Below are 56,855 nucleotides of genomic sequence, written 5' to 3'. Positions count from 1 at the left end.
CAGGCGATCAAACTGGGCCTGGTCCGGGTCGGTGAGCGGCTGCCCGCCGAGCGGGAGCTGGCCGAGCGGCTGCAGGTCAGCCGGGTGACCCTGCGGGAGGCGATAGCGGCGCTGCGCGAGGCCGGCTATCTCGAGTCCCGCCGCGGGCGTACCGGTGGGACCTTCGTCCGCTCGGCGCTGCCCGCACCCGGTGCCGGCGACGGACGCCCGGACGCGGGGGAGCTGGCCCGCGAGATGGGCGACCGGCTGCCCGACGCGCTCGACTTCCGACGGGTGCTGGAGTCGGGTGCGGCGGGCCTGGCCGCCAACCGCAGCCTGCCGGCGGTCGAGCGGCAGCACCTGGTCGCGGCCCTGGCCGCCTCCCGCGACCGCGATCCGGTCCACCGACGGGTCGCGGACTCCCGATTGCACCTGGCGATCGCCGCGGCCAGCGGCTCCCCGTCGCTGGCCGCGGCCGTCGCCGACGTGCAGTTGACCCTCGACCGGCTCCTCGCCGCGATCCCGGTGATCCCCCGAAACCTCGACCACTCCGACGTCCAGCACACCCGGATCGTCGACGCGATCCTGGCGGGCGACCCGAACGGCGCCCGGCTGGTGATGGAGGAACACTGCGACGCCACGGCGGAATTGCTGCGCGGTCTGCTCGGGTAAGTGAGGGCCGCCCATTGACGGATTCAAAGGTTCGGTAGTAGACCTTTCCCATGGAGGCGCGCCGATGAGGAAAGCCCCGCTCACGCTGGAACAACTCCGGGTCGCAGTCGCCGACGGCGAGCTCGACACGGTGGTGCTGGCCCTGGCCGACATGCAGGGCCGGCTGCAGGGCAAACGCTTCCACGCCCCGTACTTTCTCGACCAGGTGGTCGCGCACGGCAGCGAGGGCTGCAACTACCTGCTCGCCGTCGACGTCGACATGAACACCGTCGACGGGTACGCGATGTCCGGCTGGGAACGCGGCTACGGCGACTTCGCGCTGAAGCCCGACCTGGACACCCTGCGCCGGATGCCGTGGCAGCCCGGCAGCGCCCTGCTCCTGGCCGACCTGGAGTGGCTGGACGGCACCGGCCCGGTGGTCGCCTCGCCCCGGCAGATCCTGCGCCGGCAGCTCGACCGGCTGGCCGGGCACGGGCTGACCGCGTACGCCGGGACCGAGCTGGAGTTCGTGCTGTTCCGCGACTCGTACGAGGCGGCGTGGCGGCGCGGCTACCGCGACCTGACCCCGGCCAACCAGTACAACGTGGACTACTCGCTGCTCGGCACCGCCCGGGTGGAGCCGCTGCTGCGCCGGATCCGCACCGAGATGGCCGGGGCGGGACTGACCCCGGAGAGCGCCAAGGGCGAGTGCAACCTCGGCCAGCACGAGATCGCCTTCCGATACGACGAGGCGCTGGCCTGCGCCGACCACCACGTCATCTACAAGAACGGGGCGAAGGAGATCGCCGCCCAGGAGGGCATGTCGATCACCTTCATGGCGAAGCCGAACGCGCGGGAGGGCAACTCCTGCCACATCCACTTCTCGCTGCGCGACGCCGCCGGCCGCTCGGCCCTGCTCGGGAACGGGCCGGCGCACCTCAGCGTGACCGGGCAACGGGTGCTGGCCGGACTGCTCGCCACGATGCGGGAGTTCAGCCTCTTCTTCGCCCCGAACGTCAACTCCTACAAGCGCTACCAGCCGGGCTCCTTCGCCCCGACCGCGCTGCGCTGGGGCACCGACAACCGCACCTGCGCGCTGCGGCTGGTCGGGCACGGCCAGGGCATGCGGGTGGAGAACCGGGTGCCCGGCGCGGACGTCAACCCGTACCTGGCGATCGCGGCACTGGTGGCCGGGGCGGTCTACGGCATCGAGCGAGAGCTGGAGTTGGGCGAGGAGTGCACCGGCAACGCGTACGACGACGGGACCGCGGCGCGGGTGCCGGGGACGCTGCGCGACGCGCTCGCCCTCTGGGAGTCCTCCGAGGTGGCCCGGGACGCCTTCGGCACCGAGGTGGTCGCCCACTACGCCAACCAGGCCCGGGTCGAGCTGACCGCCTTCGACGCCGCCGTGACCGACTGGGAACTGGTCCGTGGCTTCGAACGGCTCTGACCGGCCGGACGTCCAGGAGGAGGGCACGTTGACCGAGGTGCGGAATCCGGCGACCGGGGCGGTGCTGCGCGAGGTGCCGGCCACCTCGCCGGCCGAGACCGACGCGGCGATCGCCCGGGCCGCCCGGGCGTACGAGTCGTGGCGGGCGGTGGCGCCCGGCGACCGGGCGCGGCTGCTGCGGCGGTTCGCCGCGATGGTGGACGCGCACCTGGCGGAGCTGGCGTTGCTGGAGGTCCGCAACGCAGGCCACACCATCGGCAACGCCCGCTGGGAGGCGGCCAACGTCCGGGACGTCCTCGACTACTACGCCGGCGCGCCGGAGCGGCTGACCGGGCGGCAGATCCCGGTGCCCGGCGGCTTGGACGTCACCTTCCACGAACCGCTCGGCGTGGTCGGCGTGATCGTGCCGTGGAACTTCCCGATGCCGATCGCCGGTTGGGGCTTCGCGCCGGCTCTCGCCGCCGGCAACACGGTGGTGCTCAAGCCGGCCGAGCTGACCCCGCTCACCGCGCTGCGCCTGGCCGACCTCGCGCTGGAGGCGGGGCTCCCGGAGGGTGTGTTCACCGTCCTGCCCGGGCAGGGGAGTGTGGTGGGGGAGCGGTTCATCACCCACCCGGCGGTACGCAAGGTCTGCTTCACCGGCTCCACCGAGGTCGGTACCCGGATCATGGCTGGCTGTGCCGCCCAGGTGAAGCGGGTCACGCTGGAGCTGGGCGGGAAGTCCGCCAACCTGGTCTTCGCCGACGCCGACATCGAGAAGGCGGCGGCCACCGCGCCGTACGCCGTCTTCGACAACGCCGGCCAGGACTGCTGCGCCCGCTCGCGGATCCTGGTCCAGCGCCCGGTGTACGACCGCTTCCTGGAACTGCTCGAACCGGCCGTGCGCGCGTTCCGGGTCGAGGACCCGGCCGCCGAGAGCGCCGAGATGGGGCCACTGATCTCCGCCGGACACCGGGACCGGGTCGCCGGGTACGTCGACGGGGCGAAGGTGGCGTTCACCGGCTCCCGCCCCGACGGTCCCGGCTGGTGGTACGCCCCGACCGTGCTGCTCGCCGAATCCCCGGCCGACCGGCACTGGCGCGAGGAGGTGTTCGGCCCTGTGGTCTCGGTGCTTCCCTTCGACGACGAGGCGGACGCGATCCGGCTCGCCAACGACACCGAGTACGGCCTGTCCGGGTCGATCTGGACCCGGGACGTGGGCCGGGCGGTCCGGGTGGCCCGGGCGGTGGAGTCCGGCAACCTCAGCGTGAACTCGCACTCCTCGGTCCGCTACTGGACGCCGTTCGGCGGCATGAAGCGCTCCGGGCTCGGCCGGGAACTGGGCCCGGACGCGCTGCACGCCTTCACCGACGTCAAGAACGTGTTCATCTCGACAGAGGAGTGACCGCAGTGCAGGGACGGCTTCAGGACCGGGTCGCGGTGGTGACCGGAGCGGGCAGCGGGATCGGACTGGCCACCGTGCGGCGGTTCGCCGCCGAGGGGGCGCGGGTGGTCTGCGTCGACATCGACCCCGCGGCGGGCAAGCGGGCCGCCGACGAGGTGGGCGGCGAGTTCGTCGCCTGCGACGTGGCCGACGAGGCCTCGGTCCGGGACCTCTTCGACGGGGTGGCCGAGCGGCACGGCCGGGTCGACGTCGCGTTCAACAACGCCGGCATCTCCCCGCCGGACGACGACTCCATCCTGGACACCGGGCTGGACGCCTGGGAGCGGGTGCTGCGGGTCAACACCACGAGCGTCTACCTGTGCTGCAAGTACGTCATCCCGCACATGCGCCGCCAGGGCAAGGGCTCGATCATCAACACCGCCTCGTTCGTGGCGCTGATGGGCGCGGCGACCTCGCAGATCGCGTACACCGCGAGCAAGGGCGGGGTGCTCGCGATGACCCGGGAGCTGGGCGTGCAGTTTGCCCGGGAGGGGATCCGGGTCAACGCGCTCTGCCCCGGCCCGATCGCCACGCCGCTGCTGCTGGAGCTGTTCGCCAAGGATCCGGAGCGGGCGGCCCGCCGGCTGGTGCACGTGCCGATGGGCCGGTTCGGCGACCCGACGGAGATCGCCGCCGCGGTGGCCTTCCTGGCCAGCGACGACGCCTCGTTCATGACCGCCGCGCAGTTCGTGGTGGACGGCGGGATCACCGGCGCCTACGTGACACCAGTGTGAGCCGGCCGATCATCGGGATCACCGCGTACGTCGAGCCGGCCGGCTGGGCGGTGTGGCGGGACGTCCCGGCGGCGCTGGTGCCGCAGGCGTACGTCCGGGCGGTGACCGCCGCCGGCGGCCGCGCCGTGGTGCTGCCTCCGGACGACGCGGACGCGGACGTGCTGCGGGTCCTCGATGGGCTGCTGCTGGCCGGCGGCGCGGACGTCGGCCCGGAGCGGTACGGCCAGCCGCCCGACCCGCGCACCGAGAGCCGGCCGGACCGGGACGCCGGCGAGCTGGCCCTGCTGACCGCCGCGCTCGCCGCCGACCTGCCGGTGCTCGGCGTGTGCCGAGGCATGCAGCTGCTCGCGATCGCTCACGGCGGCGCCTTGCACCAGCACCTGCCGGACGTGGTCGGCCACGACGGGCACCGGCCGGCGCCCGGGGTGTACGGCGTCCATCCGGTCCGGTTCGCCCCGGGCAGCCTGGTCGCGGCGGTGATGGACGGGGTGGACCGGGTCAACTCGTACCACCACCAGGGGGTGGCCGACCCGGGCCGCCTGACCGCCACCGGCTGGGCCGACGACGGGGTCGTGGAGGCCGTCGAGGACCCGGGGCGGCGCTTCCTGCTCGGGGTGCAGTGGCATCCGGAGAACGACCCGGATCCCCGGCCGGTGGCCGCCCTGGTCCGTGCCGCCACCGGCGGACCGGCGTCCACGTGACCCAGATCACCGACCCCGCCGGCCTGCCCTGGGCGATCCGTGTCCCGCCCGACTCGCCGTCGACGGCTGGTTACGCCAGGATGAGGCGTAGGTAACCAGCGTCCCGGTCGGGCCTGCGTTTACCGTGCTCCTCCGCCTGGGTAGGAGGCGGGGACGGCCGGCGGAGTTTGCGCCGGCCGTCGTGGACATGGCCGGAGCGGGAGGCTGCATGGGCTCGGCCCAGGGGGGCAAGGACCGGGATCACGCGTCCTCGGGGACAGTCGCGGAACAGTTCCCACCGCTGCTGGCCGCGGCGTTCGCCGCAGGCGGCGAGATGGGCGCGCGGCTGGGTGCCTTCGAGTGGTCCGGCAGCCCGCTCGGCACCCCGGACAGTTGGCCTCCGGCGCTCCGGCACGCCGTCAGCATGATGCTCTCGTCCCGGGCCCAGATCGCGATGTTCTGGGGCGAGGACCACCGCGCCTTCTACAACGACGCCTACCGGCCGACCATCGGCGACAAGCACCCGGCGGCGATCGGGCAGCCGGCCCGCGAGCACTGGGTGGAGACCTGGGACGTCCTCGGACCGCTGCTGGAGGGGGTACGCCGCACCGGCGAGCCGTACCGCGGTGAGAACCATCCCTTCGTGCTGGACCGGCACGGCTTCCTGGAGGACGTCTACTTCGACGTCTCGTACGATCCGATCCGGGACGCCGACGGCACCGTCAGCGGCGTTTTCTGCTTCGTCAACGAGACCACCGGCCGGGTGCTCGGCGAGCGCCGGCTGCGTGCCCTGGCCGAGCTGGGCAGCCGGCTCGCCGACGTGCAGAGCACGGCGGAACTGGGCCGGTCCGCGGCCCGGGTGCTCGGCGCGTACCGGCCGGACGTGCCGTTCGCCGCGATCTGGCTGACCGACGGGGACGGCACGCCGGCGCTGGCCGGCTACACCGGAGTCGACCCGGGCCGTCTCGCCGGCGGGTCGCCGGAGCCCGCCGCCGACGGCGCCGCCCGCGCGGTGTCCGTCGCGGACCTGCTCGGCGAGGTGCCGCCCGACGCCGCCGACCACGCCCTCGTGCTGCCGCTCACCGCCGCCAACGAGCCGGCCGGCGTGCTGCTGCTCGGGCTGGCCCGCCGGCTGCCGTTCAGCGACGACTACCGCGACTTCGTTGACCTGGTCGCCGCTCAGATCTCCCGCGCGCTCGGCAACCAGCGGGCGTACGAGCAGGAGCGGGCCCGGGGCGCCGAGCTGGCCGCGCTGGACCGCGCCAAGACCAGCTTCTTCGCCAACGTCAGTCACGAGTTCCGCACCCCGCTCACCCTGGTCCTCGGCCCGCTGGAGGACCTGCTCGCCGACCCGGGGCTGCCCGCGGCGTACACCGAGCGGCTGAGCATGACGCATCGCAACGCGCTGCGGCTGCTCAAACTGGTCAACACCGTGCTCGACTTCTCGCGGCTGGAGTCCGGCCGGCTGACCGCCCACTACCAGCCCACCGACCTGGCCGACTACACCTCCCGGCTGGCCAGCACCTTCCGCTCGGCCACCGAACGGGCCGGCCTGCGGCTGGTGGTGGACTGCCCGCCGCTGCCCGCGCCGGTCCACCTCGACCGGGACATGTGGGAGAAGATCGTCCTCAACCTGGTCTCCAACGCGGTCAAGTTCACCTTCGAGGGTGAGATCCGGGTTCGGGTCCGCCCCGGCGACGGCGTCGCCGTGCTGACGGTGGCCGACACCGGCGTCGGCATCGCGCCGGAGGAGCTGCCGCAGGTCTTCGAGCGGTTCCACCGGGTGCCCGGCGTGCGCACCCGCACCCACGAGGGCACCGGCATCGGCCTCGCCCTGGTCCGCGAGCTGGTGGAGATGCACGGCGGGACGGTGCAGGCGCACAGCGTCGTGGACCAGGGCACCACGTTCACCGTGACCGTCCCGTTCGGGTACGCCCACCTGCCCGCCGACCGGGTGGCCGCCCGCGCGGCGCCACTGGGCGAGCCCGAACAGGCCCGGCTGCATGTCGCCGAGACCGCACTCTGGACCGACGAGATGACCGTGCCCGCCGGCCCGCCGGAGCCGGCCGAGGTGCCCGCCGGGGCGGGCCGGATCCTGCTCGCCGACGACAACGCCGACCTGCGCGAGCACGTCAGCCGGCTGCTCTCCGCCTCGTACGAGGTGGTCGCCGTCCCGGACGGCGCGGCGGCGCTGCGACTGGCCGTCGAGTCCCCGTTCGACCTGGTGCTGGCCGACGTGATGATGCCCCGGCTGGACGGTTACGGTCTGGTCAGCGCGTTGCGGGCCAACCCGGTCACCCGGCATGTGCCGATCGTGCTGCTCTCCGCCCGGGCCGGCTCGGCCGAGGAGGTCGCCGGGCTCTCGGTCGGTGCCGACGACTACCTGACCAAGCCCTTCTCCAGCCAGGAGCTGATCGCCCGGGTCCGGGCCAACGTCGAGCTGGGCCAGCTGCGCGGGCAGATCATCCGCCGGCTGCGGGCCCTCGCCGACGCGGCCGTGGCGGTCAACACCGCCCGCTCCACGGCCGAGGTGGTGCAGGTCGCCGCCCGACACGCGCTCAGCCTCGCCGAGGCCGCCCGGGTGGCGGTCACCGCCACCGGCGCCCGGTACGAGGCCGACGGCGGCGGCGAGACGAGCGCCGAACCCTCGGCCGTCCTGCCGTTGACCGGCACCAGCGGTGTGCAGCTCGGCGAGCTGCGGGTGTGGCGCCGGGAGGGCGGTGGCACCGAACAGGCCGCGCTCACCGAGCTGGCTCGGCTGATCGGCGTCCGGCTGGAGAACGCCCAGCTCTACGAGGCCGAGCACCGGATCGCCACCACCCTCCAGCACAGCCTGCTGCCGCGTACCCTGCCGCAGTTGCCGGGCGCGGTGGTGGCCAGCCGCTACCTGCCCGGCAGCGCCGAGGTCGAGGTCGGCGGCGACTGGTACGACGTGATCGGCACGCCCGACGACGAGCTGGTGCTGGTGATCGGCGACGTGATGGGCAAGGGCGTCCGGGCCGCCGCCGCGATGGGCCAGCTCCGCAACGCGCTGCGGGCGTACGTGCTGGAGGGCTACGACCCGGGGCAGGCGCTGACCCGGCTGAACCGCCTGGTCGGTTCCACCGAGGGCGGCTCCTTCGCCACCGTGGTCTGCCTCTGGTTCTCCCCGCGCACCGGCCGGCTGCGGTACGCCAGCGCGGGTCATCCGGCACCCCTGGTGATCCGCGGGGACGACGTGTCGTACCTGCACGACCGGGCCCTCGGGCCGCCGGTCGGGGCGATCCCACAGGCCGAGTACCGGACCGTCGAGGGCCAGTTGGCCCCCGGCGGCCGGCTGCTGCTCTACACCGACGGGCTGATCGAGGACCGGCAGCTCGGCATCGACGCCGGGCTCGGGCGGCTCCGGCTGGACGCCACCACCCGGGGCGAGCACGTGGCCGATCTGGTCGACGCGGTGGTCCAGCGGGTCGCCGAGCGTATCCGGCACGACGACGTGGCCGTGCTCGCGCTGGAGGCGACCGAGCTGAACCGGTTCGTGCTGCGGCTGCCGGCCGAACCGACCCGGCTCAGCGTGCTGCGCAAGCGGCTGGAGGACTTCCTGGTCGCCCACCACGTCGGCGAGACCGACCTGTTCGACCTCACCGTGGCGATCTCCGAGGCCGCCGCGAACGCCATCGAGCACCCGGTGTCGCCGACCGAGCCGGTGATCGGTGTCGAGGTGAGGATCGAGGACCGTACGGTGACGGCCACCGTCCGGGACAGCGGGCGGTGGCGGGAGTCCACCGGGTCGAGTTTTCGCGGCCGGGGGCTGGCGCTGATCCAGGCGCTCGGTGAGCTGACCGTGACCCGGTCCGCGGCGGGCACCGAGGTGACGCTGCGCCGCCGGTTGGCGGACTGACGGCAGTCCGAGGTGGGCCGGGCGTGGCTAGGCGGGCGCCAGCCAGCCCTGGTCGCCGAGGCCGGAGATCTCCAGCACCCGGCGTACCTGGCGGGACGGCAGCACGGTCAGCGTGCCGGCGAACCGCTGGGCCAGCCGGACCAGCGCCTGGATCGCGGCCGAGTCGAAGAAGGTGACGCCGCGCAGGTCGAGCGTGAGGTGGGCGGCGGGCGCCCGCAGGGCGGTCTGGTACATGGTGTCGGCGGTCGCCATGTCGACCTCGCCGGTCACCACCACCCGGAGGCGGTCACCGTCGGCCTCCGCGGTCGCGGAGAAGACGGGAGGTGCGCTCCCTTGATCCACGCAGCCACAATGGCACAGCGGGCCGGGCCCGGCAACAACCCCGGGCCGGCCGCCTGTGGCGGGGCTCACCGCGGTGCCGGCGATAGGGTGTGGTCATGACCGTCCGTGCGCCGCTGACCCCAGGCACGCTCTCCCCGTGGCGAGCGGTGCCCGCCCACATCCCGCGCCCCGAGTACGTGGGTAAGAAGCGTCCCCAGGAGTGGCGCGGTTCGCACGTGCAGACGCCGGAGACCATCGAGAAGATGCGGATCGCCGGCCGACTCGCCGCCCAGGCGACCCAGCTCGCCGGCGAGCACTGCAAGCCGGGGGTGACCACCGACGAGATCGACAAGGTGGTCCACGAGTTCCTCTGCGACCACGGCGCCTACCCGTCGACGCTGGGCTACAAGGGCTTCCCGAAGTCCTGCTGCACCAGCCTCAACGAGGTGATCTGCCACGGCATCCCGGACTCGACAGTGCTGCAGGACGGCGACATCATCAACGTCGACGTCACCGCGTTCATCGGCGGCGTGCACGGCGACACCGACGCGACGTTCTGCGTGGGCGAGGTGAGCGAGGAGGCCCGCCTGCTGGTCGAGCGGACCCACGCGGCGATGATGCGCGGCATCAAGGCGGTCGCCCCGGGCCGCCAGATCAACGTGATCGGCCGGGTCATCGAGTCGTACGCCAAGCGGTTCGGCTACGGCGTGGTCCGCGACTTCACCGGCCACGGCATCGGCGAATCCTTCCACAGCGGCCTCTACGTGCCGCACTACGACAGCCCGCGGCCCACCGACGTGATGGAGCCCGGCATGACGTTCACCATCGAGCCGATGATCACCCTCGGCACCTACCAGTACGACATGTGGGACGACGGCTGGACGGTGGTCACCAAGGACCGCAAGTGGACGGCTCAGTTCGAGCACACCATCGTCGTGACCGACGACGGCTACGAGATCCTCACCCTGCCGTGACCGACACCCCGGCGGCGCTGCGCGAGGCGCACCACGCGGACGTGTCCGGCGGCTGGCTGCGCCCGGCCGTGTTCGGCGCGATGGACGGACTGGTCACCAACATCGCCCTGATCGCCGGTGTCGGCGGGGGCGGGGTCTCCCCGCGCAGCATCGTCCTCACCGGCGCCGCCGGCCTGGTCGCCGGCGCCATCTCGATGGGGCTGGGGGAGTACACCAGCGTCCGGTCGGCCAACGAGCAGGTGGCCGCCGAGGTGGCCAAGGAACGGCGCGAGCTGGAACGGCACCCGGAGGCGGAGGCCCGCGAGCTGGCCGACGCGTGGGTCGCCCGGGGGCTGCCCCGGGATCTGGCCATGCAGGTCGCCAACGCGGTCGGGCGCAACCCGGAGGAGGCGCTGCGGATGCACGTCCGGGAGGAGCTGGGCGTCGACCCCGACGAGCAGCCGAGCCCCTGGGCGGCGGCGATCTCGTCGTTCCTCTGTTTCTCGGTCGGCGCGCTGGTGCCGCTGCTGACCTACCTGCTCGGCTTCACCAGCCTGTGGCTGGCGCTCGGCGTCGGCGGGGTGGGGCTCTTCGTGGCCGGCGCGATCGTCGCCCGGTTCACCCACCGTCCCTGGTGGTCCAGCGGCCTGCGGCAGCTGCTGCTGGGCGCGCTGGCGGCCGGCGCTACCTATCTGGTCGGTGCCCTGATCGGCGTCCAGGGCGGCCTCGGCTGACCCGGGCGGGTCAGCTGGTGAGGAGGTCGTCGACGGTGCCGTCGACCGGGCGGCCCCGGGCGGCCAGTTCCTCGGCCTGGCGGGCCAGCACCGCGCCGACCTCGGTCATGTCCGCGCCGGCCAGGCCGGTACGCCGTACCGCGTCGCCCGGGTCCCGGAAGTAGGTGCGGCTGAGCAGCCCGTGCACCGTGGCCGCGGCCAGCCGCGCCTCGCCGAGCATGAGCAACGCCTGGTCGGTCTCATACCACTCGGCGAGCCGGAGCGCCCGGGCGTGCGCCGCGCTGCCCCGGTACCAGGCGCGGCGGGCGGCGGCGCTGAACTCGGCCGGGCGGGCCCGGGCCAGCCGGGCCAGGTGCTCGTCGCGCAGCGTACGCAGCCAGCCGGTCGGATCGTGCAGCGCGCGGGTGGTGACGTAGCGGTCGGCGGTGAGCGGCCAGAGCGGGCCGATCGTCCGGGCCTGCCCCAGGTAGTCGTCCGCCCCGGCGACGGTGAGGTCGACCAGCACCCCGTCCACCCGCCGGGTGGCCGGCGACGGCCCGCTGCCCGGCCGGTACGTGGCCAGCAGCAGCCCCACCTCGCCGTCCCCGCCGCCGTCCTCGTCGCCGTGCGCGAGGGGGCCGTGCACCGCGACGGCGAGGATGTCGGCCGCGAACCGTCGCAGCGCCGCGTCGCTCACCCGCTCGGCGACCCGCCACCGGGGATCGTCCAGGTATCGGTCGGTCTCCAGTTCGCCCCCGCTGGCGTCCACGGCCCACCTCCGTTCCGCGGACGGGTTGCCCGTCGGCGGTCCCGCACACGTCGACCGTCCACCACCCTAGCCAGGCGTGCCGGAACCACCCGGGAGCCACGCCTGGGGCTGTCCACGCCGGACCCGGATCAGTCCAGCCGGCGCTCCACCGGCAGCCGGGACCGGGTGAACAGGGCCGCCCCCAGCATCGCCACCAGCGGCACCACCACCAGCACGCCGAGGGTCAGCCCCGGCACCACCAGCGGGTACGGCGCCGGTGCCGGCCACGCCTGCGCGTACCGCTGGTTCAGGGAGAGCAGGATGATGGCCGCCGAGCCGAGGCCGGCGAGGATGCCGAGCACCGAGCCGAGCACCGCGATCACCCCGGCCTGGCAGAGCGACAGCACCCGGCGTACCCGGGGGTCGGCCCCGACCGCGGCGAGGGTGGACAGGTCCCGGCGGGCCTCGGCGGCGGCGAGGCCGGTGGCCACCCCGGCCGCGCCCAGGGTGATCACGCCGGAGCCGATCGCCAGCAGGAGCAGCAGTGACCGCTGGTCCGACCCGGGCTGATCATCCGTCAGCACCGACAGCGCGCTGAGCCGGGACAGTTCGGCGGAGAGCCGCTCCCGCTGCCCGGCGGTGGGTGGTTCGACCGTGTCGATCGCGTAGCCGAACGGCTCCGCCACCAGGCCGACCGCGGCGGCCGCCGACGGGGAGAGCACGAGCCGGTCCACCGGCAGGCCGCCGCGCAGCAGATGGCCGGGCAGGGTTGCGCTGGCCGTCGCCGTGACGTCGCCGGCGCCGTGGGTGACGGCGACCGTCACCCGGCCGTCCACCACCTGCCCGGGGTCGGTGACCACCACGCCGCCGGCGGCGAGCGTCCGGGTGGCGGCGGCGACCTCCTCCGCCGGGGCACCGGTGAGGGCGGGCAGCGCGCGGCCGTCGTCGACGAGGACGGGGAGGTAGATGCCGGTCGATTCGCGGACCGCCCGGACGCAGCGCGGGTCGGCCCGGGCGCGGTCGGCGGTGACGATGGCGTTCCCCGGTTCGTAAGGGCAGCGCCGCTCGGGGGGCAGCACCGCCGTGGCGACGCAGTAGTCCTCGGCGCTGGCGGGTCTCGCGCAGGCCGGGGTGGCGATCGGGACGACCGTGGCGGCCGGCAGCGCGGCCCGAACCGGCTCGGCGACTTCCGCGACCGGCGGCAGGGTGGCTGCTGTCGCCCCGCCTGAGCGCAGCAGCAGCACCTGACCCGGCGGGATGCCGGGCTGCCATTCCGCCCGGCTGCGGGCCTCGTCACTGGCCAGGTAGGCGCCGAGGGCGACGCTGCCGGCGACCGCCGCCATCACCGCGGAGATGGCCGGCGCGGCTGAGGAGCGGTTGCGGCTGGCGTCGCGCAGCGCGAGCCGGGGCACCAGCGGCAGCAACCGTCCCGCCCGGGCGAGCAGCCCGATCAGGGTCGGGGTGCCGAAGACCAGCCCCAGCTCGCCGAGGATCAGCCCGGTCAGCACCACGGACGGGCTGCTCCGGTTGGCGCCCAGCGCGGCGAGGGCGGCGCCGGCCGCGGTGAGCAGCAGCCCGAGCACCAGCCAGCGGCGCCGGTGCCGGGGCGGGTTGCGCCGCCCGTTGAGGCCGGCCACCACGTCCTGCCGGGCCGCGGTCCACGCCGGGGCCAGTGCGGCCAGCAGCCCGGCGAGCACCGCCACCGTGGCGATCGCGGCCAGGGCCGCCGGGAAGACCCGGTACCCGCCGAAGCGGGCGCCCACGACGTACTGCTCGACCAGCGGCCGGCCGGCGAGCGCGGCGCCCACGCCGAGCAGCAGCCCCAGCGCCGCCCCGCCGGCGCCGAGCACCACCCCGTCGGCCAGCACGATCCGGCGCAGGTGCGCGGCGTCCCCGCCGGCCACCGCCACCAGGGCGAGGTCCCGGCGTCGCCGGCGTACGCCGACCGCGAAGGCCGGGCCGACCAGCAGCACCACCTCCAGCAGGCCGAGTCCGCTGACCAGTACCGCGTTCCCCGCCTGCTCCGGGTCGGGCAGCCCCGGGCCGGTGAACGCCTCCTCCCGGCCGGGCAGCGGGGTCCGGGCGGCCACCTGGATCCCGCGCTCGTTGAGCCGGTCGACCAACGCCGGGTCCACCGGCCCGGGCAGGTCCACCAGCCAGCTCTCGTCCGGCGGGCTGACCGGTCCGGGTGGCGTCTCCGGCCGCAGCGCGACCACCACCCGCAGGTTGTCCGGGAACTCCACCATCCCGACCACGGTGTAGGTCGTCGTCCCGTCGGCCGTGCGCACCGGGTCGCCGAGCCGGACGTCCAGCGCGCGTAGCGCGGCCGGGCTGACCGCGAGCTCGTCCGGGGTGGCCGGTGGCCGGCCGGCGCGCAGCGTGGCCAGTGGGCGGGTGAGCGGGTCGGTGAGGTCGAGGGCCCGCGCGTCGAACGGCTTGGGGCGGCCGTCGACACGTACCTCGAAGGGGACCCAGCGGCGCAGCCGGGTGACCCGACTGCCGGCGGGCAGCAGGGCGCGGATCTCCTCGGCCGTCACCGGGCGGGTCCGCGGCGCCAGGTCACCCTCGACCGGCCAGGAGTTCTGGCCCCAGGCGTCCTGTTTCAGCGGGTTCACCGCCGTCCAGCGCAGCTCGACGTCGGCCGCGCCGAGCCGGCGGTCCAGCTCCTCGGCGCGGCTCAGCTCCGCCATGTCGTAGCTGGCGGCGGCGAAGCTCAGCGCCAGCACGGGCAGCGCGATCATGGCGAGCACCAGCGCCGTACGCCCGCGGGCCCGGCGGGCCTCGCGCCGGGCGATGCGCAGCGCGGTCCGCCACGACCCGAGCGTGGCGGCGGTCCGGTTCCGGTTCACCGTCCGCTGCCGGTGAGCAGCTGCTCGACGCCGGCCAGCGGGGCCGTCGAGTCGACCAGCACTCCGTCCCGGAGGAACACCACCCGGTCGGCCCAGCCGGCGTGCCGCGCCTCGTGGGTGACCAGCACCCCGGCCGCACCGGCGTCCACCCGGCGGCGCAGCAGGTGCAGCACGGCCTCCCCGGCCTGCGAGTCGAGCGCCCCGGTGGGCTCGTCGGCGAGGACCAGCCGGCGCTCGCCGACCAGCGCCCGGGCGATCGCCACCCGCTGCTGCTGGCCGCCGGACATCTGGTCCGGGAACCGGTCGGCCAGCCCCGCCACCTCCACCTCGGCGAGCGCGGCCAGGGCGAGCCGGCGGGCCCGCCGGACGCCGGCGCCGTCGAGTTCCAGGGGGAGCGCCACGTTCTCCACCGCGGTGAGGCTGCCGAGCAGGTTCAGGTCCTGGAAGACGTACCCGATCCGGCGGCGGCGCAGCCGGGCCAGGTCGCGGGCGGCCAGCCCGCCGAGCGATTCCCCCTCGACCAGCACCTCGCCGCCGGTCGGCCGGTCCAGCCCGCCGGCCAGTGCCAGCAGGGTCGACTTGCCGGAGCCGGAGGGGCCCATCACCGCCACCAACTCGCCGGCCCGGACGGTCAGGCTGACCCCGCGCAGCGCGTGCACGGCGGCCGGACCGGCGCCGTGGGTCCGGTGCACGTCCCGCAGCTCCAGCACCTCGCTCACGGTGCCACCTCCGTTCGCGACTGCGGGGCTGGCAGAACCAGCTCATGCGCGCATTCCGGCTCGGCCGCGTCCCACGCGAGCCGCCCCGGAATGCGCGTCCTCGCGCTCACCGCCGACCCGCCCGGCTGGGCCGGCCCGCGGCTCACCGGCGGGCCTCCTCGCCGGTCCGGTCCACCGCCTCGGGTCGGCCGGTCGGCCGGCTCGGGGCGGGGCGATGGCGGACCAGGCTGATCTCGCAGTGGTCGAGCCAGCGGATCTCCGCCTCGGCCTGGAAGATCATCGCGTCCAGCACCAGCCGCCAGGCCAGGTCCTCCGGCTTGTCGCTGGCGTACTTCAACCGGGTCAACTCCTGCAACGCCCGCATGGTGGCGCTGCGCTGGGTCTGCACCACGGCGCGGACGTCCACGCCGGGGGTGGTGAGGGCCAGGGCCAGCTTGATCGACAGCTCGTCCCGGGGCCGGTCGGCGGGGCTGATCGGGGTGGCGAACCAGAGCGCCAGGTCCGCCCGTCCGGCGTCGGTGATCTCGTACGGCCGCTGCCCGCTCTCGCTCTCCGGCAGCGAGCGGACCAGGCCGTCGCGTTCCAGCCGGGCCAGCGTGGTGTAGACCTGCCCGATGTTCAGCGGCCAGGTCGACCCGGTCGACTCCTCGAACGCGGCCCGCAGTTGGTAGCCGTACATCTCGCCGCGCTCCAGCAGCGCGAGCAGGCCGTGACGGATGGACATGGCGAGGAGTATGCATACCTGGTATGCGACCCGCAACCGGAGCGATCCGGGGCGTGACCGTCGTCCCCGCTCAGGCCGGGCGGCCGGGGAAGGGAACCGTGATCGGGGTCACGCCGGCGGTGCGCCGCCAGCGGGTGGCCCGTACCGCGCAGTCGGTCAGCGCCGTCAGGGCCCGGTTGCGGTCGGTCCCGGTGGTGTGCGGCAGGGTCGCGCGCCAGTGGCCGGCCGTCCGCTCCTCGATCTCCACCGCCAGCTTGAGCGCGCTCGCCTTGTCGGTCACCGGGTACGGCAGGGCGTACCCGGCCCGGTCGGCGGGGACCTGGCCGCCGCTCTCGCTCAACTGCAGGATGAGGGCGTCCCGGCGGCTCCGGTGGGCCGCCTCGGCGGCCCGGGCAGCGCTCCGGGCGGCGTCGGCGAGGTGCACGCCGATCACCCCGTACGCCCAGATGGCCGCGTACTCGGCGGCGAGCGCGTCGGCGAGGGCCTGGGCCGGGCCGGCCGGTGCGGTCCGTGGGATCACTTCAGCGCCTCCAGGTGGGTCGCGCGGGCAGCGGCGATCGAGCCGAGCAGCGCGGCCCGCTCCGCGGGCGCGGCGGCGCACGCCTTCGCCGCGTTCTCCCGCCCCTGCTGCTCCGCCTGGCGCAGCTCGGCCAGCAGCCCGTCGGGGTCGCCGGCCGCCTCGGTCGGGGTGGCGGCGGGCGAGCCGCTCGGGGCCGGGCGGCCGATCACCTTGCGCAGCTCCTCGGCGTGCGCCCGGTGGGTGTCCGCGATCGCGCCGAGCCGGTCGGCCAACGCCGGGGCGGCCGCGATGGCGGCCCGGTACCGGCCTTCCAGGGCGGCCGACTCCGCCGCGAGGGGCTCGAGGGAGTCCGGGGGCGGCGGCTTGTCGTCGCCGCGGTCGAAAAGATCACAACCGGTCAGCGGTACGGCGCCGCCGCCGAGCGCCACCAGCGCCCCGGCGCGCAGCAGGGTGCGCCGGGAATGTCCCGGTGCTCCGTCGCGCTGTGTTGTTCTGCCCGTCGCCACCGGACAAGTCAACACCATCTCGGCGGTGTCGTGGGCCACGACCGTCGGTGCGCCGCCCGGTCCGGTGCGCCGCCCGCGCGTTACGCTCTGCGCAGCCACCGGACGCGAATGCCCCGGTGGCGTGCCGGCATGGCGGGACGAATGCCCCGCCGGACAGCAGACATGACGGGCCGGGCGGCCCGTTGGAACAGCAGAGAGGTGCGCCAGATGACGCAGCGTGGCCGTGCCACCAGGCCGACGGGGCCCGCCGGGCGACCCCGTCGGGCCGACGGCCCCCGTGCCGGGGGTCGGGGCGGCGCGCCCCGCGGCGATCTGAGCGCCCGCCGGGCCCGGCTGCGCGAGGTGATCGAGCCGGTGGTCACCGCCGCCGGGTACGACCTGGAGGACCTCTCCGTCTCCCGCGCCGGCCGGCGGCACGTCGTCCGCGTGATCGTGGATGCCGACGGCGGGATCAACCTGGACGCCGTCGCGGACGTCTCCCGGGCGGTCTCCGCCGCGCTGGACGCCGCGGAGGAGGCCGGCGGCGACCTCGTGGCCGGCGAGTATCAGCTCGAGGTCAGCTCGCCCGGGGTGGACCGGCCGCTGACCCTGCCCCGACACTGGCGGCGCAACGTCGGCCGGCTGGTCAAGGTGACCGTGCGCGGCGCGGCGGGGGTGCCCGAGCAGCGGACCGCCGGAGACCGGCAGGTCACCGGCCGGGTGGTCGAGGCCGACGACGAGCGCGTGGTGCTGGAGACCGACGCCGGGCGGGTGGCGTACCGATACGCCGAGCTCGGGCCCGGCCGGGTCCAGGTGGAGTTCAGCCGCCTCGACGAGATCGACGAGGCGGACGAGCTCGACGCGGCCGGCGAGGCTGACGAAGACGATGAAACCGACATCGACGACGAAGATGATGTGGAGGACGAGGAGAGGTGAACATCGACCTCGCGGCGCTGCGCGCACTGGAGCGCGAGCGGGAGATCCCGTTCGACACGATCCTCGCGGCGATCGAGACCGCGTTGCTGACCGCCTACCGGCACACCGACGGCGCCGAGCCGCATGCCCGGGTGGAGATCGACCGCAAGACCGGGGCCGCCTCGGTGTACGCCCAGGAGGTGGACGCCGACGGCAGCGTGGTGCGGGAGTGGGACGACACCCCGCACGACTTCGGCCGGATCGCGGCCATGACGGCGAAGCAGGTGATCCTCCAGCGGCTGCGGGAGGCCACCGACGAGGTGCACCTCGGCGAGTACGTCGGCCGCGAGGGTGACCTGGTCACCGGCGTGGTGCAGGCGCACGAGGCGCGCGCCGAGAAGGGCATCGTCACCGTCGACCTGGGCAAGCTGGAGGGCGTCCTGCCGCAGTCCGAGCAGGTCCCCGGCGAGCGATACGCGCACGGCGAGCGGATCCGCTGCGTCGTGGTGCACGTGGCCAAGGGAATGCGTGGCCCGCAGATCACGTTGTCCCGTTCGCACCCCGCGCTGGTGAAGAAGCTCTTCGCCCTCGAGGTGCCGGAGATCGCCGACGGGACCGTGGAGATCAGCGCGATCGCCCGTGAGGCAGGTCACCGTACGAAGATCGCGGTGCGCTCGACCGCGCCCGGCGTCAACGCCAAGGGTGCCTGCATCGGCCCGATGGGCCAGCGGGTCCGCGCGGTGATGAGCGAGCTGCACGGTGAGAAGATCGACATCATCGACTGGTCGGAGGACCCGGCCACCTTCGTCGGGAACGCGCTCTCTCCGGCCAAGGCGCTGCGGGTGGAGGTTGTCGACCCGCTCACCCGGACCGCGCGGGTCACCGTGCCGGACTTCCAGCTCTCCCTGGCGATCGGCCGGGAAGGGCAGAATGCCCGGCTTGCGGCCCGGTTGACCGGTTGGCGGATCGACATCCGTTCCGACGCGGAGCAGACCGCCGCCCCCGGCCGGAGCGGAGCTGATCACGTACCCGAGCCGGGCGGAGCGATCTCGAGCAGCTAGGGGTAGACTTCCTCCAGTGGCACGACGCGCGCTGCCGGAGCGCACCTGTGTGGGCTGCCGGAAGCGAGCGCCGGCCAGCGAGTTGCTGCGGATCGTCGCGGTCGGTGACGAGGCTGGTCATTGCAGCCTCCGGCCCGATCCGGCCCGCAGACTGCCGGGTCGGGGAGCAAACATGCACCCGGATCCGGCCTGCTTCGCGCAAGCGGTGCGGCGCCGCGCCTTCGGGCGGGCACTGCGCATCACCGGGGTCATCGATCACGGTGCGCTGGCGGAGCACGTTGACGCGCCATCCCCGACGACCGGTCAACCCGACCGGTCGCGGGTCGCTAGCAAGGTAGGACGACCGACATGAGCACACGATGAAGTCGCAGAAATGACCAGGCTTCAAGTGCACGAGTGAGGTCGCTGCGGGTGCTGCCCGCACGACCTCGGAGTGAGGAGTGCAGTGGCAGGAAAGGCCCGCGTACACGAGCTCGCCAAGGAGCTCGGGGTCGAAAGCAAGACCGTTCTCGCCAAGCTCAAGGAGATGGGCGAGTTCGTGAAGTCCGCGTCCAGCACCGTCGAGGCGCCCGTCGCCCGACGGCTGCGTAGCGCGTTCGTGGCGTCCGCCGGTTCGTCGGCGCCGGCCGCCCCGGCGGCCGCGCCCACCCCGGCGCCCACCCCGACCCCGTCCCCGACCCCGGGTGCTCCCCGGGTGTCGGCCAAGCCCATGCCGCCGCGGCGGCCGACCCCGACCCCTGGGCCGAAGCCCAAGGGTCCGGTTCCGGGCCCGCCGCAGCCGGTGGCCAAGCCGGCGAGCGCGCACGACATCGAGGTGGCCGCCGCCGAGGCGCGAGCCGCCGCGCTGAAGGCTGAGCAGGAGGCCGCGGTCAAGGCCGCCCAGGCCGCCCGCCAGCAGCAGCGTGAGAACGTTCGCCGGGAGCCCCCGACCGAGGGTGGTCCTCGTCCCGGCCCGCGTCCGGGTCCGGGCGCCGTGCCGCCCCGTCCGGGTTCCCCGGCCGCCGGTCGTCCCGGTGCGCCGGCCCCGGGTCCGGGCGCGCGGCCCGGCGGTCGTCCGCCGGCGCGCGGCGCCGGTAACAACCCGTTCGGCATCCAGGGCGGTCAGCAGCAGCGGCCCCCGGCCGCCGGTGCGGGCGGTCCCCGGCCGAGTCCGGCCTCGATGCCGCCGCGGCCCAGCCCGGCCTCGATGCCCCCGCGGCCCAGCCCGGCCTCCATGCCGAGCCAGCGCCCGGGTCGCCCCGGCGGCCCCGGCGCGGGTCGTCCCGGTGGCGGCGGCGCGGGTCGTCCCGGTGGTGGTGGCGGCGGCTTCCGCGGCGGTCCCGGTGGTGGCGGCGGTGGCGGTGGCTACCGCGGCGGTCCCGGCGGCGGTGGCGGTGGCGGTGGCTACCGCGGCGGTCCCGGTGGTGGCGGCGGTGGCGGTGCCGGTGGCGGCTTCCGTCCGGGCGCCCCGGCCGGTGGCGCCGGTCGTCCGGGTGGTGGCGGTCGTGGCCGTGGCGGCGGCGCCGCGGGTGCCTTCGGGCGTCCGGGTGGCCGGCCGACCCGTGGCCGCAAGTCGAAGAAGCAGCGCAGACAGGAGTTCGACAACCTGTCGGCCCCGACCATGTCCTCGGGTGCCCCCCGGGGTCAGGGTCAGGTCGTCCGGTTGTCCCGTGGCGCCTCGCTGTCGGACTTCGCCGACAAGATCAACGCCAACCCGGGTTCGCTGGTCCAGGAGATGTTCAACCTGGGCGAGATGGTGACCGCGACCCAGTCGTGCTCCGACGACACCCTGCTGCTGCTGGGTGAGCACCTCGGCTTCGACGTGCAGATCGTCAGCCCTGAGGACGAGGACCGCGAGCTGCTCGCGCAGTTCAACATCGACCTCGACGCGGTGGTGTCGGAGGACCGTCTGGTCAGCCGTGCGCCGGTGGTGACCGTCATGGGTCACGTCGACCACGGTAAGACCAAGCTGCTCGACGCGATCCGCAAGGCGAACGTGGTGGCCGGCGAGGCGGGTGGCATCACCCAGCACATCGGCGCGTACCAGGTCCACGTCCCGCACGAGGGCGAGGAACGCGCGGTGACCTTCATCGACACCCCGGGTCACGAGGCGTTCACCGCCATGCGTGCCCGTGGTGCCCAGGTGACGGACATCGTGATCCTGGTGGTCGCGGCTGACGACGGCGTGATGCCGCAGACCATCGAGGCGCTCAACCACGCCAAGGCGGCGGACGTGCCGATCGTGGTCGCGGTCAACAAGGTCGACAAGCCGGAGGCGAACCCCGACAAGGTCCGCCAGCAGCTGACCGAGTACGGCCTGGTCGCCGAGGAGTACGGCGGCGACACGATGTTCGTCAACGTGGCGGCCAAGCCCGGTATCGGCATCGAGGAGCTCCTCGAGGCCGTGCTGCTGACCGCCGACGCGTCGCTGGAGCTGACCGCTCCGATCGACGGGCCGGCGCAGGGTGTCGCCATCGAGGCGCACCTGGACAAGGGCCGTGGTGCGGTGGCGACCGTGCTGGTGCAGAAGGGCACCCTCCGGGCCGGCGACTCGATCGTCGCCGGTGGGGCGCACGGCCGGGTCCGGGCCATGCTGGACGAGAACGGCAAGCCGGTCGACGAGGCCGGCCCGGCGCGTCCGGTCATGGTGCTGGGTCTGACCACGGTGCCAGGTGCGGGTGACACCTTCCTGGCCGCCGAGGACGACCGGACCGTGCGGCAGATCGCCGAGCAGCGGCAGGCGCGACGGCGGGCGGCGGCATTCGCCAACTCCCGTGGCCGGGCCACCCTCGAGACGCTCATGGAGCAGCTCAAGGAGGGCGAGAAGACCTCGCTCAACCTGGTGCTCAAGGGCGACGGCTCCGGTTCCGTGGAGGCCCTCGAGGACGCGCTGTTCAACCTCGACATCCCGGAGGAGGTCCAGCTGCGGATCATCCACCGGGGCGTGGGTGCGATCACCGAGAGCGACGTCATGCTCGCGAGCGCCTCGTCCGAGGCGGTCACGATCATCGGCTTCAACGTGCGGGCCGCCAACAAGGTCCGCGAGATCGCCGACCGCGAGGGCGTGGAGATCCGGTACTACACGGTCATCTACCAGGCCATCGAGGAGATCGACGCTGCGCTCAAGGGGCTGCTCAAGCCGGAGTACGAGGAGGTCGAGCTGGGCACCGCGGAGATCCGCGACGTCTTCCGCTCGTCCAAGATCGGCAACATCTCCGGTTGCATCGTCCGGTCCGGCCTCATCCGCCGCAACGCCAAGGCGCGGCTGCTGCGGGACGGGGCGGTCGTGGCGGACAACCTCACGATCAGTTCCCTCAAGCGGTTCAAGGACGACGCGACGGAGGTCCGCGAGGGCTTCGAGTGTGGTCTGACGCTGGGCGGTTTCAACAACGTCCAGGTCGGCGACATCATCGAGACCTTCGAGATGCGGGAGAAGCCGCGCGCCTGAGCGGCGTGAACGAACGACGGCCGGGGCCCGGTGGGCCCCGGCCGTCGCCGTCTGCGCTGGCTGCGACAATCTCCGGCGTGTTCCGGTACGCGCTGCTCCTCGCCCCCTCCGCCAACCGCGTCTACGCCGACGCGGCCGGCCGGCTGGCCCGCGCCGAACTGGAGGTGTTCGCCGGCGCGGGGGTCCTCGACGTGGCGCCGGTCGACGCCGCGGTGGAGCGGATCGGCGGGGTGGAGTACCTGACCTTCGGCGCGCCCGCGCCCGGGCTGGGCGGGCGGGACCTGGCGTACCTGGCCAACCTGTCGGCGGCGTACGCGCTGTTCGAGCGGGTGGGTGACGACCTGCTCCGCCCGGTGCCGCTGCACCCGCTGGCCCGGTACGACTCGGACCTGATCACCATCCCGAAGTACGCCGGCAAGACCAACGAGCAGTTCACCCGGCTGCTGCTCAACGTCACCCTGCTCGCCTCCGCCTCGGCCGGCGGCATGCTGGATCGGCAGCTGGTGGTGCTCGACCCGCTGTGCGGCCGGGGCACCACCCTCAACCAGGCGCTGATGTACGGCTACGACGGGATCGGCGTCGAGCACGACGGCAAGGACGTGGACGCGTACGGGGCGTTCCTGCGTACCTGGCTGCGCCGTAAGCGGCTCAAGCACACCGCCGAGACGGTGCCGGTACGCCGGGACCGCAAGCTGATCGCCCGGCGCTTCGAGGCGGTGCTCGCGCCGTCCCGCGACGACCACCGGGCCGGGGCGACCCAGCGGGTCACCGTGCTGCACGCCGACACCACCCGCGCCCGGGAGGTGCTGCGCCCGCGCTGCGCCGACGTGATCGTGACCGACGCGCCGTACGGGGTGGCCCACGGCAGTCGCACCGAGCAGGGGCTGTCCCGCAGCCCGCTGGACCTGCTCACCGCGGCCGTACCGGTCTGGCGGGAGCTGCTGCGTCCCGGTGGGGCGCTCGGGCTCTCCTGGAACACCCAGGTGGCACCGCGGGCGGCGGCCGAGGCGGTGCTGGCCGGGGCCGGCCTGCGGGTGGTCGACGGGCCCGGCTGGCGGGACTTGGCGCACTGGGTCGACCAGGCGATCGACCGGGACGTGCTGGTGGCGGTCGTGCCGGCGGAAAACGGGTGACCGGGCCAGCGGCGCTGCCGTACCGTTGCTCGCCGTGTATACGGGAACCGCGCACTTCGACCTGTTGCTGCCGGGGGACTCCCGGTCCCTGAAGACCAAGCGGTCGTACGTCCGGCCGATCGTCGCCGCGCTCCGCCGGTTCGAGGTCTCGGTCGCCGAGGTCGGGTCGCTCGACCTGCACGGCCGGGCCGAGATCGGGGTGGCCGTGGTGGCCGCCGAGGCGTCGCATGTCCGCGAGGTGCTTGACTCGTGCGAGCGCCTGGTGGCGGCCCGTCCGGAGGCCGAGCTGCTGTCGGTCCGCCGGCGCCTCTACGGGGCGGAGGACTGACCGCCACGGACGGCGGGCGGCTACCCGGGTCAGTGCCCTGCCGCAGGCGTTGCCCGGGGCCCTTCCTTGCACCGGCGGCCCCGCGCGAGGTCCGCGATCGCGCGGGTAGTGTTCGAGTTGTTGGGCGGTCGGACCCGGCGGCGCCCGCGCCGTCGTCTCCGGCCGGGAGCGGGAAGCCCTGGAGGTGGGGGACATGACGGATCCGGCCAAGGTACGCCGGCACGCGGAGCGCATCCGTGAACTGGTCGCGTCGGTGGTGCGGAGCCAGATCAAGGACCCCCGGCTCGGAATGATCACCATCACCGACGCCCGGATCACCGCCGACCTGCGCGACGCCACCGTCTTCTACACGGTGCTCGGCGACGCGGCGGCGCAGGCCAGCACCGCCGCCGCGCTGGAGAGCGCCAAGGGCATGCTGCGCAGCACGGTCGGCAAGGCCCTCGGGCTGCGCCACTCGCCGACCCTGACCTTCGTCCTCGACGACGTGCAGGACCAGGTCAAGCACATCGACGACCTGCTCGCGGCGGCCCGCACCGCCGACGCCGAGGTGCAGCGCCTGGCGGCCGGCGCCCAGTACGCGGGCGAGGCGCAGCCGTACCGGCTGGAGGAGGACTCGGACGTCGAGGACGAGGAGACCGAGAACGACGAGCCGCGCGGCGGCGACCGCCCGTGACCTCTCCCGCCGAGGGCGGTACGCCGGCCGGTGCCGGCCCGACCGACACCGACTGGGCGGCCGCCCTCGCGGCGGTACGCGGGCTTCCCGCCGACGCGCGGGTGCTGCTGATCTGTCACGTCAACCCGGACGGCGACGCGCTGGGCAGCATGCTCGGCTTCGGGCTGGGCCTGCGCCGGTGGGGCGTACGGCACCTCCAGGCGACCTTCCCCGGTCCGCCGGAGGTGCCGGAGCCGTTCCGCTGGCTGCCGGGGCTCGACCTGCTGGTGCCGCAGGACGACGCGTACCCGGACCCGGACCTGGTGATCTGCTTCGACGTGGCGAGCGAGTCCCGGCTGGGTGACCTGGTCGACCGGCTGGACAAGGCGGGGGCGGCGCTGGTGCTGGACCACCACGCGTCGAACACGCGGTTCGGCGGCATCCACCTGGTGGACCCGCACGCGGCGGCCACCTCGGTGGTCGCCGAGGGACTGCTGGACCGGCTCGGGGTGCCGCTGGACGCCGAGATCGCCACCTGCCTCTACGTGGCGCTGAGCACGGACACCGGCTCGTTCCGCTTCGAGGCCACCACGCCGGACGTGCACCGGATGGCGGCCCGGCTGCTGGCCACCGGCATCCGTCCCGGGGACATTTCCCGGCGGATCTTCGACACCCGCCCGTTCGGCGCCGTCCGGCTCTTCGGCGAGGTGCTGGGCCGGGCCCGGCTGGAACCGGCGGCCGCCGCCGGGCGCGGGCTGGTCTGGACCTACGCCACCCAGGACGACCTGGCCCGGTACGGCCAGCCGGCGTACGTGCTGGAGGCGCTGATCGATTCGGTCCGGTGCACCGCGGAGGCGGACGTGAGCTGCGTGGTCAAGCAGGTGGCCGCCGCCGAGTGGGCCGTCTCGCTGCGCAGCAAGGGCGCGGTGGACGTGAGCCGGGTGGCGGTGGCGCTGGGCGGCGGCGGGCACCGGTTCGCCGCCGGTTTCACCGGGCGGGGCATGGTCGACGAGGTGGTGGACCGGATCCGCGCCGAGCTGGACGGGGCGCTGCTGACGGCCTGATATCAGGGGTGACTCCGGGGCGTGGTGGTCTTCCGGCGTTCCGTGACGGTGGGGACAATCGGGTGATGGATCACCCTCGAGAGCTCACCGCCGAGGCGCCCCGAGCCTGGGACCGTCCCGTCGTCTCCGTGCCGGTGCTGATCTGCCTCTCCCTGGTCGGCGGGCAGTTGCCGTCCTTCTCCGCCCAGGCCAACCTCTACACCCTGGGCACCGGCGGCGCGCTGATCTGGATCGGCCTGAGCAACCGGGTGCCGCGCCGACCCGCGCCACACCGGCTGCCACCGGCGGCGGCCTGGTGGTTGGTGCCGGTCACCGTCTTCGGGGTGTTCGAGGGAACCACCTTCGTGCTGTCGATGGGGGACGACTTTCCCACCTTCTCCCTGCTGGCCGACCCGTTCCTGGAGGACCACTTGGTCCGCTCGGCGGCCTGGTTCGCCTGGCTCGCCGCGTTCTGGGGGCTGGTACGCCGATGATGCGCGCCCTGGCGATCGGCGGTTTCCTGACCGCGCTGGTGCTGTTCGCGGCCGTCGAGTGGGCCGCCCGGCGGGAGGGCTCACGGATCCCGTCGCTGGCCGACGTCTGCGCGTTCGTGATGCGCTACGAGGTCGGGCCGGTGCCGGTGGGGCGGATCGGGTTCCTCGGCTTCTGGTGGTGGCTCGGCTGGCACTTCCTGGCCCGCTGATCGGCCCGGTCCACCCCATCGTGTCCGTATCCCGGGAACAGTGGGCAGCAGCTGGAAAGTGAACGTTAATTTAGGGAAGGGCCGGCGCTTCGGCGCTGGTCGCGGGCGGTGGGGCCACATCCGGTGCCGCCTCCCTCCAGGGTCAGACCGACCCGGGCTCACGCTGCCAGGCGAGCCGCTCCGGTGATCCCGGACCGCTGGCCCGGCGTTCAGCAGGACCGACGGCTCCAGGTCCCGGCGCGGCGTCAGACGCGTCCACCGGCCGTCGGTGGTCCGCACCCTGGAAGGAACTCCCATGGCCACCAAGCGCAAGCCGAAGACCGAGACCGCCAACGACGAGGCGCGCGAGCAGCTGCGCCGCGCGCTGCAGACGTCGATGGACACCCGTCAGTGACGGCGGGCCGTCCGGCGGTGGCGCGGTAGCCGCCGCGCCACCGCCGTCGTTCCGGTCGCCCGGTTCCGCGTACGCCCGGGCGGGGGCTACCGTCGCCCGGTGCGCCGCATCCTGATCGTCGGCAGTTCGGGCGCGGGCAAGAGCACGCTCGCCCGTGCGGTCGCCCGCCGGCTCGGCCTCCCGCTGATCCACCTCGACCGCCACTACTGGCGGCCCGGCTGGGTCGCCGCCACCGACGCCGACTTCCGGGCGGAGGTCGCCGCGCTGGCCGCCCGCCCCGCCTGGGTGATGGACGGCAACTATCGCAGCACGTTCGATCTTCGCCTGCCGCATGCCGACCTGCTGGTGCTCTGCGACCCGCCCTGGCTGCTCTGCCTCGTCCGGGTGCTGCGTCGCCGCTGGGCCTACCGGGCCAAGCCCCGGCCCGACCTGCCGGACGGCTGTCCCGAGCAGGTCGACCTCCAGTTCCTCCGGTACGTGTGGCAGTACCCCCGCCGATCCCGACCCCTGGTCTACGCGGCCGTCGCCGCCCATGCCCCCGAGGTGCCGGTGATCCGCCTCCGCACCCGCGCCGACACCCGCCGCTGGCTCGCCACCCTCCCCACCCCGTTGCGGTGATCATGAGGTTGGCGGCGATTGCGGAGATCGACAGCGCCGCCAACCTCATGATCAACGTGCGGCCGGGCGGCGGGTTGGTAAGTGATGGGGTTGGTTGCGTTCCTTACTGGGGGCGTGCCAGGATCGGCGGCGATGAGTCAGACCGCCGCCCCCGCCACCGGGTCGCCCGCCGCCTCGCCCCGCCGGATCGCCGCGCTCGCCCTGCCGGCACTCGTGGTGCTGGCCGCCGAGCCGCTCTACGTCCTGGTCGACACCGCGGTGGTCGGACACCTGGGCCGCGTCCCGCTCGCCGCGCTCGCCGTCGGCGGCACGGTGCTGACGCTGACCGCCTGGCTCGGCACCGTTGTCGCGTACGGGACCACCGGGCGGTCGGCCCGGCGGTTCGGCGCGGGGGACCGGGCGGCGGCGGTGGCCGAGGGCGTGCAGGCGTCCTGGCTCGCCCTGAGCGTCGGCGTGCTGGTGGCACTCGCCATGCAGGTCGGCGGCGAGTGGCTGGCGCGTACCCTGGTCGGCGGCCCGGGCGAGGTGGCCGACGCCGCCGCCGGCTGGCTGCGGGTCGCCGCGCTCGGCGCGCCCGGCCTGCTGGTGGCCGCAGCAGGCAACGGCTGGCTGCGCGGCATCCAGGACACCCGGCGCCCGCTGCTCTTCGTGCTCGCCCCCAACCTGCTCTCCGCGCTGCTCTGCCCGCTGCTCGTCTATCCGGTCGGGCTCGGGCTGGTCGGCTCGGCGGTGGCGAACGCCATCGCGCAGACCCTCTCCGGCGGCCTGTTCGCGGCCGCGCTGGTCCGCGAGCGGATCTCCCTGCGCCCCCGACTCCGGTTGATCCGCCAGCAGCTCGTGCTCAGCCGGGACCTGCTGATCCGGGGCGTCGCGTTCCAGGCGAGCTTCCTGTCCGCCACCGCCGTCGCGGCCCGGTTCGGCGCCGCCGCGGTCGGCGCCCACCAGATCGCCGTACAGCTGTGGTTCTTCACCGCCCTGGTGCTCGACGCCCTGGCGATCGCCGCGCAGGCTTTGATCGGCGCGGCGCTCGGCGCCGGCGACGCGGCCGGCGCTCGCGCCCTCGCCCGCCGGATCGCCCTGCTCGGCGGTGCCTGCGGCGTGGCGTTCGCGGTGCTGATCGCCGCCGGCGCCGGCCTGGTGCCGTCGTGGTTCAGCTCCGACCCGCAGGTACGCGAGCAGGCGATGCTCGCCTGGCCATGGTTCGTCGCGCTGCAGCCGATCGGCGGGGTCGTCTTCGCCCTCGACGGCGTGCTGATCGGCGCGGGCGACGTCCGCTACCTGCGCAACCTCACCATCGTGGCGGCGCTGGGCGGCTTCCTGCCGGCGATCTGGCTGGCCTACGGGCTCGACCTCGGGCTGGGCGGGATCTGGGCCGGGCTGATGCTGTTCGTGGTGCTCCGGCTGGTCGCGCTGCTGCTACGGCTGCGCTCCGGCGGTTGGGCGGTGGTCGGCGCGGTCCGGTGAGACCAGGGCCTTCCGCACCAGGGTCAGCGCAGCGGGGACGCCGAGGACAGCGGGGACGCCGAGGGCCGCGTGCCGGCGCGGATCCGCTCGACCGTGAGGTGCCCGAGGACCGCCGTGCCGCCAACGAGCGCCAGCAGTAGCAGGATGACGAAGCCGACCAGGAGCTTCCCGCGGTGCCGGGCCCAGACCAGCCGGGCGCGCTCCCCGCGGGTGAGCGGCTCGGCCGCGTCCTGTCCACTCATCCAACTGGGTAGCCGGACGGAGCCGTCGCGGGTCGCGACGGCGGGGCGGTCGACGTCGGCGGGCTGGGCGGTCGGTTCCTCGGTGGTCATCAGGCGTCCCAGGGGGTGCGGCGAGGGCGAAAGGCGCCGCCGGGCGGCGGGGGTCTTCCCAGCCGGGCCGCCCACTGCGCCGCCCGGTTTCCGGCCGCTCAGGACCGGTCGTGGGCGATCTTGTAGAACAGGTACAGCGTGCCGACCACCAGGCACGTCGCCACCACCGCGACGACGACGAACGACACGATCGCGGAGACCACCGGGTGTCGCTCGCTGAACCGGCTCCGGTCCCGCCACGCCCACAGCCGGTGCCGGGCCGCCCGCAGCGCCGGCACGCCGTCGACGAATCCGGAGACCCGGCGGCCGAGGGTGCGCCGCGGCGGCTCCGGGTTGCGCATCCAGTCGGGCAGGTCGACCCGGGGGCGGTGCTGGTGCGACGGCGGCGGGTTGGTCACGAGGACTCCTGAGGGTGCGAGGGGGCGCGCGAAGTCTGCCGCACCGGAGTCGACCGCGCGACCCCGTTCCTGCCCCGGTCGCATGATCTTGGCGCTGCGGCCAAGCAGGGCGGTATCCCCCGCGCGTGCGATCACCGTGGTCTGGCAGGCTTGGCCGTCGTGAGCACAGACGGTCTGATCGTGGTCGACAAGCCGGGCGGGATGACGTCCCACGACGTGGTGGCGCGGATCCGGCGGCTGGCGCGGACCCGGCGGGTGGGGCACGGTGGCACGCTCGACCCGATGGCGACCGGGGTGCTGGTGATCGGGGTGGGGCGGGCCACCCGGCTGCTCACCTACGTGATCGGCGCCGCCAAGAGCTACACCGCGACGATCCGGCTCGGCCAGGCGACCATCACCGACGACGCCGAGGGTGAGGTGGTGGCGACCACCCCGGCCGGCGCCGTCGCCGACGACGCGATCCGGGCCGCACTCGCCGCCCAGACCGGCGAGATCGACCAGGTGCCCAGCGCGGTCAGCGCCATCAAGATCAACGGCCAGCGGGCGTACAAGCGGGTCCGCGAGGGGGAGATCGTGGAGTTGCCCGCCCGGCGGGTCACCATCTCCCGGCTGGACGTCCTGGCGGTCCGCCGGGACGTCCCGGACGTGGTGGACGTGGACGTCGACGTGACCTGCTCGTCCGGGACGTACATCCGGGCCATCGCCCGGGACGCGGGCGCCGCGCTCGGGGTCGGCGGTCACCTGACCGCGCTGCGCCGGACCGCGGTCGGCGGCTTCACCCTGGCCGAGGCGGCGACCCTCGACGCGCTGGAGCAGCGCGCGCCCGACGTGGTCAACCTGCCGCTGGACGCGGCCGCCGAGCGGTTCTTCCCGCGCCGGGACGCCACCCCGGACGAGGCGCGCACACTCGCCCACGGCGGCCCGCTCGGCGCGGCCGGCATCGCCGGACCGTACGCGGTCTTCGGCCCCGACGGCGGGCTGATCGCTATCGTCAGCGAGCGGGCCGGGCGGGCCCGCGCGGAGATCGTGCTGGCCCCGGCGTGACGGCGCCCCACCGGCCCCCGGGCCGGCGAGCCTCGGCCGGTGCGGGACCAGGGGAGGAGCGGAGGAACGGTATGCAGCGGTGGCGGGGGTACGAGGCGGTGCCCGGGGGCTGGGGGCGCTCGGTGGTCACCATCGGCGTCTTCGACGGCGTGCACAAGGGACACCAGGCCATCATCGGCCACGCCGTGGCCCGCGCCCGCGAACTGGGCGTCCGGTCGGTGGTGCTGACCTTCGACCCGCATCCGGCGGAGGTGGTCCGTCCCGGGTCGCACCCGGCGGTGCTCACCGAGCCGGCCCGCAAGGCGGAGCTGATCGAGTCGCTCGGGGCCGACGTGCTCTGCGTGGTGCCGTTCACCCCCGAGTTCTCCCGGCTGCCGGCCGAGGAGTTCGTGCACGACATCCTGGTCGAGCACCTGCACGCCGCGCTGGTGATGGTCGGCGGCAACTTCCGCTTCGGGCACCGGGCGGCCGGCGACGTGGCCCTGCTGGAACGGCTGGGCCGCACCTTCGGCTTCGGGGTGGAGAGCGGCCCGCTGGTCGCCGAGGCGGGGACGGTCTTCTCCTCCACGTACATCCGCTCCTGCGTCGACGCGGGCGACGTGGCTGCGGCGGCCGCCGCGCTCGGCCGCCCGCACCGGGTCGAGGGCGTGGTGGTCCGCGGCGACCAGCGCGGGCGTGAGCTGGGCTTTCCCACCGCCAACCTGCTGACCCACCGGTACGCGGCGATCCCCGCCGACGGGGTGTACGCCGCCCGGCTGGTGCGCCGCGGCGGGGAGCCCCTGGCCGCGGCGGTCTCGATCGGCACCAACCCGACCTTCTCGGGGCGGGAACGCCGGGTGGAGGCGTACGCGCTGGACTTCACCGGCGACCTGTACGGCGAGCGGCTGGCCCTGGACTTCGTGGCGCACCTGCGCGAACAACGGACGTACGACGCGATCGAGCCGTTGATCGCCCAGATCGGCGAGGACGTCGAGCGGACCCGCCGCGCCCTCGGCTGACCCGGCCGAAACCGGCACCTGGCCCTTCACCGGGTGGTTCCCGACCGGGCTGGTAGTCTGGCAGGGACGTCGGCTGACCGACGCGGGGCCTCGCCTGCCTGCACGACGCCGCGGGTGCGAGGAACCGGTCCGTCCCCCCCGGTCGCTGCGACCGCTCCGACGGACCTCATCGAACGACCCACGAAACAGGGAGAACATGGCGCTCGACCAGGAAGCCAAGGCCAAGATCCGTGCGGAGTACGCGACCGCCGAGGGCGACACCGGTTCGCCGGAGGTCCAGGTCGCGGTCCTCACCAAGCGGATCGCCGAGCTCACCGAGCACCTGAAGGTGCACAAGCACGACCACCACAGCCGCCGTGGGCTGCTGCTGCTGGTCGGCCGTCGCCGTCGGCTGCTCAACTACGTCCAGAAGAAGGACATCAACCGCTACCGGTCGCTCATCGAGCGGCTCGGCCTGCGCCGGTGACGTGACGGGGGAGTGGCCTGCGGCCGCTCCCCCGTTCCGGTACCACAGAAAGAACCGGGTCACGCGACCACCCGAGAGGGAGCCGGTCAGCGTACCGGTCTCCGGTAGTGGCCCCCGGGCACCCCGGCATCGTGCCGGCCACCCGGGCGCTTCGATCGAAGACCGGCCGTCTGAGTAGCTCCCGTGTCGTGGACCCCCGACGCGAAGGAGCACGACAGCACCATGACCGAGACCAACCTCGGCACCGAATCCCGCACCGCCGTGATCGACAACGGGTCCTTCGGCACCCGTGAGATCACCTTCTCCACCGGCCGGCTGGCCCGCCAGGCCGCCGGCTCCGTCATCGCCCAGCTCGGCGAGACGGTCGTCCTCTCCGCCACCACCGCCGGCAAGCAGCCGCGGGAGCAGTTCGACTTCTTCCCGCTGACCGTCGACGTCGAGGAGCGGATGTACGCCGCGGGCCGGATCCCCGGCTCGTTCTTCCGCCGCGAGGGCCGGCCCAGCGAGGACGCTATCCTCACCTGCCGGCTGATCGACCGGCCGCTGCGCCCGTCCTTCGTCAAGGGCCTGCGCAACGAGGTCCAGGTGGTCGAGACCGTCCTCGCGCTCGACCCGCAGCACCCGTACGACGTCGTGGCGATCAACGCCGCCTCGATGTCGACCAAGCTCTCCGGCCTGCCGTTCTCCGGCCCGATCGGGGCCACCCGGATGGCGCACATCGACGGCCAGTGGGTCGCCTTCCCGACCCACGAGGAGCTGGCCCGGGCCACCTTCGACATGGTGGTGGCCGGCCGTGCCCTGGCCGACGGCGACGTCGCGATCATGATGGTCGAGGCCGAGGCCACCGAGCACACCGTGGCGCTGGTCGCCGGCGGTGCCCCCGCCCCGACCGAGGAGGTCGTCGCCAGCGGCCTGGAGGCCGCCAAGCCGGCCATCCGCGAGCTGTGCCGGGCGCAGAGCGAGCTGGCCGAGGTGGCCGCCAAGCCGGTCGCCGAGTTCCCGGTCTTCCTCGACTACCAGGACGACGCGTACGAGGCGGTGGCCGACCTGGCCCGCGCCGACGTCGCCGAGGCCCTGAAGATCGCCGGCAAACACGACCGCGAGGAGGCCCTGGACCGGATCAAGGCCCGGGTCGCCGAGGGGCTGGGGCCGCGCTTCGAGGGCCGCGAGAAGGAGCTCTCCGCCGCCTTCCGCTCGCTGACCAAGTCCGAGGTCCGCAGCCGGGTGCTGCGCGAGCAGGTCCGCATCGACGGCCGCGGCCCGCGCGACATCCGCCCGCTGACCGCCGAGGTCGGCGTGCTGCCCCGGGTGCACGGCTCGGCGCTCTTCGAGCGCGGCGAGACCCAGATCCTGGGCGTCACCACGCTGAACATGCTGCGTATGGAGCAGGCGCTGGACACCCTCTCCCCGGAGAAGTCCAAGCGCTACATGCACAACTACAACTTCCCGCCGTACTCCACCGGTGAGACCGGCCGGGTCGGCTCGCCGAAGCGGCGCGAGATCGGCCACGGCGCGCTGGCCGAGCGGGCGCTGATCCCGGTGCTGCCGTCGCGCGAGGAGTTCCCGTACGCCATCCGGCAGGTCTCCGAGGCGCTCGGCTCCAACGGCTCCACCTCGATGGGTTCGGTCTGCGCCTCGACGCTGGGCCTGCTCTCGGCCGGTGTGCCGCTGAAGGCGCCGGTCGCCGGCATCGCCATGGGCCTCATCTCCGACGAGGTCGAGGGCAAGACCCAGTACGTGACGCTGACCGACATCCTCGGCGCCGAGGACGCGTTCGGCGACATGGACTTCAAGGTCGCCGGCACCCGGGACTTCGTCACCGCGCTCCAGCTCGACACCAAGCTCAACGGCATCCCGTCGGACGTGCTGGCCGCCGCGCTCCAGCAGGCGCACGAGGCCCGGCAGACCATCCTCGACGTGATGCAGTCCGCGATCGAGGCCCCGGCCGCGATGAGCGACTACGCGCCGCGGGTCACCACCGTCAAGATCCCGGTCGACAAGATCGGCATGGTGATCGGCCCGAAGGGCCAGACCATCAACGCCATCCAGGACGAGACCGGCGCCGAGATCTCCATCGAGGACGACGGCACGATCTACGTCGGCGCGACCAACGGTCCGTCGGCCCAGGCCGCGGTCGAGCGGATCAACGCGATCGCCAACCCGACCCTGCCGAAGGTCGGCGACCGGTTCCTCGGCACCGTGGTGAAGACCGCCCCGTTCGGCGCCTTCATCTCGCTCCTGCCCGGCCGCGACGGCCTGCTGCACATCTCCAAGGTGGGCGACGGCAAGCGGGTCGAGAAGGTCGAGGACTACCTCAACGTCGGCGACAAGGTCGAGGTGGAGATCGCCGACATCGACCAGCGCGGCAAGATCTACCTGGACAAGGTCCGCCCGGAGGGCGCCGAGGCGCCGGCCGCCGAGGAGGCCGGTGGCGAGCGTCCGGGCGGCCGGGACCGGGGCGACCGGGGTCCGCGCGACCGCGGCGACCGGGACCGCGAGCGCGGCAGCCGGGGCCCGGAGCGTGGCGAGGGCGGCGGCGAAGGCGGCGGCGAGCGCCCGCGTCGCCGGACCCGGCACAGCTGATCCTCGATCAGCCGGGTGACGCCGACGGCGTCACCCGGCCGATCCTGCGACGGCTCCAACTCGGCGCGTCTGGCGCAGTGCTGCGACCGGGAGCCGTCGTTCGGCAACTCCAGCTCGGTGCGTCTGACCGCACCGCGACCTGGACGTCGCCATCCACCCCTCGTCGAACTGGAAGCAGGTTTTTCGTGAGTCGGACCCCTCGTTCGTCTTTTCCTGCGGATCGACGGGGGGTGGCGCCGTCGGGCGCCGTCCGGCAGGTGACCGGGGCCACCCGGTCCGCCGGCGGGTCGGCCCGGGCGGTCACCCGCACGCTCAGCGACGACCCGCTGGGCGGCACCGTACGCCGCACCGTGCTGCCCAGCGGGTTGCGCGTGCTCACCGAGGCGATCCCGGCGATGCGCAGCGTCTCGTTCGGCATCTGGGTCGCCGTCGGCTCCCGGGACGAGACCGGGCCGCAGGGCGGCGCCGCGCACTTCCTGGAGCACCTGCTCTTCAAGGGCACCCGCAAGCGCAGCGCGCTGGAGATCTCCTCGCAGATCGAGGCGGTCGGCGGCGAGACGAACGCCTTCACCACCAAGGAATACACCTGCTACTACGCCCGGGTGCTGGACGAGGACCTGCCCCTGGCCATCGACGTCATGTGCGACCTGGTCGCCGACTCGGTGCTCAACGACGCCGACGTGGAGACCGAGCGCGGTGTCATCCTCGAAGAGATCGCCATGCACGACGACGAGCCCGGCGACGAGGTGCACGACCTGTTCGCCCGCGCCGTCTACGGCGACCACCCCCTCGGCCGGCTGATCTCCGGCACCGAGGAGACGGTGACCCCGATGACCCGCCGGCAGATCCAGACCTTCTACCGCCGCCGGTACACCGCGCCGCAGATCGTCATCGCCGCCGCCGGCAACCTCGACCACGCCGCCGTGGTCAAGCTGGTCCGCCAGGCCCTGCGTGGCACCCCGCTGGACACCGACCCGGCGGTGCCGGCGCCGCACCGCCCGGCCGCCCCGGCGGTACGCACGAAGCCGGCCGCCACGGTGGTCGAGCCGAAGGAGACCGAGCAGGCGCACGTGATCCTCGGCTGCCCGGGCATCGACCGCACCGACGAGCGGCGCTTCGCCCTCGGGGTGCTCAACAACGTCCTCGGCGGCGGCATGTCCAGCCGGTTGTTCCAGGAGATCCGCGAGCAGCGCGGGCTGGCCTATTCGGTCTACTCGTACGCCAGCCAGTACGCCGACAGCGGCCTGTTCGCCGTATACGCCGGCTGCGCTCCGGGCAAGGTGGACGAGGTGCTGGAGCTGACCCGCGCCGAGCTGGCCAAGGTGGCCGCCGCGGGGATCACCGAGGCCGAGCTGGCCCGGGGCAAGGGGATGAGCAAGGGTTCCTTCGTCCTCGGCCTGGAGGACACCGGCTCCCGGATGAGCCGGCTGGCCAAGGGCGAGCTGCTCTACGGCGACCTGATGCCGGTGGACGAGCTGCTCGCCCGGGTCGACGCGGTGACCCTGGACGACGTGAACGCCCTGGCCGCCGACCTGCTCGGCCGCCCGTTGTCCCTGGCGGTGGTGGGCCCGTTCGACGAGTCCGCCTTCGCCGCCTGACCCTTCCGCCGCGCCCGCCGACGAGGGATGCCGCAGGTCGGGGTGTCCGCCGCCGGGGCGGGCCCGGGTTGCCGCAACCCGAGTCGATCATGCTCGTGGGGTGGGACGGCCGGAGCTCCAGCGGGGTGGGCGTCCCGATTGGGATAGGTTGTGCCCCGTGACTGACGAGCAGGAGAAGAACCTGGCCGAGCCGATCCGGGTCGGCGTGCTGGGCGCCCGCGGCCGGATGGGCATGGAGGTCTGCAAGGCGGTCGACGCGGCCCCCGACATGGACCTGGTGGCGATGGTCGACCAGGGCGACGGGCTGTTCGCCGCCTCCGACGCCGGTGCCGAGGTGGTCGTCGACTTCACCACTCCGGACGTCGTCATGGACAACCTGCACTGGTGCGTCGACCAGGGCATCAACGTCGTGGTCGGCACCACGGGCTTCACCGAGCAGCGCCTGGACCGGGTCCGCGGCTGGCTCGCGCGCAAGCCGGGCGTGGGCGTGGTGATCGCCCCCAACTTCGGCATCGGTGCGGTGCTGATGATGCAGTTCGCCGCCCGCGCCGCCCGGCACTTCGAGTCGGTGGAGATCATCGAGCAGCACCACCCGCGCAAGCTCGACGCGCCCAGCGGCACCGCCACGCACACCGCCCGACTGATCGCCCAGGCCCGTGCCGAGGCCGGCCTCGGCCCCGCGCCGGACGCCACCCGTGACGAGGTGCCGGGCGCGCGCGGCGCCGAGATCGACGGGGTACGCGTGCACGCCGTCCGCGCCACCGGGCTGGTCGCCCACCAGGAGGTGCTCTTCGGCACCACCGGCGAGACGCTGACCATCCGGCACGACTCGTACGACCGGGCCTCGTTCATGCCGGGCGTGCTGCTCGCTGTGCGGGAGGTACGCCACCGGCCGGGCCTCACGGTCGGCCTGGACGCCCTGCTCGACTGAGCGGCGACCGCGAACAGCGGCAGGGTGCCCAGCGCCGCCCCCGTCCCGCCGGAATCCGGTCGTCACGCGGCCGGGCCGCGCCTAGGGTCGCGTACATGATCGATTCTGCGCTCCGGGACCGCGTCGGCCGGCACGTGACCCTGCGTCCGGTGGACGACGACAACTGGCGGGCGGTGGCGGACGTGGCGCCCCGCGACGACCAGCGCGCCTGGGTGCCCGCCCTGGCCGCCCGCTACCTGTTGCTGACCATGCGCTCGGACGTCTGGACCTCGCTGGCCGTGTACGCGGACGAGACGGTGGTCGGGCACGTGATGTGGGGCGTGGACGACGACGGTTCCCGGTGGATCGGCGGCATGGTGATCGACGCCGCCGAGCAGGAGCGGGGCGTCGGCCGGGCCGCGGTGCGTACCCTCGCCGACTGGCTCGCCACCGCGGGCCACCCGATCCGCCTCAGCTACCACCCCGACAACACCCAGGCCGCCGCCCTCTACCGCTCCCTCGGCTTCCACCCCACAGGCGCCATGGAGGACGACGAACTGGTCGCCGAACTCACCCCCGCCTGACCGCGTCGATCATGAGGTTGACGGCACCGTCCGAGATCGACTTCGCCGCCAACCTCATGATCAACGGCGTCAGCGGGGGGCGGGGGTTTCCGTGGCGGGGCGCTGGGTGGGGATGTGGGGAGTGGTGGTCACCGTCAGGCCGGCGGGGAGGCCGGTGACGGTGGGCCGGCCCGAGGCGTCGACCTGGACGGCGACCGGGGCGCCGGCGACGCGGAGGCCGTCGACGGCGAGCGCGCCCAACTCCGGGCCGGCCAGCGGGCTCAGCCGCACCTGGCCGCCCGGCACGTCGGGATAGATGCCCACGCCGGCCTGGAGCAGCAGCACGGCGGCCGCCGCCGCCCACGCCTGCGGGCGGCACGCCGCCGGGTACGGCACCGGACGGCTGAGCGTCGCCCGGTCGTCCCCGGCGTACAGCTCGGGGAGGCGGTAGTCGAACGCCTCGGCGGCGGCGAGCAGCCCGTCGGCGAGCCGGAGCGCGGCGTCGGCGAAGCCGGCCCGGGCCAGCCCGCCGACCACGATCGCCGTGTCGTGCGCCCAGATCGACCCGCAGTGGTACGACAGTGGGCTGAACCCGGCGTCGTCGGTGGACATCGTGCGCAGTCCGAAGCCCCCGGCCAGCGCCTCGGTCGACAGCAGCGCCGCCACCTGCGCCGACTCGGCGTCGGAGAGCAGGCCGGTGCCGAGCAGGTGGCCGATGTTGCTGGTCAGCGAGTCGACCGGGCGCTTGTCCCGGTCCAGCGCCAGCGCGGGCTGCGGGCCGTACCGGCCGTCGACCCAGAACGCGTCGCGGAACCGCCGGGCCAGCCGGTCGGCGTACTCCCGCCAGCGGTCGCCGCCCGGGCGGCCGAAGGCGTCGAGCAGGTCGGCGCCGTGCACCGCCGCCTGGTACGCGTACCCCTGCACCTCGGACAGCACGATGGGCGACTGCGCCTGCCGGCCGTCGCGGAACCGGATCGAGTCGCCCGAGTCCTTCCAGCCCTGGTTGGCCAGGCCGCTGCCGCTGGTGTCGACGTATTCGACGAAGCCGTCGCCGTCGGCGTCGGCGTGCTCGCCGAGCCAGCCGAGCGCCGCCTCCAGGTGCGGGAGCAGCGTCTCGACCTGGTCGGCGGCGAGACCCCAGCGCCAGGCGTCGTGCAGCAGGCCGACCCAGAGCATGGTGGCGTCGACGGTGCCGTAGTACGCGGGCGGCAGCCGCAGCTCATGGGCGGGCAGGCTGAACTCGTGCCGGCGCAGCTCGTGCAGGATCTTGCCGGGCGCCTCGCCGGTGGCCGGATCGACCCTGGTGCCCTGCCGGCGGGCGAGGACGCGCAGCGTGCCGGCGGCCAGCTCGGTGCCGAGCGGCAGCATCATCCGGGCGGCCCAGAGGCTGTCCCGGCCGAAGAGGGTCAGGAACCAGGGCACGCCCGCGCCGAGGAAGACGTCCCCGGGGTGGGCCGGGTCGGCCAGCCGCAGCCCGCGCAGGTCGGCCAGGGAGCGGTCGAGCAGCCGGACCAGGCGGCGGTCGTCGGCGCTCACCTGGGGGACGGACCACTCGGGGCCGGCCGGCGGGGCGACCACCACGGCCTTCGGGTCGGTGACGGCGAGCCGCCAGCGCAGCGTCACGGTGTCGCCGGGGGCGAGGTCGACCGGCCAGCTCAGCCGGGGCGCGAGGGCCCGGTCGCCGGTGGCGTCGACGGTCGCCGCCTCGCCGGTCACCGTGACGGTGACGCCCTCGGCGGCCCACTGGACCCGGCCGGGCTCGCCGGACTTGGCCTCCAGCGGCGACCCGCTCCCGCCGGACTTGACCAGCTCGATCGGGGCGAGGTCGCAGCCCAGGTCGACGCTGACCGTGGCGCGGACGGGGGCCGCGGCGGTGGAGGTGACCCGGATCTCCTCGGTGACGCCGTGCGGGCCGGCCTCCCGGATGCGGTCGATCCGGACGGTCGGGTCGGGGCCGGGGTCGCCGAGCCAGCGGGCCAGGGTGACGAAGCGGACCCCGTGGGGCCCGGCCGCCCCGTGGGCCACCGCCTCCGGTTCCCGGTCGTCGACGCGCAGCTCGGCGCGGGAGAGTACGCGGGCGTCGGCGTGGAATACGCCCTGGACGCCGCTCGGCCGGATCTGACCCGCCGCGTCGCCCAGCGCGCTGGTGGGGGCGTGGACCGCCCCGACCAGCTCGTGCAGCAGGGGTTGCAGGTGGCGTTCGGACACGGGGAACTCCTGGTGCTGATCGGGTGGCCGGAGCGTGTCTTGACAACTGGCTCCGGCCCGGTGCAGAGTGCGAAACATTCCAGAAACTTTGAACGATCTAATACTGCCGTATCCACGTTGGAACGTTCAAGGCGGCGAGAGGGACTCAATGGCTGAAAAGGTGACCATCTCGACGGTGGCCCGGCATGCCCAGGTGAGCCGGCAGACGGTCTCCAACGTCCTCAACGCGCCGCACATCGTCCGGGACGAGACCCGGCGTCGGGTGGAGGAGGCGATCGCCGCGCTGGGCTACCGGGCCAACCAGGCCGCCCGGCAGATGCGGACCGGTCGCTCCCGGCTCGTCGCGGTCCGCATCGAGCCCACCCGGGACGGGATCAACGGCTCGGTGCTCGACCGGTTCCTGCACGGCCTCACCGAGACCGCCGACGCCGCCGGCTATCGGGTCCTGCTCTACACCGCCCGTGACGACGGACACGAGATCGACACCTACGACGACCTGCTCGGCGCGTACGACCTGGACGGTTTCGTGCTCACCGGCACCGACCACGGTGACCCGCGGACCGCCTGGCTGGCCGAGCGGAACGTGCCGTTCGTGACGTTCGGCCGGCCCTGGGACGCCGCCGAGGCCCATCCCTGGGTCGACGTCGACGGCGCGGCCGGCACCGCGCAGGCCACCCAGCGGCTGCTCGACACCGGCCACCGCCGGATCGGCTTCATCGGCTGGCCAGCGGGTTCCGGCGTCGGCGACGACCGGCGTTCCGGCTGGCGTACCGTCATGGCCGCCGCCGGCCTGGCCGGCGCCGCACCCCACCGCGAGACCGAGGACGGCATCGCCCACGGCGAGCGGGAGATGCGGGCGCTGCTCGCCGCCGACGAACCGCCCACCGCGGTGGTCTGCGTCAGCGACTCGCTCGCCCTCGGCGCCCTCCAGGCGGTACGCGCGGTGGCCGCCTCCGTCGCCGTCGTCGGCTTCGACGACACCCCGGTGGCCGCCGTGGTCGGGCTGACCAGCGTCAGCCAGCCGCTCGCGGCCGCCGCCGCCCGCTGCTTCGAGCTGCTCACCGGCCTGCTCGACGGTCAGCCCACCGACCCACACGTGCTACTCAGCCCCACGCTCGTGCTCCGGCACACCGCGTGATCCCCCATCCCCACCAGGAGAATGAGATGACACCTCGCACCCTCACCCGGGCGGCGCTGGCCGGCCTCACGGCCGCCGCGCTGTTCGGCACCGCCGCCTGCGGCAGCGGGTTCGACGACTCCGCGAAGGACACCAAGCAGTCCAGCGGTCCGGCCAACCTGCAGATCATGATCGGCTCCTCCGGCGACGCCGAGACCAAGGCGGTGCAGGACGCCGTCGCGAAGTGGGCCTCCTCCTCCGGCAACACCGCCACGGTGACCCCGGCCCAGGACCTCACCCAGCAGCTCGGCCAGGCCCTCGCCGGCGGCACCCCGCCGGACGTCTTCTACGTCGACGCGTCCCGGTTCGCCGACTACGCCAGCGTCGGCGCGCTGGAGCCGTACGGCGACAAGGTCAGCAACAAGGACGACTTCTACGAGAGCCTGCGGAACACCTTCACCTACGACGGCAAGCTCTACTGCGCGCCGAAGGACTTCTCCACGCTGGCGCTCGAGATCAACACCGACCTGTGGGCCAAGGCCGGCCTGACCGACGCCGACGTGCCGACCACCTGGGACCAGCTCACCGCCGCCAGCCAGAAGATCAAGGCGAAGGGCATGGTCGCGCTCGCCCTCGGCGACACCCGGGACCGGATCGGCGCGTTCATGGTGCAGAACGGCGGCTGGCTGATGAGCAAGGACGGCAAGCAGCCGACCGCCGACACGCCGGAGAACGTCCAGGCCCTCGAGTACGTCAAGGGCCTGCTCACGAACGGCTACGCGAAGTTCCCGAAGCAGCTCGACGCCGGCTGGTCCGGTGAGGCGTTCGGCAAGGGCAAGGCCGTGATGACCATCGAGGGCAACTGGATCAAGGGTGCCCTGAAGAACGACTTCCCGAACGTGAAGTACAAGGTCGTCCCGCTGCCGGCCGGCCCGAAGGGCCAGGGCACCCTCTCCTTCACCCAGTGCTGGGGCATCGCCGCGAAGTCGAAGTTCAAGGACCAGGCGATCAAGTTCGTCGAGGCGATGACCGCCGGCGACCAGCAGATCGCCTTCGCCAACGCGTTCGGTGTGATGCCGTCCCGGCAGTCCGTCCGCGACCAGTACACCAGCGCCTTCCCGGCCGACAAGCCGTTCATCGACGGTGCCGCGTACGCCCAGGGCCCGGTGAACGCGCCGAAGATGGACAGCGTGCTGCGTGACCTCGAGGCCGGCCTGCAGGGCCTGGCCAACGGTGACCCGAAGAGCATCCTGGCGAACTTCGACAAGAACGCCAAGGCGGCGCTCGGCGGCTGAGCGTGACCGGAGGGGCCCGCGTCGCGGGCCCCTCCGCGTCGGCTCCCACTCGAAGGAGGGAGGGGAGATGGCTACGGAGGCGCTCACCGCCCCGGCCACCACGCCGGCCGGTCCGTCGCGCCGCCGCCACGGCGGCATCCGCGGCAACGAGAACATCGCCGGCTGGCTCTTCGTCGCGCCGGTGATCGTGATCCTCGGGTTCTTCCTGCTGCTGCCGATCCTGATGGCGCTCTGGGTGAGCCTCACCGACTGGAACGGCCAGGGCAGCCCGTTCACCGCGGACGTGCCGTTCGTCGGCGGGAAGAACTACACCCGGCTGTTCACCGAGGACGGGCTCGACCGCCGGGACTTCATGACCAGCATCCGCAACACCATGTACTACGTCGGGATCGTGGTGCCGGCGCAGACCGCGCTCGCCCTCGGTCTCGCGCTGATCGTGAACAACCGGATGCTCAAGGGAAAGGGCTTCTTCCGCAGCGCCTTCTACTTCCCCTCGGTCACCAGCTCGGTGGCGATCAGCGTGGTGTTCCTGTTCCTGTTCGCCAACTCCGGCGCGGTCAACAACCTGCTCCGCTTCTTGGGCATCGACGGGCCGGAGTGGTTCGCCGACTCCCGCGGCGTACTGCACCTGCTGCTCGGCATCGTCGGGGTGGACTCCCCACCCGACGCGCTCACCTCCGGCGGCCCGCTGGGGCTGAGCTGGTGGGACTGGCTCTCCGGGCCGAGCGTGGCCATGGTCTCGATCATCTGCCTGGTGATCTGGACCACCTCGGGCACGTTCATGCTGATGTTCCTCGCCGCGTTGCAGAACGTGCCGGTGGCGCTGGACGAGGCCAGCACCCTCGACGGGGCGACCCGCTGGCAGCGGTTCCGTCACGTCACCCTGCCGCTGATCAAGCCGACCACGTTCCTGGTGCTCACCCTCGGCCTGATCGGCTCCTGGCAGGTCTTCGACCAGGTGTACGTGATGAGCCAGGGCGACCCGGCCAAGACCACCCTCACCCCGGCGTACCTGTCGTACCGCACCGCGTTCCGGGACTTCGACTACGGCTCGGGGGCGGCGATCTCGTTCGTGCTGTTCCTGATCATCATCGTGTTCACGCTGCTCCAGCGCCGGGTGATGGCCGACCGGGACGGGTCCCGGCGCGGCCGGTGGTGGCGGCGACGCGTACCGGAAGGGTCCTGACATGGCCGTGCTGACCGACCGGCCGGCGGCGCCCGCCGCGCCGCGCGCCGCCCGTGGGCCGCGCGCCCGGGTCAACCGCATCCTGGGGTACGCGGTCCTGATCTTCTTCGGGCTGGTCTTCATCTACCCGTTCGTGATCCAGCTCGGCAACTCGTTCAAGACCGAGCCGGACGCGGCGGCGAACCCGCTCTCCCCGGTGCCCGACCCGGTGACGCTGGCCGGGTTCGAGCGGATCTTCGCGGGCACCAACTTCCCGCTCTGGCTGGGCAACTCGCTGCTGGTCACCGTGCTGGTCACGCTCGGCCGGGTGTTCTTCGACTCGCTCGCCGGGTACGCCCTGGCCCGGCTGCGCTTCCGGGGCCGGGCCGGGCTCTTCGCCGCGGTCATCGCGGTGATGGCGGTGCCCGGCGTGGTGCTGCTGATCCCGAAGTTCCTGGTGCTCAAGCAGCTCGGCCTCTACGACAGCTACGCGGGCCTGGTGGTGCCGCTGCTGGCGGACGCGGCCGGGGTGTTCATCATGAAGCAGTTCTTCGAGTCGATCCCGGTCAGCGTGGAGGAGGCGGCCCGGATCGACGGCGCGGGGGTGTTCCGCACCTTCTGGTCGGTGGTGCTGCCGATGGCGCGGCCCGCGCTGATCACGCTGACCATCCTGTCGTTCCAGGGCTCCTGGAACGAGTTCCCGCACAGCCTGGTCTCGGTCCAGGACCCGCACCTGTTCACCCTGCCCCGCGGCCTGGCCGACCTGGTCAGCGGGTCGCTGGGCAAGGGCACGCAGTATCCGCTCAAGCTGGGCGCGGCGCTGCTGGCCACCATTCCGGTGGCGGTGCTGTTCGTGATCTTCCAGCGCTATTTCGTGCGGGGCGCCAACGAGGGCGCCGACAAGGGCTGAGCGACGGGTTCGATCGGTATCGGTGGCGGTTCCCCGCGCCGCGGGGAACCGCCACCGGTCACTTCAGTTCCAGTACGGACATGACGTTGCCGGCGGGGTCGGTGAACCAGGCGATCGCGGGTCCGTTCCCCCGGACGATCCCCTGCTCGTCCTGGGGCATCCCGGGGTAGCGCGCGAATTGCACCCCGCGGGCGGTCAACTCGGCGACGGCCCGATCGATGTCGTCCACGGGGAAGTTGAGCACGGTGTAGGTGGCCGGGGTGTGGTCGTCCTTGGGGTAGACCAGGATGTCCCGGTCCCCGGCGAGGTGCAGCGTCAGCAAGCCGCCCATCGCCTCGTCCCGCGACACCCGCAGGCCGAGCGTGTCGGCGTAGAAGGTCATGGCCCGATCGGTGTCGTCCACCGAGAAGCCGCTGAACGCCCTCGTGTCCCTGAACATGATCGTCTCCCTCTTCCGGTCGCGCTCCGTCCGCGGGGCAGTGCCGGGGCGGCGAAGCCCTCACTGCGTCACAGTAGGCCCGCGGTCCGACGTGCGCCGGTGACACGGCGGGCCGTGGGGTGCGGAACGCGACCGCCGGTCTGCTCAGTCCGTCGCGACCGGCTCGGTCGGGACCGCGACGTGCAGCCGCAGTTGCGGGACGAGCAGGTCGTCCACGTCCAGGGCGCGGGCCGCGCCGTCCGGCTCCCAGCCGGTGGAGGTGAGGAACTTCCGGGTCGCCGCGTCCCCGTCGAAGGTCCAGGCCACCGCCCGGGTGAAGCCGTCGGACCGCCAACCGTCGACGGTGGCGGCGAGCAGCCGGCTGCCGTGCCCGCGCCGGCCCCAGCGCGGCTCGACCAGCAGGTCGGTCACCGCCGCCACGCCGTCGCCGAGCGCGTCGGCCGGCTCGCCCGGGGCGAGCGCCTCGGTGTCGGCCGGCCCAGAAGCGGCGAACCCCACCAGATACGATTGCTCGGCCTGTTCGACGGCGACCAGCACGCGATGCGCGCCCGAGGGCGGCTCCTGCACCGCGGCGCTCCACCGCCGGGCGAGGTACGCCTCGTCCAGGTTGTCGAGCACATGCCGGGGCAGGATCCGGCGGTACGCGACCCGCCAGGTCGCGAGCTGGATGCGTGCGATCTCGCCGGCGTCCTCTGGACGCGCCGGGCGGACGTACCCGAGAGCCATGGCACGTGAGCCTACGCAGGGCGAGGGAGGCGACGGTGGCGCAGGGTGCCAGGCGGACGATCGCGCAGGTCGTCGCCGTGGTGGTGCTCGCCGTCGTGGTGACCGCCTTCCTGAGGGAGGCGGCCGTGCGGCACGGCTTCTTCGACCTCAACGTCTACCGGGGTGCGCTGAACTACTGGGTGCACGACGGCGGGGAGATCTACGACTTCCTCCGGGCCAAGACCCAGTACGGCTTCACCTATCCGCCGTTCGCCGCCCTGGTGATGCTGCCGATGGCCTACCTGCCATGGCACGCGGCGATCACGGTCAGCGTGGCCGCCACCGTGGTGGTCAGCACCGTGGTCATCTGGTGGCTGGTCGACCCGATCGCCCGCCGCGCCGGGTGGACCCGCTGGTTCGCCCTCGCGGTCGCGCTCTGCCTGGCCGCCGCGTTCGAGCCGATGCGCGAGACGGTCAACTTCGGCCAGGTCAACATGCTGCTGCTCTTCCTGGTGGCGGTGGACCTGCTGCGGCTGCTCCCGGCCGGCAGCCGGTGGGCCGGGGCGGGCATCGGCCTGGCCACCGCGATCAAGCTGACCCCGGGCATCTTCATCGTCTACCTGCTGATCACCGGGCGCTGGCGGGCCGCCTTCACCGCGATGGGCGCGGCGACCGGCGCCACCCTGCTGGCCGGCGCGCTCTTCCCGGACGCCTCCCGCGAGTTCTGGACCGAGGCGCTCTGGAACACCGGCCGGGTGGGCGAACTGGCCTTCGTCTCGAACCAGTCGCTGCACGGGGTGGTGGCCCGGCTGAACCCGGAGCACCCGAGCACCCTCGCCTGGCTGGTGCTGGTGCTCGCCACCCTCGCGGTCTGGGGCTGGCGCTCGCGGGCCGCGGTGACCGCCGGCGACGAGGCCACCGGCCTGGCCCTGACCGGCGTGGTGATGTGCCTGGTCAGCCCGGTCACCTGGGTGCACCACCTGGTCTGGCTGCTGCCGGCGCTGATCCTGCTGGTCGACAACGGCATGGCGGCGCCCGCGCGCAGCCACCGGCGTCGCCTCCTGCTGGCCGCCGCGACCATCGGGTACGCCTTCCTGATCAGCCGGATTGTGTGGCGGTTCGAGGAGGACTTCAGCGGCGTGACCGGCTTCCTCGGCAGCAACACGTACGTCTGGATCAGCCTGGCGCTGCTGCTCGGCCTGCCGATCCGGCGCGGGGCCGCGTCGACCGGCGGTAGGCCCGCCGACCGGGGCGGCCCGTCCGGGTCACTGATCGAGTCGGGCGGTGTAGCGCGCCTCCCGAAGCAGGGCCGGGTCACGCCCGCCGGAGAGCGGCAGCCGGTAGACGGACTCGACGCCGTCCGGTGACAGCCCGGCCCGCTCGTAGAAGCGCCGCGCCCGGACGTTGTCGGTGAGCACCCAGAGCCGGTACTCCGTCCAGCCCCGCTCGGCCAGCCCGGCGCGGGCCGCCGCCAGCAAGGCCCGCCCGGTCCCGGTGCCCCACCGCGCGGGCTCGACGTACATCGCCAGGATCTCCCCGTACGCCGGGTCGAGGTCGCCGCGGTCCTGGTTGTTCCGGTACGGCCCGAAGGTGGCGAATCCGGCGATCGCCCCGTCGACCTCGGCGAGCAGAGTGGTGAACGGGTGCGCCGGGTCGGCGGTGCCGAGGTCCCGGCGGCGCTGCGCCCAGGCGGCCGGGTTCAGCCGGTGCAGTACCTCGTCCGGCATGATCCCGGCGTACCCGGCCTGCCAGCTGCGGATGTGCACCGCGGCGATCGCCGCCGCGTCGTCCGGGTCCTCCCGGCGGATGGTCACCATCCGTCCGTTCTATGCCCCGAGGGGCGGTCGGTCCAGCGACCGCTCCGTCGTACCCGTGGACTAGGGTCCCGGGACGATGGCCGCACCGGAATCGCTCTCGCTCGCCCAGGCCCGCCGCGTGGCTCTCGCCGCCCAGGGCTTCGCCGACCCGGCGCCCGCCGGGGTGCCGACCCGCCGGCATCTGCGCCGGGTGCTGGACCGGGTCGGGCTGATCCAGATGGACTCGGTCAACGTCCTGCAACGGGCCCACTATCTGCCGCTCTACAGCCGGCTCGGGCCCTACCCGACCACCCTGCTCGACAACGCCGCCTACCGGCGCCCCAGGGAGCTGTTCGAATACTGGGGGCACGAGGCGTCGCTGATCCCGGTCGGCCTGCATCCGGTGCTGCGTTGGCGGATGGCCAAGGCCCGTGACGAGGCCTGGGGCGGGATGCGCCGGATCGCCCAGGAGCAGCCCGAGCTGGTCTCCTGGGTGCGCGACGAGGTGGCCGCCCGGGGGCCGCTCACCGCCGCCGAGATCGAGCACGACGCACCTCGGGAGACCGGCAACTGGGGCTGGAACTGGTCGGCCGTCAAGCGGGCGCTGGAGTTCCTGTTCTGGTCCGGCGAGGTGACCGCCGCCGAACGCACCACCTCCTTCGCCCGCCGCTACGACCTGCCCGAGCGGGTGCTGCCGGCCGAGGTGCTCGACGCCCCCACCCCGAGCGACGCCGACGCCCACCGCGTGCTGGTGGCGATCGCCGCCCGGTCGTTGGGCGTGGCGGCCGAGCCGGAGCTGCGCGACTACTTCCGGCTGCCGGTGGCCGGGGCGCGGCGGGCGATCGCCGACTTGGTCGAGGCGGGCGAGCTGACCCCGGTCACGGTGCCGGGCTGGCGGCAGCCGGCCTACCTGCACGGGCAGGCGCGGCTGCCCCGCTGGGTCCGGGGCAACACCCTGGTCAGCCCGTTCGACCCGCTGGTCTGGGAGCGGGCCCGGGCCGAGCGGCTCTTCGGCTTCTCCTACCGGATCGAGATCTACGTGCCCGCCCCGCAGCGGGTCCACGGCTACTACGTGCTGCCCTTCCTGCAGGGCGAGCGGTTCACCGCCCGGGTCGACCTCAAGGCCGACCGGAAGGCGGGGGTGCTGCTGGTGCCGGCCGCGTGGGTCGAGCCGGGGGTGGATCCGGGGGAGACGGCGGTGGCTCTCGCCGTCGAGCTCTACCGGCTCGCCGGCTGGCTCGGCCTGGACGCGGTCGCCCCGCCGGCGGCCGGCGACCTGGCCGTCCCGCTGGCCGCCGCGCTGGTGGGCGTGGCCGGTGTACGGTGAGCGCGTGACGAGCGTTGACCGGCCGGCCGCCACGCCCGACCCGCAGACGGTCCCCGTCCCGCCGACCGCCCCCACCGGCCCGGCCCCGGACGGGGTGCACGCCGTCGCCGGAGCCCCCGATCCCGGGTCGGCGAACTGGCCCGCCGGGGTGGCGTACGCGCCGGTCGAGCCGGACCGGTTCACCCGCCTGGTGCTCCGGCTGCACGCCCGCGCCCCGCGCTGGGCGGTGCCCCTGGCCGCGGTCGGCTGCGTCGGGCTCGGCATGGCGTACGCCCTGCTCAGCGATCCCACCCACAGTGACCCGGACGCCCGGCCCAGCTGCCTGCTCAAGCTCACCACCGGGTTGGACTGCCCGGGCTGCGGCGGCACCCGCGCCCTCTGGTACCTGCTGCACGGCGACCTGCCGGCCGCCGCCCGGCACCACTTCCTCTTCGTCTTCTCGGTGCCCTTCCTGGCGTACCTCTTCGTCACCTGGGCCGGGAACCGGGCGTTCGGTTGGCGGCTGCCGGAGCTGCGGCTCGGCCCGAAGGTCCTCGGCGGCTTCCTGGCCTTCTGGCTCGCCTTCTCGGTGGTCCGCAACCTGCCCTGGGCGCCGTTCACCGCGCTCTACGTCTGACCCGCGGTCCGGCGCGAGTGCGCCGCTTCACGTCCGCGCGCCCAAGTTTCCCCACCGGCCCACCGGCCACTACAGTCGCAGGAATGCCGGAGATGGTGCAGCCCCAGGTCAAGCTCATCGCGTGGACCCAGTTCCAGGCCCCCGACGACGTGCCGTGGTCGACCGACGCCGAGGGGGGCCAGGCGCTCGCCGAGTTCGCCGGTCGGGCGTGCTACCAGAGCTGGAAGAAGCCGAACCCGGCCACCGCCACCAACGCCGGCTACCTGGCGCACATCCTCGAGGTCGGGCACCTGTCCGTGCTGGAGCACGGCTCGGTGAGCTTCTACTTCAGCGGCGTCTCCCGGTCCTTCACCCACGAGCTGATCCGGCACCGGCACTTCTCGTACTCCCAGCTCTCGCAGCGCTACGTCCCCGAGCGGGACGCCGCGATGGTCGAGCCGGCGGTGATCGCCGAGGACCCGGAGCTGCACAAGAAGTTCGTCGAGGCGGCCGAGGCGAGCGTGCGGGCGTACACCGAGCTCCTCGAGGGCCTGGAGGCGCGCTTCACCGACGAGCCCAACCCGACGCTGCGCCGCAAGCAGGCCCGGCAGGCGGCCCGGGCGGTGCTGCCCAACGCCACCGAGACCCGGATCGTGGTCACCGGCAACTACCGGGCCTGGCGGCACTTCATCAAGATGCGCGCGACCGAGCACGCCGACGTGGAGATCCGCGAGCTGGCCGTGGAGTGCCTGCGCCAGCTCCAGGGCGTGGCGCCGAACGTCTTCGCCGACTTCGTGATCTCCACCCTGCCCGACGGCACCGAGGTGGCGGCCAGCCCGCACGCCGAGTGACTCCTGCGCCCTTCCCCACCGGGGCTCCGGTGGTCGTCCGCTAGGTTGTGAACATGACGCACGACCACCCTGCCGTCCCGGACCGGGGCGCGTCGCGCCCGTTCGGGCGACTGATCACGGCCATGGTGACGCCGTTTACCGCCGACGGGTCGCTCGACCTGGACGGTGCCGTACGGCTCGCCCAGCACCTCGTCGACGAGCAGGGCAACGACGCGCTGGTGCTCAACGGCACCACGGGCGAGTCGCCGACCACCACCGACGCGGAGAAGGAGAGCCTGATCCGCGCCGTCGTGGAGGCGGTCGGCGACCGGGCCCGGATCGTGGCCGGGGTCGGCACCAACGACACCCGGCACACCATCGAGCTGGCCGCGCAGGCGGAGAAGGCCGGCGCGCACGGCCTGCTGGTGGTCACGCCGTACTACAACAAGCCGCCGCAGAGCGGCCTGCTGCGGCACTTCACCGCGGTCGCCGACGCCACCGGGCTGCCGATCATGCTGTACGACATCCCGCACCGGGCCGGCACCGCGATCGCCACCGACACCCTGGTGAAGCTGGCCGAGCACGGCCGGATCGTCGCGGTCAAGGACGCCAAGGGCGACCTCGCCGCCACCTCGGAGGTGCTGAGCCGCAGCGACCTCGCCTACTACAGCGGCGAGGACTCGCTGACCCTGCCCGCCCTCGCGGTCGGCGCGGTCGGCGTGGTGGGCACCTCGACGCACTTCACCGGCGTGCCGACCAAGCAGTTGATCGAGGCGTACGAGGCGGGGGACGTCGCCACCGCCCGGACGCTGCACCGCCGGCTGCTGCCCCTGTTCACCGGCATCTTCCGTACCCAGGGCGTGATCCTGGTGAAGGCGGGTCTGGCGGCCAGGGGCCTGCCGGCCGGCCCGGTACGCCCGCCGCTGGTGGACGCCACCGCGGCCGAACTGGCCCAGCTGCGCGCCGACTGCGCGGCGGCCGGGCTGCCCCTTCCCGAATGATCGAACGACACGACGGACGCCGGGTGCCGGCGTCGCAGAATGAGGTGGACGCGTGACCGAGGCGCACATCGAGGGCGAACTGCCCCCGCCACTGCCGGAAGGCGGCCTGCGGATCATTCCGCTCGGCGGACTCGGCGCCATCGGCCGGAACATGACCGTCTTCGAGTACGACGGCAAGCTGCTGATCGTCGACTGCGGGGTGCTCTTCCCCGACGTCGAACAGCCGGGTGTGGATCTCATCCTGCCCGATTTCGGCCCGATCCTGGACCGGCTCGACGACATCCAGGCGATCGTGCTCACCCACGGCCACGAGGACCACATCGGGGCGGTGCCGTACCTGCTCGCGCACAAGGCGGACATCCCGCTGGTGGGCTCGCAGTTCACCCTGGCCCTGGTCGAGGCGAAGCTGGCCGAGCGGCGGATCCAGCCGTACACGCTGACCGTGCGGGAGGGGCAGCGGGAGCGGCTCGGCCCGTTCGAGTGCGAGTTCTTCGCAGTCAACCACTCGATCCCGGACGCGCTCGCGGTGGCCATCCGGACCGGTGCCGGCCTGGTGCTGCACACCGGCGACTTCAAGATGGACCAGCTCCCGCTGGACGGCCGGATCACCGACCTGGCCGGTTTCGCCCGGCTCGGCGCGGAGGGCGTGGACCTGCTGCTCTCGGACTCCACCAACGCGGAGATCCCCGGCTTCGTCACCCCCGAGCGGGAGATCGGGCCGGTGCTGGACTCGATCTTCGCGAAGGCCCGGGGTCGGATCATCGTCGCCTCGTTCGCCTCACACGTGCACCGGGTGCAGCAGGTCTTCGACTCGGCCGTCGAGCACGGCCGCAAGGTGGCGCTGATCGGCCGGTCGATGGTCCGCAACATGGGCATCGCCCGCGACCTCGGCCTGCTCAACATCCCGCCGGGCCTGGTCGTCGGCCTGGAGGAGGCCACCAGCCTGCCGCCCGAGCAGATCGTGCTGATGTCCACCGGCTCGCAGGGCGAGCCGATGAGCGCGCTGGGCCGGATGGCGAGCGGCGACCACCGGCACATCACCATCGCCCCCGGCGACACCGTGGTGCTCGCCTCGTCGCTGGTGCCGGGCAACGAGACCTCGGTCTACCGGGTGATCAACCGGCTGGCCCGGGCCGGCGCCGTGGTGGTGCACAAGGACGTGGCCAAGGTGCACGTCTCCGGCCACGCCCCGGCCGGCGAGCTGCTCTACCTGCTCAACGTCACCCGCCCGAGCAACCTGATGCCGGTGCACGGCGAGTGGCGGCACCTGCGGGCGCACGCCCGGCTCGGCATCGAGTCCGGCGTCGCGCCGGACCGGGTGGTGCTCTGCGAGGACGGCGACGTGGTCGACCTGGTCGAGGGGCGGGCCAGCCTGGTCGGCCACGTGAAGAGCCGCTACGTCTACGTCGACGGCCTCGCCGTCGGCGACGTCAGCGAGTCGCTGCTCACCGAGCGGCGGATCCTCGGCGACGGCGGCTTCATCGCCACCACCGTGGTGGTCGACTCGGTCACCGGCAAGGTGGTCGGCGGGCCGACCGTCTCGGCGAAGGGTTTCTCCGAGGACCCGGAGGCGTTCAGCCCGGTGATCCCGCTGGTCACCGAGGCGCTGAACCGGGCCGCCGCGGACGGCATCACCGACCCGCACCAGCTCCAGCAGATCGTCCGGCGCACCGTCGGGCGCTGGGTCAACGACGCGTACCGACGCCGGCCGATGATCGTCCCGACGGTCGTCGAGGTCTGATCCCACCGGCTCCCCACGCCGGTCCACCCGCCGCGGGTGGGCCGGCGTCGCCGTTGCGCGGGTACGTCCGCCCGGTGACCGGGGCGCGCCACGTCCCCGGTCAGGGCAGCGCGGCAACCGCCTCGGCGTACGCGGCGCCGGTGCTTACCGCCGCGGTCACCAGCACCACGAGCTGGGCCGGAGCCACCCCGTGCGCCAGGTCGGTGGTGACGGTGGCGGCCAGTTCCACCGTCCCGTCGCCGGGGTCGTGCAGGTACGCTGCCGGCAGCAGCCGGTCGTGGTTCCACGCGTTGCAGAACGCGTACGCCTCGGCGCGCCGGGCGGCCGGCAGCCGCCGGGTCGCCACCACCCGGGCGTGCAGGATCTCCCCGTCCCGCCCGAGCCGGCGGAACTGGATCACCGCCTCGCCCCAGCGCCCCACCACCGTGCCGTCCGGCTCCACCGCGTACCCGTCCCCGCGTCCGTCGAGGGCGGCGGTGAGCAGCGCCAGGGTCAGCGGAGCCAGCTCATCCTCGCCCGGTGGGCCGGGCTCGGCCGGGTCGTCGTCCGGCCACTCGTCGGCGGCGTCCTCGGCGGGCAGCGGCACCGGCTCGGCGAGCGGGCGATCCGCCAGCCAGGAGGCGATCCGGCCGGACTGGTGCCCGGTGCCGTTGCGGGCGTCGAAGCTGCCGGCCAGCGTGGTGGCGAGCATCTGGAGCTGCCCGCCGAGCGTGGCCAGGTCCACCTCGGCGGCCGGCCGCGGACCGTGCCCGGGGCGGTGGATCCGCCGCCCGCGGAAACCGGCCTCGACGGCCAGCCCGCAGAGCAGCGCGCCCGCCGCCGCGAACTCCATCGCGGCCAGGTCGTCGGCGGTCCGATCCAGCCGGGGCAGTTGCTCGGCCAGAATGTCCAGCCCGCGGGCCAGGTGTCCACCCAGCGCGCAGAACCGCAGGTGTGCGGCGAGCAGCGGGAACGCCTCCCGCTCCCGGCGGTGCCGGCGGTACGCGCGCACGTGCGCCCGGGCGGCGCGGGCCGCCTCGCCGGTGCGCAGCCACGGCAGCAGCGCCACCGCGAGGGCCCGTTCCGGCTGGTCGGTGCAGCCCACCTCGCCGTCGAGCACGGGACGTAGCGCCGCCAGGGCCGCCGCCGGCTCGCCCCAGCCGGCCAGCAACTCGGCCCGGCGGGCCGGGGCGCACCCGGGGCAGCCGGCGATCGGGTCGGGCCCGGCCGACCGTTCCGGCTCGCGGCGCCGCGCCCGACCCGCCGAGCCGGGATGGTCGTCGGGCCAGCGGGCGTACTCCCGGCGGGCGGTCGGCTCGTCGCCGAGGTGGTCGGCGAGCCGGCAGCGCAGCTCGGCCACCGCCTCGGCGTCCGGTCCCAGCCGGTCGGCGAGATCGTCCAACAGGGACCGGGCTTGGTCCAGACCGACCCGGGGGGTGGCGAACAGCGCCTCAACCGACTGCCGTTGGTGCCGGTGCAGCCGCTCGGCTTCCCCTGGGCGGCCGGCCAGCAGCCCGGGCGTCCGGTCGAGCGCGGCCAGGCACCGGCGCACCGGCTCCACCAGCCGCCACCGCTCGCCGAGCTGCAGGTACGCCTCGATCAGCGCGAACCGCGCCGCCAGCGCGGTACGCGGATCGCCAGTCGCGTCGGCCCGCGCGGCGATCCGGTCCAGCTCGGCACAGCGGGCCTCGCCGTCGGGCAGATCCCGGGCGTCGGCGAGCGCCTGGGCCAGGCCCCGGTCGCGGAAGGTGGTCACCGCAGCGACCCGCCGGGCAGCCGGCCCACCTCAGCGGCGAGCTGGCAGCCGGTGGCGATGCCGCAGTCGATGAGCTGGTCGAGCTGGTGCGGGGTGACGCCGCGTTCCAGGTCGGTGGTCACCTCGCCGCAGACCTGGGCCAGCCCGTCGTCGGCCACGTGCACGAACGCCTTGGGCCAGAGCCGGTCGTGGTTCCAGGAGTTGCAGAACGCGTACAGGTCGGGGACCCGTTCGATGCCGAAACGGTGCCCGGCGACGGTGCGGACCTGGAGCACCTCCCCGGCGCCGCCCCGCCGATAGAACCAGATCAGGCTTTCCTCCCAGCGCCCCACCAGGTCGCCGTCGGTGTCCTCGGCCACCGCGTACCCCCGGTTGGCCAGCACGGCGGCGATCAGCTCGCGGGTCAGCGGCCGCAATGCCTGCGGGTGTCCGGCCAGGGGGCCGTCCGGACCGTCCTCGATCTCCGGCGACGCCATCAGGGCATCCCTTCTGAGGCGAATAACACATCGGACGGCGCGGTCCGTGCTGCGACGCGCGGACACGACCCGGAAAAGCGGCGATCTGCCGGGTCTCGCCGTTACCGTGACTGTATGGCGGGCCGTACCTCTCAGGCGAGCCGGCGGCGCGGCGCGTCGCCGCGCGGTACCACGAACAGCCGTGCCCGCCAGCCGGCGAAGAAGGCCACCCGGGCCACCCCGCGGCGGCGCCCGGCGGCGCGGCCGAGTCCCGCCGCCTACCTGGGCCGCGCAGTCGGTGCGATGTGGATGGGCGTGGCGCACGGGTTGGGCTGGGCGGTCCGCGCCGCCGGCCGGCAGGCCGCCTCGGCCCGCGACCTCGACCCGGAGCACCGCCGCGACGGTGCCGGGCTGCTCCTGTTCGGCCTGGCCATCCTCAGCGCGGTGGCCATCTGGTTCGGCGGCGCCGGGCCGGTCGGCGCGCGTCTCGCCGACACCGTCCGGCTCTTCCTCGGCGCGATCGCGATCGTCGTGCCGGTGCTGCTGATGATCGGCGCCTGGCGGCTGTTGCGGACGCCGGGGGACCCGGCCCACCGCGGGCGCGGCCTGGTCGGCTGGGGTTCCATGCTGCTCGCCACCGCGGCGATGCTGCACATCGGACAGGACCCGGTCGACGCGGTGCAGCGCGACTACGCGGGCGGGCTGATCGGCGCCGGCCTCGGCGACCTGCTGGCGGCCGCGATCACTCCCTGGGTGGCGGTGCCGCTGCTCATCCTGCTGCTGGTCTTCGGCCTGCTGGTGGTCACCGCGACCCCGATCAACAAGATTCCGGAACGGCTCGGGCTGCTGGCCGGCTCCCTGGTCGCGCCGCCCGAGGCGGCGGACGCCGAGGCCGAGACGCCGGCCAAGCCGGCCCGCAAGCGGCCGGCCAAGCGCCTTCCGCCGCCGCTGGATCCGGCGGACCTGGACGCCGACCTCGACGGGGTCGACCTGCAGGACACCCTGGTGCTGCCGCGCAAGCCGCCGGCGAAGGTGCCGGCGAGCCGCAAGCCGGCGGAGCCGCCGGAGCACTCGCCGCTGCCCACCCGGGCCGAGCAGCTCGCCCTCACCGGGCTGGCCGGCGACTACACCCTGCCGCCGGCCAACATGCTCGGCAGCGGCGCCGCGCCGAAGAGCCGGAGCAAGGCCAACGACGAGGTGATCGCCGCGCTGACCGGCGTCTTCGAGCAGTTCGACGTGGACGCCGCGGTCACCGGTTTCACCCGCGGCCCGACGGTCACCCGCTACGAGGTCGAGCTGGGCCCGGGCGTCAAGGTGGAGCGGATCACACAGCTCTCCCGCAACATCGCGTACGCGGTGAAGTCGCCGGACGTGCGGATCCTCAGCCCGATCCCCGGCAAGAGCGCGGTGGGCGTGGAGATCCCCAACACCGACCCGGAGAACGTCTCGCTCGGCGACGTGCTCCGCTCCCGGGCCGCCAAGAGCGACCACCACCCGATGGTGGTGGCGCTCGGCAAGGACATCGAGGGCGGCTACGTGGTGGCCAACCTCGCGAAGATGCCGCACATCCTCATCGCGGGGGCCACCGGCGCCGGCAAGTCCAGTTGCCTGAACACTCTGCTGGTGTCCATTTTGACCCGGGCCACCCCGGACGAGGTGCGGCTGCTGCTGATCGACCCGAAGCGGGTCGAGCTGACCGGCTACGAGGGCATCCCGCACCTGGTGACGCCGATCGTGACCAACCCGAAGAAGGCGGCCGAGTCGCTGGAGTGGGTCGTCCGCGAGATGGACATGCGCTACGACGACCTCGCCGCCAACGGGGTCCGGCACATCGACGACTTCAACCGCAAGGTGCGCAACGGCGAGATCAAGGCCCCGCCGGGCAGCGAGCGGGAGCTGCGGCCGTACCCGTACCTGCTGGTGATCGTGGACGAGCTGGCGGACCTGATGATGGTGGCGCCGCGCGACGTGGAGGACTCCATCGTCCGGATCACCCAGCTCGCCCGGGCCGCCGGCATCCACCTGGTGCTGGCCACCCAGCGGCCCTCGGTCGACGTGGTCACCGGCCTGATCAAGG

Annotated in this window: 53 protein-coding genes (2 of these 53 only partly in view); 38 read left to right on the top strand and 15 right to left on the bottom strand. The window is 73.8% G+C overall.

Annotated elements, in window-relative coordinates; all coding sequences use genetic code 11:
• From ACGF4F_RS21985 to ACGF4F_RS21960, 6 genes are all read left to right on the top strand, one after another.
• Positions 1 to 651, top strand: partial view of a FadR/GntR family transcriptional regulator gene (locus ACGF4F_RS21985; protein ID WP_393079736.1) — the 3' portion only. It extends 153 nt beyond the left edge of the window; only the last 651 of its 804 coding nucleotides appear in the window; the start codon falls outside the window, past its left edge; it ends in the stop codon at positions 649 to 651.
• Between the two features lie 64 nt (positions 652 to 715).
• Positions 716 to 2,080, top strand: coding sequence for a glutamine synthetase family protein (locus ACGF4F_RS21980; protein WP_393079733.1), 1,365 nt, complete (start codon positions 716 to 718; stop codon positions 2,078 to 2,080).
• A 28-nt stretch (positions 2,081 to 2,108) separates the two neighbouring features.
• Positions 2,109 to 3,464, top strand: a complete 1,356-nt coding sequence (locus ACGF4F_RS21975) for an aldehyde dehydrogenase family protein (RefSeq protein ID WP_393079730.1) — start codon at positions 2,109 to 2,111, stop codon at positions 3,462 to 3,464.
• A gap of 5 nt (positions 3,465 to 3,469) precedes the next feature.
• Positions 3,470 to 4,237: a 3-oxoacyl-ACP reductase gene (locus ACGF4F_RS21970; protein ID WP_357433593.1), complete on the top strand. Its 768-nt coding sequence runs from the start codon at positions 3,470 to 3,472 to the stop codon at positions 4,235 to 4,237.
• Positions 4,234 to 4,938: a gamma-glutamyl-gamma-aminobutyrate hydrolase family protein gene (locus ACGF4F_RS21965; protein ID WP_393079725.1), complete on the top strand. Its 705-nt coding sequence runs from the start codon at positions 4,234 to 4,236 to the stop codon at positions 4,936 to 4,938. The genes ACGF4F_RS21970 and ACGF4F_RS21965 overlap by 4 nt, the downstream gene beginning before the upstream one ends.
• 208 nt (positions 4,939 to 5,146) lie before the next feature.
• Positions 5,147 to 8,797: a SpoIIE family protein phosphatase gene (locus ACGF4F_RS21960; RefSeq protein ID WP_393079722.1), complete on the top strand. Its 3,651-nt coding sequence runs from the start codon at positions 5,147 to 5,149 to the stop codon at positions 8,795 to 8,797.
• Positions 8,798 to 8,824: 27 nt separating this feature from the next.
• On the opposite strand, the gene ACGF4F_RS21955 is transcribed toward ACGF4F_RS21960, so the two are convergent.
• A complete protein-coding gene (locus ACGF4F_RS21955) occupies positions 8,825 to 9,139 on the bottom strand; it encodes an STAS domain-containing protein (RefSeq protein ID WP_198940148.1) in 315 nt (104 codons plus the stop codon).
• 95 nt (positions 9,140 to 9,234) lie between these two features.
• On the opposite strand from ACGF4F_RS21955, the gene map reads away from it, so the two are divergent.
• Positions 9,235 to 10,092 carry a type I methionyl aminopeptidase gene (map, locus tag ACGF4F_RS21950; protein WP_357433587.1) on the top strand — a complete coding sequence of 286 codons (858 nt, stop codon included), beginning with the start codon at positions 9,235 to 9,237 and terminating at the stop codon, positions 10,090 to 10,092.
• Entirely contained in the window at positions 10,089 to 10,805 is a 717-nt protein-coding gene (locus ACGF4F_RS21945; protein WP_393079717.1) for a VIT1/CCC1 transporter family protein, read from the top strand. The genes map and ACGF4F_RS21945 overlap by 4 nt, the downstream gene beginning before the upstream one ends.
• Before the next feature lie 10 nt (positions 10,806 to 10,815).
• Here the strand turns inward: ACGF4F_RS21945 and ACGF4F_RS21940 are convergent, their stop codons facing one another.
• From ACGF4F_RS21940 to ACGF4F_RS21915, 6 genes are all read right to left on the bottom strand, one after another.
• A complete protein-coding gene (locus ACGF4F_RS21940; RefSeq protein ID WP_393079714.1) occupies positions 10,816 to 11,553 on the bottom strand; it encodes a nucleotidyltransferase domain-containing protein in 738 nt (245 codons plus the stop codon).
• A 128-nt stretch (positions 11,554 to 11,681) separates the two neighbouring features.
• The gene (locus tag ACGF4F_RS21935; RefSeq protein ID WP_393079711.1) at positions 11,682 to 14,381 is read right to left on the bottom strand and encodes an FtsX-like permease family protein; all 2,700 of its coding nucleotides are present in this window, start codon (positions 14,379 to 14,381) and stop codon (positions 11,682 to 11,684) included.
• Positions 14,378 to 15,100: an ABC transporter ATP-binding protein gene (locus ACGF4F_RS21930; RefSeq protein WP_393079708.1), complete on the bottom strand. Its 723-nt coding sequence runs from the start codon at positions 15,098 to 15,100 to the stop codon at positions 14,378 to 14,380. Before ACGF4F_RS21930 ends, ACGF4F_RS21935 begins: the two co-directional genes overlap by 4 nt.
• Positions 15,101 to 15,242: 142 nt before the next feature.
• On the bottom strand, positions 15,243 to 15,824 hold the full coding sequence (locus ACGF4F_RS21925) for a PadR family transcriptional regulator (protein ID WP_393079704.1): 582 nt from the start codon (positions 15,822 to 15,824) through the stop codon (positions 15,243 to 15,245).
• 70 nt (positions 15,825 to 15,894) lie between these two features.
• Entirely contained in the window at positions 15,895 to 16,344 is a 450-nt protein-coding gene (locus ACGF4F_RS21920) for a ferritin-like domain-containing protein (protein ID WP_387274488.1), read from the bottom strand.
• The gene (locus ACGF4F_RS21915) at positions 16,341 to 16,793 is read right to left on the bottom strand and encodes a hypothetical protein (protein WP_393079842.1); all 453 of its coding nucleotides are present in this window, start codon (positions 16,791 to 16,793) and stop codon (positions 16,341 to 16,343) included. The genes ACGF4F_RS21920 and ACGF4F_RS21915 overlap by 4 nt, the downstream gene beginning before the upstream one ends.
• Before the next feature lie 264 nt (positions 16,794 to 17,057).
• Between ACGF4F_RS21915 and rimP the strand changes: the two genes are divergently transcribed.
• The 12 genes from rimP to ACGF4F_RS21855 all read left to right on the top strand — a co-directional run bounded on the left by rimP (position 17,058) and on the right by ACGF4F_RS21855 (position 28,567).
• Positions 17,058 to 17,765: a ribosome maturation factor RimP gene (gene rimP / locus ACGF4F_RS21910; protein WP_393079700.1), complete on the top strand. Its 708-nt coding sequence runs from the start codon at positions 17,058 to 17,060 to the stop codon at positions 17,763 to 17,765.
• Positions 17,762 to 18,805, top strand: a complete 1,044-nt coding sequence (gene nusA / locus ACGF4F_RS21905; RefSeq protein WP_073832581.1) for a transcription termination factor NusA — start codon at positions 17,762 to 17,764, stop codon at positions 18,803 to 18,805. The genes rimP and nusA overlap by 4 nt, the downstream gene beginning before the upstream one ends.
• A gap of 16 nt (positions 18,806 to 18,821) precedes the next feature.
• Entirely contained in the window at positions 18,822 to 19,157 is a 336-nt protein-coding gene (locus ACGF4F_RS21900; RefSeq protein WP_357433571.1) for a YlxR family protein, read from the top strand.
• 93 nt (positions 19,158 to 19,250) lie between these two features.
• Positions 19,251 to 22,232: a translation initiation factor IF-2 gene (infB, locus tag ACGF4F_RS21895; RefSeq protein WP_393079695.1), complete on the top strand. Its 2,982-nt coding sequence runs from the start codon at positions 19,251 to 19,253 to the stop codon at positions 22,230 to 22,232.
• A gap of 77 nt (positions 22,233 to 22,309) precedes the next feature.
• Positions 22,310 to 23,365, top strand: coding sequence for a TRM11 family SAM-dependent methyltransferase (locus tag ACGF4F_RS21890; protein WP_393079692.1), 1,056 nt, complete (start codon positions 22,310 to 22,312; stop codon positions 23,363 to 23,365).
• Between the two features lie 34 nt (positions 23,366 to 23,399).
• Positions 23,400 to 23,693: a DUF503 domain-containing protein gene (locus tag ACGF4F_RS21885; RefSeq protein WP_357433565.1), complete on the top strand. Its 294-nt coding sequence runs from the start codon at positions 23,400 to 23,402 to the stop codon at positions 23,691 to 23,693.
• A 193-nt stretch (positions 23,694 to 23,886) separates the two neighbouring features.
• Positions 23,887 to 24,366, top strand: a complete 480-nt coding sequence (gene rbfA, locus ACGF4F_RS21880) for a 30S ribosome-binding factor RbfA (RefSeq protein WP_357433563.1) — start codon at positions 23,887 to 23,889, stop codon at positions 24,364 to 24,366.
• On the top strand, positions 24,363 to 25,409 hold the full coding sequence (locus tag ACGF4F_RS21875) for a bifunctional oligoribonuclease/PAP phosphatase NrnA (protein ID WP_393079688.1): 1,047 nt from the start codon (positions 24,363 to 24,365) through the stop codon (positions 25,407 to 25,409). Before rbfA ends, ACGF4F_RS21875 begins: the two co-directional genes overlap by 4 nt.
• Before the next feature lie 65 nt (positions 25,410 to 25,474).
• Positions 25,475 to 25,882, top strand: coding sequence for a hypothetical protein (locus ACGF4F_RS21870; protein WP_073832587.1), 408 nt, complete (start codon positions 25,475 to 25,477; stop codon positions 25,880 to 25,882).
• Positions 25,882 to 26,091, top strand: coding sequence for a DUF6186 family protein (locus tag ACGF4F_RS21865; protein WP_187413392.1), 210 nt, complete (start codon positions 25,882 to 25,884; stop codon positions 26,089 to 26,091). Before ACGF4F_RS21870 ends, ACGF4F_RS21865 begins: the two co-directional genes overlap by 1 nt.
• A 493-nt stretch (positions 26,092 to 26,584) precedes the next feature.
• On the top strand, positions 26,585 to 27,103 hold the full coding sequence (locus ACGF4F_RS21860) for an AAA family ATPase (protein ID WP_393079684.1): 519 nt from the start codon (positions 26,585 to 26,587) through the stop codon (positions 27,101 to 27,103).
• A 132-nt stretch (positions 27,104 to 27,235) separates the two neighbouring features.
• The gene (locus ACGF4F_RS21855) at positions 27,236 to 28,567 is read left to right on the top strand and encodes an MATE family efflux transporter (RefSeq protein WP_393079681.1); all 1,332 of its coding nucleotides are present in this window, start codon (positions 27,236 to 27,238) and stop codon (positions 28,565 to 28,567) included.
• 23 nt (positions 28,568 to 28,590) lie between these two features.
• On the opposite strand, the gene ACGF4F_RS21850 is transcribed toward ACGF4F_RS21855, so the two are convergent.
• Together ACGF4F_RS21850 and ACGF4F_RS21845 are read right to left on the bottom strand one after the other, a co-directional pair.
• Complete coding sequence (locus ACGF4F_RS21850) at positions 28,591 to 28,899, bottom strand: hypothetical protein (RefSeq protein WP_393079679.1); 309 nt, start codon at positions 28,897 to 28,899, stop codon at positions 28,591 to 28,593.
• Between the two features lie 98 nt (positions 28,900 to 28,997).
• Positions 28,998 to 29,297 carry a hypothetical protein gene (locus ACGF4F_RS21845; protein WP_387274511.1) on the bottom strand — a complete coding sequence of 100 codons (300 nt, stop codon included), beginning with the start codon at positions 29,295 to 29,297 and terminating at the stop codon, positions 28,998 to 29,000.
• A 159-nt stretch (positions 29,298 to 29,456) separates the two neighbouring features.
• Here ACGF4F_RS21845 and truB point away from each other — a divergent pair, with 159 nt between their 5' ends.
• The 7 genes from truB (at position 29,457) to ACGF4F_RS21810 (ending at position 37,480) form a co-directional block, all read left to right on the top strand.
• Positions 29,457 to 30,341: a tRNA pseudouridine(55) synthase TruB gene (gene truB / locus ACGF4F_RS21840; protein ID WP_393079675.1), complete on the top strand. Its 885-nt coding sequence runs from the start codon at positions 29,457 to 29,459 to the stop codon at positions 30,339 to 30,341.
• Positions 30,342 to 30,412: 71 nt separating this feature from the next.
• Positions 30,413 to 31,339, top strand: coding sequence for a bifunctional riboflavin kinase/FAD synthetase (locus tag ACGF4F_RS21835; RefSeq protein ID WP_073832593.1), 927 nt, complete (start codon positions 30,413 to 30,415; stop codon positions 31,337 to 31,339).
• A 196-nt stretch (positions 31,340 to 31,535) separates the two neighbouring features.
• On the top strand, positions 31,536 to 31,805 hold the full coding sequence (gene rpsO, locus ACGF4F_RS21830; protein WP_043962418.1) for a 30S ribosomal protein S15: 270 nt from the start codon (positions 31,536 to 31,538) through the stop codon (positions 31,803 to 31,805).
• A 222-nt stretch (positions 31,806 to 32,027) separates the two neighbouring features.
• Complete coding sequence (locus ACGF4F_RS21825; protein ID WP_393079672.1) at positions 32,028 to 34,388, top strand: polyribonucleotide nucleotidyltransferase; 2,361 nt, start codon at positions 32,028 to 32,030, stop codon at positions 34,386 to 34,388.
• A 230-nt stretch (positions 34,389 to 34,618) separates the two neighbouring features.
• Positions 34,619 to 35,986, top strand: a complete 1,368-nt coding sequence (locus tag ACGF4F_RS21820) for a M16 family metallopeptidase (protein ID WP_393079669.1) — start codon at positions 34,619 to 34,621, stop codon at positions 35,984 to 35,986.
• Between the two features lie 157 nt (positions 35,987 to 36,143).
• The gene (gene dapB, locus ACGF4F_RS21815) at positions 36,144 to 36,917 is read left to right on the top strand and encodes a 4-hydroxy-tetrahydrodipicolinate reductase (protein WP_393079666.1); all 774 of its coding nucleotides are present in this window, start codon (positions 36,144 to 36,146) and stop codon (positions 36,915 to 36,917) included.
• A 95-nt stretch (positions 36,918 to 37,012) separates the two neighbouring features.
• Positions 37,013 to 37,480 (top strand): GNAT family N-acetyltransferase, encoded by a 468-nt coding sequence (locus tag ACGF4F_RS21810; RefSeq protein ID WP_393079663.1) that lies wholly within the window; start codon positions 37,013 to 37,015, stop codon positions 37,478 to 37,480.
• 69 nt (positions 37,481 to 37,549) lie between these two features.
• Here ACGF4F_RS21810 and ACGF4F_RS21805 read toward each other — a convergent pair whose 3' ends face one another.
• A complete protein-coding gene (locus ACGF4F_RS21805) occupies positions 37,550 to 39,667 on the bottom strand; it encodes a glycogen debranching N-terminal domain-containing protein (RefSeq protein WP_393079660.1) in 2,118 nt (705 codons plus the stop codon).
• A gap of 148 nt (positions 39,668 to 39,815) precedes the next feature.
• Between ACGF4F_RS21805 and ACGF4F_RS21800 the strand changes: the two genes are divergently transcribed.
• The 4 genes from ACGF4F_RS21800 to ACGF4F_RS21785 all read left to right on the top strand — a co-directional run bounded on the left by ACGF4F_RS21800 (position 39,816) and on the right by ACGF4F_RS21785 (position 44,154).
• Positions 39,816 to 40,805 carry a LacI family DNA-binding transcriptional regulator gene (locus ACGF4F_RS21800; protein WP_073832598.1) on the top strand — a complete coding sequence of 330 codons (990 nt, stop codon included), beginning with the start codon at positions 39,816 to 39,818 and terminating at the stop codon, positions 40,803 to 40,805.
• Positions 40,806 to 40,831: 26 nt separating this feature from the next.
• Positions 40,832 to 42,079: an extracellular solute-binding protein gene (locus ACGF4F_RS21795; RefSeq protein WP_357433536.1), complete on the top strand. Its 1,248-nt coding sequence runs from the start codon at positions 40,832 to 40,834 to the stop codon at positions 42,077 to 42,079.
• A gap of 67 nt (positions 42,080 to 42,146) precedes the next feature.
• Positions 42,147 to 43,265 carry a sugar ABC transporter permease gene (locus ACGF4F_RS21790; RefSeq protein ID WP_357433534.1) on the top strand — a complete coding sequence of 373 codons (1,119 nt, stop codon included), beginning with the start codon at positions 42,147 to 42,149 and terminating at the stop codon, positions 43,263 to 43,265.
• A gap of 1 nt (position 43,266) precedes the next feature.
• Entirely contained in the window at positions 43,267 to 44,154 is an 888-nt protein-coding gene (locus tag ACGF4F_RS21785; RefSeq protein WP_357433532.1) for a carbohydrate ABC transporter permease, read from the top strand.
• A gap of 58 nt (positions 44,155 to 44,212) precedes the next feature.
• Here the strand turns inward: ACGF4F_RS21785 and ACGF4F_RS21780 are convergent, their stop codons facing one another.
• Positions 44,213 to 44,593, bottom strand: a complete 381-nt coding sequence (locus ACGF4F_RS21780; protein ID WP_357433530.1) for a VOC family protein — start codon at positions 44,591 to 44,593, stop codon at positions 44,213 to 44,215.
• A 144-nt stretch (positions 44,594 to 44,737) separates the two neighbouring features.
• Entirely contained in the window at positions 44,738 to 45,319 is a 582-nt protein-coding gene (locus ACGF4F_RS21775) for a GNAT family N-acetyltransferase (protein ID WP_393079653.1), read from the bottom strand.
• 35 nt (positions 45,320 to 45,354) lie between these two features.
• On the opposite strand from ACGF4F_RS21775, the gene ACGF4F_RS21770 reads away from it, so the two are divergent.
• Positions 45,355 to 46,665 (top strand): glycosyltransferase family 87 protein, encoded by a 1,311-nt coding sequence (locus ACGF4F_RS21770; protein ID WP_393079650.1) that lies wholly within the window; start codon positions 45,355 to 45,357, stop codon positions 46,663 to 46,665.
• Here the strand turns inward: ACGF4F_RS21770 and ACGF4F_RS21765 are convergent.
• A complete protein-coding gene (locus ACGF4F_RS21765; protein WP_357433523.1) occupies positions 46,564 to 47,115 on the bottom strand; it encodes a GNAT family N-acetyltransferase in 552 nt (183 codons plus the stop codon). The two genes, ACGF4F_RS21770 and ACGF4F_RS21765, sit on opposite strands and share 102 nt — an antisense overlap.
• Before the next feature lie 76 nt (positions 47,116 to 47,191).
• Here ACGF4F_RS21765 and ACGF4F_RS21760 point away from each other — a divergent pair, with 76 nt between their 5' ends.
• From ACGF4F_RS21760 to ACGF4F_RS21740, 5 genes are all read left to right on the top strand, one after another.
• Positions 47,192 to 48,421, top strand: a complete 1,230-nt coding sequence (locus ACGF4F_RS21760) for a winged helix-turn-helix domain-containing protein (RefSeq protein WP_393079646.1) — start codon at positions 47,192 to 47,194, stop codon at positions 48,419 to 48,421.
• A complete protein-coding gene (locus tag ACGF4F_RS21755; RefSeq protein ID WP_393079643.1) occupies positions 48,411 to 49,037 on the top strand; it encodes a DUF2752 domain-containing protein in 627 nt (208 codons plus the stop codon). Before ACGF4F_RS21760 ends, ACGF4F_RS21755 begins: the two co-directional genes overlap by 11 nt.
• 92 nt (positions 49,038 to 49,129) lie before the next feature.
• A complete protein-coding gene (thyX, locus tag ACGF4F_RS21750) occupies positions 49,130 to 49,867 on the top strand; it encodes an FAD-dependent thymidylate synthase (RefSeq protein WP_073832607.1) in 738 nt (245 codons plus the stop codon).
• Between the two features lie 53 nt (positions 49,868 to 49,920).
• The gene (gene dapA / locus ACGF4F_RS21745) at positions 49,921 to 50,847 is read left to right on the top strand and encodes a 4-hydroxy-tetrahydrodipicolinate synthase (RefSeq protein ID WP_393079640.1); all 927 of its coding nucleotides are present in this window, start codon (positions 49,921 to 49,923) and stop codon (positions 50,845 to 50,847) included.
• Between the two features lie 52 nt (positions 50,848 to 50,899).
• The gene (locus ACGF4F_RS21740) at positions 50,900 to 52,588 is read left to right on the top strand and encodes a ribonuclease J (protein WP_357433517.1); all 1,689 of its coding nucleotides are present in this window, start codon (positions 50,900 to 50,902) and stop codon (positions 52,586 to 52,588) included.
• 100 nt (positions 52,589 to 52,688) lie between these two features.
• Here the strand turns inward: ACGF4F_RS21740 and ACGF4F_RS21735 are convergent, their stop codons facing one another.
• Entirely contained in the window at positions 52,689 to 54,323 is a 1,635-nt protein-coding gene (locus tag ACGF4F_RS21735) for a YbjN domain-containing protein (RefSeq protein WP_393079636.1), read from the bottom strand.
• The gene (locus ACGF4F_RS21730) at positions 54,320 to 54,799 is read right to left on the bottom strand and encodes a YbjN domain-containing protein (protein WP_393079633.1); all 480 of its coding nucleotides are present in this window, start codon (positions 54,797 to 54,799) and stop codon (positions 54,320 to 54,322) included. Before ACGF4F_RS21730 ends, ACGF4F_RS21735 begins: the two co-directional genes overlap by 4 nt.
• Positions 54,800 to 54,913: 114 nt before the next feature.
• Here ACGF4F_RS21730 and ACGF4F_RS21725 point away from each other — a divergent pair, with 114 nt between their 5' ends.
• On the top strand, positions 54,914 to 56,855 hold the 5' portion of the coding sequence (locus tag ACGF4F_RS21725) for a DNA translocase FtsK 4TM domain-containing protein (protein ID WP_393079631.1). The gene runs 515 nt beyond the window's last position; only the first 1,942 of its 2,457 coding nucleotides appear in the window; its start codon is at positions 54,914 to 54,916; its stop codon lies off the right edge, out of view.

This window comes from Micromonospora sp. NPDC047740 (genome assembly GCF_043204735.1).
Taxonomy (GTDB): domain Bacteria; phylum Actinomycetota; class Actinomycetes; order Mycobacteriales; family Micromonosporaceae; genus Micromonospora.
This window is presented reverse-complemented; position numbering and strand designations above follow the sequence as displayed.

What these genes read in the sequence shown, in the direction of transcription:
- ACGF4F_RS21980 (WP_393079733.1), top strand. Translation starts at nt 716, where the DNA reads ATGAGGAAAGCCCCGCTCACGCTGGAACAACTCCGGGTCGCAGTCGCC.
- ACGF4F_RS21960 (WP_393079722.1), top strand. Translation starts at nt 5,147, where the DNA reads ATGGGCTCGGCCCAGGGGGGCAAGGACCGGGATCACGCGTCCTCGGGG.
- map (WP_357433587.1), top strand. Translation starts at nt 9,235, where the DNA reads ATGACCGTCCGTGCGCCGCTGACCCCAGGCACGCTCTCCCCGTGGCGA.
- ACGF4F_RS21925 (WP_393079704.1), bottom strand. Translation starts at nt 15,824, where the DNA reads ATGTCCATCCGTCACGGCCTGCTCGCGCTGCTGGAGCGCGGCGAGATG.
- rimP (WP_393079700.1), top strand. Translation starts at nt 17,058, where the DNA reads ATGACGCAGCGTGGCCGTGCCACCAGGCCGACGGGGCCCGCCGGGCGA.
- rbfA (WP_357433563.1), top strand. Translation starts at nt 23,887, where the DNA reads ATGACGGATCCGGCCAAGGTACGCCGGCACGCGGAGCGCATCCGTGAA.
- ACGF4F_RS21870 (WP_073832587.1), top strand. Translation starts at nt 25,475, where the DNA reads ATGGATCACCCTCGAGAGCTCACCGCCGAGGCGCCCCGAGCCTGGGAC.
- ACGF4F_RS21865 (WP_187413392.1), top strand. Translation starts at nt 25,882, where the DNA reads ATGCGCGCCCTGGCGATCGGCGGTTTCCTGACCGCGCTGGTGCTGTTC.
- ACGF4F_RS21855 (WP_393079681.1), top strand. Translation starts at nt 27,236, where the DNA reads ATGAGTCAGACCGCCGCCCCCGCCACCGGGTCGCCCGCCGCCTCGCCC.
- ACGF4F_RS21850 (WP_393079679.1), bottom strand. Translation starts at nt 28,899, where the DNA reads ATGACCACCGAGGAACCGACCGCCCAGCCCGCCGACGTCGACCGCCCC.
- ACGF4F_RS21835 (WP_073832593.1), top strand. Translation starts at nt 30,413, where the DNA reads ATGCAGCGGTGGCGGGGGTACGAGGCGGTGCCCGGGGGCTGGGGGCGC.
- rpsO (WP_043962418.1), top strand. Translation starts at nt 31,536, where the DNA reads ATGGCGCTCGACCAGGAAGCCAAGGCCAAGATCCGTGCGGAGTACGCG.
- ACGF4F_RS21825 (WP_393079672.1), top strand. Translation starts at nt 32,028, where the DNA reads ATGACCGAGACCAACCTCGGCACCGAATCCCGCACCGCCGTGATCGAC.
- ACGF4F_RS21810 (WP_393079663.1), top strand. Translation starts at nt 37,013, where the DNA reads ATGATCGATTCTGCGCTCCGGGACCGCGTCGGCCGGCACGTGACCCTG.
- ACGF4F_RS21800 (WP_073832598.1), top strand. Translation starts at nt 39,816, where the DNA reads ATGGCTGAAAAGGTGACCATCTCGACGGTGGCCCGGCATGCCCAGGTG.
- ACGF4F_RS21795 (WP_357433536.1), top strand. Translation starts at nt 40,832, where the DNA reads ATGACACCTCGCACCCTCACCCGGGCGGCGCTGGCCGGCCTCACGGCC.
- ACGF4F_RS21790 (WP_357433534.1), top strand. Translation starts at nt 42,147, where the DNA reads ATGGCTACGGAGGCGCTCACCGCCCCGGCCACCACGCCGGCCGGTCCG.
- ACGF4F_RS21785 (WP_357433532.1), top strand. Translation starts at nt 43,267, where the DNA reads ATGGCCGTGCTGACCGACCGGCCGGCGGCGCCCGCCGCGCCGCGCGCC.
- ACGF4F_RS21780 (WP_357433530.1), bottom strand. Translation starts at nt 44,593, where the DNA reads ATGTTCAGGGACACGAGGGCGTTCAGCGGCTTCTCGGTGGACGACACC.
- ACGF4F_RS21775 (WP_393079653.1), bottom strand. Translation starts at nt 45,319, where the DNA reads ATGGCTCTCGGGTACGTCCGCCCGGCGCGTCCAGAGGACGCCGGCGAG.
- ACGF4F_RS21765 (WP_357433523.1), bottom strand. Translation starts at nt 47,115, where the DNA reads ATGGTGACCATCCGCCGGGAGGACCCGGACGACGCGGCGGCGATCGCC.
- ACGF4F_RS21760 (WP_393079646.1), top strand. Translation starts at nt 47,192, where the DNA reads ATGGCCGCACCGGAATCGCTCTCGCTCGCCCAGGCCCGCCGCGTGGCT.
- thyX (WP_073832607.1), top strand. Translation starts at nt 49,130, where the DNA reads ATGGTGCAGCCCCAGGTCAAGCTCATCGCGTGGACCCAGTTCCAGGCC.
- dapA (WP_393079640.1), top strand. Translation starts at nt 49,921, where the DNA reads ATGACGCACGACCACCCTGCCGTCCCGGACCGGGGCGCGTCGCGCCCG.
- ACGF4F_RS21730 (WP_393079633.1), bottom strand. Translation starts at nt 54,799, where the DNA reads ATGGCGTCGCCGGAGATCGAGGACGGTCCGGACGGCCCCCTGGCCGGA.